Genomic DNA, 52,421 nt, shown 5'->3' with positions numbered 1-52,421 from the left:
CTTGAACTCGCCGAAATACTTCGTGATCGCCGCCGTCAGCGTCGTCTTGCCATGGTCAACATGGCCAATCGTGCCAATGTTGACATGCGGTTTCGTCCGTTCAAACTTTGCCTTTGCCATCGCGCAGGATTCCTCGATTCAGTGTTTCATGGGATGGGCGGGACCGCAGCCCCGCCTCGCCGGTCAGGCGTATTTCTTTTGGATCTCGTCCGAGATGTTCTGCGGCACGGCCTCGTAATGGTCGAACTGCATCGTGAACACCGCGCGGCCCGAGGACATCGAACGCAGGTTGTTGATATAGCCGAACATGTTGGCCAGCGGCACGAAGGCGTCGATCACGTTGGCATTGCCGCGGCTGTCCTGCCCGCGGACCATCCCGCGACGGCTGGTCAGATCGCCGATGATCGACCCCGTGTATTCCTCGGGGGTCACGACCTCGACCTTCATGATCGGTTCCAGCAGCTTGGCACCGGCCTTGCGCAGACCCTCGCGCATGGCCGCACGAGCGGCGATTTCAAAGGCCAGAACCGAAGAGTCCACGTCGTGGAATGCGCCGTCCAGCAGGGCCACCTTGAAGTCGATCACCGGGAAGCCCGCCAGCGGACCGGAGTCCATGACCGACTTGATGCCCTTTTCGACGCCCGGGATGTATTCCTTGGGCACGGCGCCGCCGACGATCTTGGATTCGAAGGAATAGCCCTCGCCCGGCTCGGTCGGTGCGATGGCCAGCTTGACGCGGGCGAACTGGCCCGTGCCGCCGGTCTGCTTTTTGTGGGTATAGTCGATCTCGGCCGGCTGGCTGATCGTCTCGCGATAGGCCACCTGCGGGGCGCCGATATTCGCCTCGACCTTGAACTCGCGCTTCATGCGATCGACCAGGATGTCGAGATGCAGTTCGCCCATGCCCTTCATGATCGTCTGGCCCGATTCCAGGTCGGTCTCGACCCGGAAGGACGGATCCTCGGCCGACAGGCGCTGCAGGGCCAGGCCCATCTTCTCCTGGTCGGCCTTCGACTTCGGCTCGACGGCGATCTCGATCACCGGCTCGGGGAAGGTCATGGTTTCCAGAACCACCGGCTTGGCCGGATCGCACAGCGTGTCGCCCGTGGTGGTGTCCTTGAGACCCGCCAGCGCGATGATGTCGCCGGCGAAGGCTTCCTCGATTTCCTCGCGGTTGATCGAGTGCATCATCATCATGCGGCCGACACGCTCGCGCTTGCCCTTGGTGGCGTTCAGCATCTGGTCGCCCTTCTTGAGCTGGCCGGAATAGATGCGCGTGAAGGTCAGCGAGCCCACGAACGGGTCGTTCATGATCTTGAATGCCAGGCCCGAGAAGGGCTGCGCGTCATCGGCATTACGCTCGATGTTGCGCGTCTCGGTCTCGTCGCCCGGCGCAAAGCCCAGATAGGCCGGCACGTCCAGCGGCGAGGGCAGGAAATCGATCACCGCGTTCAGCAGAGGCTGCACGCCCTTGTTCTTGAACGCCGAACCGGCCGTGACCGGGAAGAAGGACAGCGACAGCGTGCCCTTGCGGATCAGGCTGCGCAGGGTCGCCTCGTCAGGCTCGTTGCCGTCCAGATAGGCTTCCATCGCGGCATCGTCCTGGTCGACGACCAGTTCGATCAGGTTCATGCGCCATTCCAGCGCCAGATCGTTCAGTTCCGCCCGGATCGGCCTGCGCACCCAGGACGCGCCCAGGTCTTCGCCTTCATAGACCCATTCTTCCATCTTGATCAGGTCGATGATGCCTTCCAGCTTGTCCTCGGCGCCGATCGGCAGGGCGATCGGGCATGGGGTGCCGCCGGTGCGGTCCTTGATCATCTTGACGCAGTTGAAGAAGTCGGCGCCGATCTTGTCCATCTTGTTGACGAACACGATCCGCGGAACCTTGTAGCGGTCGGCCTGACGCCAGACGGTCTCGGTCTGCGGCTCGACCCCGGCATTGGCGTCCAGCAGGCAGATCGCGCCGTCCAGAACCGCCAGCGAGCGTTCCACCTCGATGGTGAAGTCCACATGGCCCGGCGTGTCGATGATGTTGAAGCGGTACTTCGTTTCCGAAGTGCCTTCGGTGGTCGGATCTTCCTGGCGCTGCCAGAACGTGGTGGTCGCGGCAGACGTGATGGTGATGCCGCGTTCCTGTTCCTGTTCCATCCAGTCCATGGTGGCGGCGCCGTCATGCACTTCGCCGATCTTGTGCGACTTGCCGGTATAGTAAAGGATACGCTCGGTCGTTGTCGTCTTGCCGGCATCGATATGGGCCATGATGCCGAAGTTGCGATAACGCTGCAGCGGGTATTCGCGTGCCATGGTCTGAATCCTTTCGCCTTACCAGCGGTAGTGGCTGAACGCCTTGTTGGCGTCGGCCATCTTGTGCGTGTCTTCGCGTTTCTTGACGGCGGTGCCGCGGCCGTTCACGGCGTCGGCCAGTTCGCCCGCGAGACGTTCTTCCATCGTGTGTTCGTTGCGCTTGGCGGCGGCGGTGATCAGCCAGCGGATGGCCAGCGCCTCGCGGCGGATGGGCCTCACCTCGACAGGGACCTGATAGGTGGCGCCACCGACACGGCGCGAGCGCACCTCGACGGACGGCTTCACGTTTTCCAGCGCCTCGTGAAAGACTTCGATCGGTTCGCGCTTCAGGCGGGTCTGGACGCGGTCCAGGGCCGAATAGACGATGCGTTCGGCAACCGATTTCTTGCCGTCAACCATCAGGTTGTTCATGAATTTGGTCAGGACGCGATCGCCGAATTTGGCGTCGGGCAGGACTTCGCGCTTTTCAGCGGCGTGACGACGGGACATGGATGCCTCTCCTTATTTCGGACGCTTGGCGCCGTATTTCGAACGACGCTGGCGACGGTCCTTGACGCCCTGGGTATCCAGCACACCGCGCAGGATGTGGTAACGGACACCCGGAAGGTCTTTCACACGGCCGCCACGGATCAGCACGACGCTGTGTTCCTGGAGGTTGTGCTTTTCGCCCGGAATATAGGAAATCACCTCGAAGCCATTGGTCAGGCGGACCTTGGCCACCTTCCGCATGGCGGAGTTCGGTTTCTTCGGCGTCGTGGTATAGACGCGCGTGCAGACGCCGCGCTTCTGCGGGCATCCCTGAAGATGCTGCGACTTGCTGCGCTGCACCTTGGGCTGCCGCGGTTTGCGGATCAGCTGTTGGATCGTCGGCATTCGGTTCCCCGTCTTGCTCTGTCAATACTCGCAGCAGGCCTGCTGCGCCACTTCTCGACGGCGTTCGCGCCCATCGCGAAACGCCAAACCCATCCGGCCCCGGTTTTCCGGGGTTGGACGGGACAATTCCAGAGGATCGGGACACTGAATGGCCCGGATCGTGACCACGAAAGGTTCTGGTCCCCATGCGGTTTCCCGCCGGGTGTGCGGCGTATAGGGGGAATCGCCGGAACTGTCAACACGGGCTCCCGGTCCGCCCCTGCCCCTCCAGCCGCTGTGCCAGGCTTTCAAGCGCGGCTCGATTCAGGCCGAACCGGCGGACCAGGTGGCGGTCCAGATCGTCCGGCGGGATGTCCAGGGGGATGCCGGGGCCGGGATCGCCGGAATCGCTGTCGCCGTGGATCGAGCGGATGAACATCAGCGGGCGGGTGACGGCCACCCCCGGCATCCACAGCGGCAGCCGCGCGTGGTTGAAATGGATCGCCGTTTCCGGGCGGTCCGGCGCCAGAAAGACCGTCAGCGCCACGCCCATGTTGTGCGCGATGCGAGGGGCGAAGGTGGCCTTCGCCTCGGCCAGCCGCAGCATCAGGCCACGCGAATGATCCAGCGACAGCCGCCCCTCGGCCCGCCACAGATCCCTGACCTGCATGAAGTCCCGCCGCGCCGAGGCGATATAGTCCAGGGCCACGGCATCGTCGTCGTCATGGCGGAAATGCCCGACCGCATCGGCGCGGGGATCGAGATGGGGCGCAATCGCGGCGCGGCAGGCATCAAGGTGACGGTCCATGGCCGGGACCAGTTCCAGGCGCAGTTGCGGCACCTGCGCCACCAGATCGCGCAGGCGCGACAGCCAGGGCTGGGGCAGGTCCGGGCCGGTCATGACAACCAAGGTGAAGTCGGGATCGGACTGCGCCAGCCAGCCCGGCAGGGCCAGGGTCTCGAAGATCAGCCAGCGCCGTGCCAGACGCGCGGGGTCATAAAGGAATGCCCGGCGTTCGGCGATGCCGGAATGATCGCGCTGATAGCCCCGCATCCCCAGATAGGAAAACCGGCACAGGCCCAGCATCTGCACCCGCATCAGCGTGCCCGGCCCAGTTGCGCCTCGCGCCAGATGGTATAGATACCCGCCGCGACCACCAGGGCCGATCCGGCCCAGGTCCACAGGTCGGGCCATTCCCCGAACACGACCAGCCCCATCAGGATCGCCACCAGCAGCGACGTATAGCGGAACGGTGCGACATAGGACATCTCGCCCACCCGCATCGAGGCCACTGCGCTGACATATCCGACCGTCAGGATGACCCCCGCAGCGGTCAGCAGCAGCACCTGAGCAAGGCTGGGCATCACCCAGCCCTGCACCAGGCCAAGCAGAAGCCCGGTCAGCGTCACCCCCCCGGCGGCGTAAAAGGCAATGGTGGCCGAACTGATGTCGCGGCCGAACCCGCGCGTCGCCAGGTCGCGCACCGCCACCATCGCCATCGCGCCCAGGGCCACAAGCGCCCAGGGGCCGAACACGCTGCCCCCCGGACGCAGGATCAGCAGCACCCCCAGGAACCCGGCGGCCACCGCGCTGATGCGGCGCCAACCCAGGGTTTCCCCGAAAAACAGCGCGGCGGCGACCATCACCACCAGCGGCAGGGCCTGCATGATCGCTGACAGATCGCCCATCGCCATGTTCTGCAAGGCATTCAAAAACAGCAGGGTCGAGGCGATTTCCCCCAGCGACCGCCAGGCCATCGGCGCGCGGGCCGCCCGTGGGATGCGCAGGTCCAGCCCCCCCAGCCAGGGCGAGGCCGCGGCAATGAAAGCCATCACCATCACCCCGCGCAGGGTGATGGCCTGATAAAGCGGCAGATCCTGCGTCACAAACTTCATCACCGTGTCGTTCAGCCCAAAGGCCAGCATCGACAGCGACATGATCAGCGCGCCACGCAGGTTGTCGCCGGGCCTCAGCGGGAGGGGCTGGATCGCGGCCGGCCGTGTCCGGCGGATCGGCGACATGATGGGGGTGCGCATGGAAATCCTCGGGCCTGGGATGGGGCAACCAAGGATGATCGCGCGCAGGCTGTCAAGCAGACCGGGACATGGCAAAAGGCCCGGCATGGGCCGGGCCTTTCATCCTGTCAGGTGCCGCGGATCACTGATCGCGGTTTTCGGGCAGATCCGCCACCATGTCCGAGGCGGTCTTGTCCATCGCAGGGGCGACCAGGGCAGCGGTTGCCTCGGCCTCGGCCCGGCGGGCTTCGATCACCTCGGCGTCGCGCTCCGTCGCGATGCGGCGGATCCGTGCGGTGGCGCCGCCGGTTCCCGCCGGGATCAGGCGACCGACGATGACGTTCTCCTTGAGGCCCAGCAGCTTGTCGCGCTTGCCCTGAACGGCCGCCTCGGTCAGCACCCGCGTCGTTTCCTGGAACGAAGCCGCCGAGATGAAGCTGCGGGTCTGAAGGCTGGCCTTGGTGATGCCCAGCAGCACCGGCTCGCCCTGGGCCGGACGGCCCCCCTTGGCTTCGCTCTTGGCGTTCTCTTCCTCGAACTCGTCGCGCTCGACATGCTCGCCCTTCAGCAGGGTGGTGTCGCCGCTGTCGGTGATCTCGATCTTTTGCAGCATCTGGCGGACGATCACCTCGATGTGCTTGTCGTTGATCTTCACACCTTGCAGACGATAGACGTCCTGCACCTCGTCGATCAGATAGTCCGCCAAGGCCTCGATCCCCATGATCCGCAGGATATCGTGCGGGGCCGGGTTGCCGTCCATGATATAGTCACCCTTCTGCACGAAGTCGCCTTCCTGCACCGGGATGTGCTTGCCTTTCGGCACCATGTATTCGACCGGCGTTCCGCCCTCTTCCGACGGTTCGATGGTGATGCGGCGCTTGTTCTTGTAGTCCTTGCCAAAGCGGACATAGCCGTCGATCTCGGCGATGATCGCGTGATCCTTGGGACGACGGGCCTCGAACAGTTCGGCCACGCGGGGCAGACCCCCGGTGATGTCCTTGGTCCGGGCGCCTTCGCGCGGGATCCGCGCCACCACGTCGCCGGCGCGGATTTCCTGCTGGTCTTCGACCGACAGGATCGCGTCCACCGACATCGGATAGCTGATCGGGTTGCCCTGCTCGTTGCGCACCGGCTCTCCGGTCTCATCCATGATGATGATCTCGGGCTTCAGGTCGTTGCCTTTCGGCGCGGAACGCCAGTCGGTCACGATCTTCTGGGTCATGCCGGTCGCATCGTCCGTCTCGTCGCGGACCGAAATCCCCGAGAGAAGATCGACGAACTTCGTCAGGCCGCCCTTTTCGGCGATGATCGGCAGGGTATAGGGATCCCATTCGAACAGCTTGGCACCGCGGATGACCCGCTCGCCTTCCTTCACGAACACCTTGCTGCCATAGAACAGCTTGTGGCTGGCACGTTCCTGCCCCTGGTCATCCAGGATCAGCAACTGCATGTTGCGCGACATCACGACCAGTTCGCCATTGGCGTTGGCCAGAAGGCTTTCGTTACGGAACTGGACCGTGCCTTCGTGGGACGCGGCCTGGAACGACTGCTGGCCGCCCTGCGCGATGCCGCCGATGTGGAAGGTCCGCATCGTCAACTGCGTGCCCGGCTCGCCGATCGACTGCGCGGCGATGATGCCCACCGCCTCGCCGATGTTGACCAGCGTGCCCCGGGCCAGGTCGCGGCCATAGCACAGCGCGCAGACCCCATCCTCGGATTCGCAAGTCAGGGCCGAACGGATGCGGACCGCCTGAACCCCGGCCTGCTCGATGGCATCGGCCTTGCGCTCGTCGATCAGCTCGTTCTGGCGGACGATGATCTCGTCCTCGCCCGGAACCAGCACGTCCTCGGCTGCGGTCCGGCCCAGCACGCGTTCGGACAGCGGGCTGATGACCTCGCCATCGTTCACGGCGGCGGATGCCGTGATCGCCTGCTCGGTGCCGCAGTCGTGTTCGCGGATGATGCAGTCCTGCGCCACGTCCACCAGACGCCGGGTCAGATAGCCCGAGTTGGCCGTCTTCAACGCGGTGTCCGACAGGCCCTTGCGGGCGCCGTGGGTCGAGTTGAAGTACTCCAGAACGGTCAGACCTTCCTTGAAGTTCGAGATGATCGGCGTCTCGATGATCTCGCCCGAGGGCTTGGCCATCAACCCGCGCATGCCGCCCAACTGCTTCATCTGGTTGGTCGAACCCCGCGCGCCGGAATGCGCCATCATATAGACGCTGTTCGGCTCCATCTCGGCGCCGTTGGCGTCCTTCTTGGTGGCCGAGATGGTGGACATCATGGCCTCGGTCACGCGGTCGTTGCACTTGGACCAGGCGTCCACGACCTTGTTGTACTTCTCGCCCTGGGTGATCAGGCCGTCCAGGTACTGCTGCTCGAACTCCTTCACCTGTTCCTGGACTTCCTCGACGATGGACCACTTGTTGTCGGGCACCACCATGTCGTCCTTGCCGAAGCTGATGCCGGCACGGAACGCCTCGCGGAAACCCAGGCCCATGATCTGGTCGCAGAAGATCACCGATTCCTTCTGGCCGCAGTAGCGGTAGACGGTGTCGATGACGACCTGCACGTCCTTCTTGCGCAGCAGGCGGTTGACCAGTTCGAACGGTGCTTTCGCGTTCATCGGCAGCAGCGCGCCCAGCCGGACACGGCCCGGCGTGGTTTCAAAGCGCTTGATGACTTCGTTGCCGTTCTCGTCGATCTGCTTGATACGCGCGGTGATCTTGGCGTGCAGATGCACCTCGCCGGCGGCCAGGGCGTGCTCGACCTCGTTCACGTTGGCAAAGGCCATGCCCTCGCCCTTCATGCCCTCGCGCATCATCGAGACGTAATAGATGCCCAGAACCATGTCCTGCGACGGCACGATGATCGGCGCGCCGTTGGCGGGCGATAGCACGTTGTTCGTGGACATCATCAGGACGCGCGCCTCAAGCTGCGCCTCGAGGCTCAGCGGAACGTGCACGGCCATCTGGTCGCCGTCGAAGTCGGCGTTGAAGGCCGAACAGACCAGCGGATGGAGCTGGATCGCCTTGCCCTCGATCAGGATCGGCTCGAAGGCCTGGATGCCCAGGCGGTGCAGCGTGGGTGCGCGGTTCAGCAGGACCGGATGCTCGCGGATCACCTCGTCCAGGATGTCCCAGACCTCGGGGCGCTCCTTCTCGACCAGCTTCTTGGCCTGCTTAACCGTGCTGGACAGGCCCTTCGCCTCGAGCCGCGAATAGATGAACGGCTTGAACAGCTCGAGCGCCATCTTCTTCGGCAACCCGCATTGATGCAGTTTCAGTTCCGGGCCGGTCACGATGACCGAACGGCCCGAAAAGTCCACGCGCTTGCCCAGAAGGTTCTGGCGGAAGCGGCCCTGCTTGCCCTTCAGCATGTCCGACAGCGACTTCAGCGGGCGACGGTTGTTGCCGGTGATGACGCGGCCGCGACGGCCGTTGTCGAACAGCGCATCGACGGATTCTTGCAACATGCGCTTTTCGTTGCGCACGATGATGTCGGGGGCGCGCAACTCGATCAGCCGCTTGAGGCGGTTGTTGCGGTTGATGACCCGGCGATACAGGTCGTTGAGATCCGACGTGGCGAATCGGCCGCCGTCCAGCGGCACCAGCGGACGCAGTTCCGGCGGAATGACCGGAATCACCGTCAGGACCATCCATTCCGGACGGTTGCCCGATTCCAGGAACGACTCGACGATCTTCAGCCGCTTGATGATCTTCTTGGGCTTCAGCTCGCCCGTGGCCTCCTTGAGATCCTCGCGCAACTGGTCGGCCGTCGCCTGCAGGTCGATATTGGCCAGCATCGCCCGGATCGCCTCGGCCCCGATATCCGCCTGGAAGGCGTCGGCGCCATAGCTGTCCTGCGCGTCGAGGAATTCCTCCTCGGTCAGCAACTGGCCATAGGTCAGGTCGGTCAGACCCGGCTCGATCACCACGTAGTTCTCGAAGTACAGGATCCGCTCCAGATCGCGCAGCGTCATGTCCAGCATCAGGCCGATGCGCGAGGGCAGCGACTTGAGGAACCAGATATGGGCCACGGGGGCAGCCAGTTCGATATGGCCCATGCGTTCGCGGCGGACCTTTTGCAGGGTCACTTCCACGCCGCATTTTTCGCAGACCAGGCCGCGATACTTCATGCGCTTGTACTTGCCGCACAGGCATTCATAGTCCTTGATCGGACCAAAGATGCGCGCGCAGAACAACCCGTCACGCTCGGGCTTGAAGGTGCGGTAGTTGATCGTTTCCGGCTTCTTCACCTCGCCGAAGGACCAGGCGAGGATTTCCTCGGGCGAGGCCAGCGAGATCTTGATTTCGTCGAACTGCCGCGGCGGAGCCAGCGGGTTCAGGGAATTGGTGGCAAGTTCCTGGTTCATTTTCAATTCCTAATGAAGGGCACGGGATAGGCGGGGTAAGGGCGCGACGCCCTCACTCCTCCTCTTCCGCATCCAGGAGTTCCATGTTGAGGCCCAGACCCCGGACCTCCTTGACCAGCACGTTGAACGATTCCGGCACGCCGGCCTCGAAGTTGTCGTCGCCCTTGACGATGGACTCATAGACCTTGGTGCGGCCCGCCACGTCGTCCGACTTGACCGTCAGCATCTCCTGCAGGGTATAGGCGGCCCCATAGGCTTCCAGCGCCCAGACCTCCATCTCGCCCAGACGCTGACCGCCGAACTGCGCCTTGCCGCCCAGCGGCTGCTGGGTCACGAGGCTGTAAGGCCCGGTCGAGCGTGCGTGCATCTTGTCATCGACAAGGTGGTGCAGCTTCAGGACATATTTCATGCCCACCGTCACCTTGCGCGCGAACTGTTCGCCCGTGCGGCCGTCGAAGACCACCGACTGCCCCGAGGTGTCGAACCCGGCACGCGTCAGCGCGTCGTTCACGTCAGCCTCTTTCGCGCCGTCAAAGACGGGCGTGGCGATCGGAACGCCGGTGCGCACGGTATTGGCGTGCTCGACCAGCAGGTCGTCCTCCATGCCTTCGAAGGTTTCGGCATACATGTCGTCGCCATAGCCGATGCGCATCGCCTCGCGGACCGGGGTCATGTCGCCGTTGCGGCGATAATCCTCCAGCGCCTCGTCGATCTTGATGCCAAGACCGCGCGATGCCCAGCCCATGTGGGTTTCCAGGATCTGGCCGACATTCATGCGCGACGGCACGCCCAGCGGGTTCAGAACCAGATCGACCGGGGTGCCGTCCGCCAGGAACGGCATGTCCTCGATCGGGACGACCTTGGACACCACGCCCTTGTTGCCGTGACGCCCGGCCATCTTGTCGCCCGCCTGCAGCTTGCGCTTCACGGCGACAAAGACCTTGACCATCTTCATCACGCCCGGCGGCAGGTCGTCGCCCTGGCGGACCTTTTCGACCTTGTCCTCGAAGCGGGCCTCGAGGGCCTTCTTCTGGGCGTCGTACTGATGGTTCAGCGCCTCGACTTCCTTGGCGGTGTCCTCGTCGGCCACGGCAAGCTGCCACCACTGGCCGCGCGACAGCGTGCCCAGCAGATCATCGGTGATTTCGCTGTTGGCCCTGATGCCCTTCGGCCCCTTGACGGCGGTCTTGCCCAAAATCAGCGATTTCAGGCGCGCATAGATGTTGCGGTCCAGGATGGCCTGTTCGTCGTCGCGGTCGCGGGCCAGACGCTCGACTTCCTCGCGCTCGATCTGCAGCGCGCGCTCGTCCTTGTCCACGCCGTGGCGGTTGAAGACCCGGACCTCGACAATGGTGCCATAGGCCCCCGGCGGCAGGCGCAGCGAGGTGTCGCGCACGTCGCTGGCCTTTTCGCCAAAGATGGCGCGCAGCAGCTTTTCCTCGGGCGTCATCGGGCTTTCGCCTTTGGGGGTGATCTTGCCCACCAGGATGTCGCCCGGCCCGACCTCGGCGCCGATATAGACGATGCCGGCCTCATCCAGGTTGCGCAGGGCCTCTTCGCCCACGTTCGGGATGTCGCGGGTGATCTCCTCGGGCCCCAGCTTGGTGTCGCGGGCCGCGACCTCGTATTCGTCGATATGGATCGAGGTGAACACGTCGTCGCGGTGGATCCGCTCGGAAATCAGGATCGAGTCCTCGTAGTTGTAGCCGTTCCACGGCATGAAGGCCACGACCACGTTCCGGCCGATCGCCAGTTCGCCCTGGTCGGTCGAGGGACCGTCGGCGATGACCTGGTTGGCAACCACCTTTTCACCCACCTTGACCAGCGGACGCTGGTTGATGGTCGAGGATTGGTTGGACCGCTTGAACTTGCGCAGACGATAGATGTCCACGCCCGCATCGCCTGCGCCAAGGCCCTCGGTGGCGCGGACCACGATCCGCTGCGCATCGACCTGGTCGATGATGCCGCCCCGGCGCGCCATGATGGCTGCGCCGGAATCGCGGGCCACGGTCGCCTCCATGCCAGTGCCCACGAACGGCGCCTCGGCCCGCAGCAGCGGAACCGCCTGACGCTGCATGTTGGACCCCATCAGGGCGCGGTTGGCGTCGTCGTTTTCCAGGAACGGAATCAGCGCCGCGGCGACGGACACCAACTGCTTGGGCGACACATCGATCAGATCGACGGCATCGACCGGGTTCAGCATGAAATCGCCCGACTGGCGGGTCGAGATCAGCTCGTCGGTGAACTTGCCGTTCTCGTCCAGGGTCGCATTGGCCTGCGCCACGGTGTGCCGCATTTCCTCGGTCGCGGACATGTAGACCACGTCGTCGGTCACGTGACCGTCCACCACCTTTCGGTAGGGGGTTTCGATGAAGCCGTACTTGTTCACCCGCGCAAAGGTTGCCAGGCTGTTGATCAGGCCGATGTTCTGGCCTTCCGGCGTTTCGATCGGACACATCCGGCCATAATGGGTCGGGTGGACGTCGCGGACCTCGAAGCCCGCGCGTTCCCGCGTCAGGCCGCCCGGCCCAAGGGCCGACAGGCGGCGCTTGTGCGTCACTTCGGACAGCGGGTTGGTCTGGTCCATGAACTGCGACAGTTGCGAACTGCCGAAGAATTCACGCACCGCCGCCGCCGCCGGCTTGGCGTTGATCAGGTCCTGCGGCATCACGGTGTCGATCTCGACGCCGGACATGCGCTCGCGGATGGCCCGCTCCATGCGCAGCAGGCCGACGCGGTACTGGTTCTCCATCAGCTCGCCAACGGACCGCACCCGGCGGTTGCCCAGGTGGTCGATGTCGTCGATCTCGCCCTTGCCGTCGCGCAGTTCCACGAGGCCACGAACGCAGGCCACGATATCCTCGGGGCGCAGGGTGCGCTGCGTGTCTGGCGCATCCAGATCCAGGCGCATGTTCATCTTGACCCGGCCCACGGCCGACAGGTCGTAACGCTCGCTGTCGAAGAACAGGCCGTTGAACAGGGTCTGCGCGGCCTCGACGGTGGGTGGTTCGCCGGGGCGCATGACGCGATAGATATCCATCAGCGCGCCTTCCCGGCCCATGTTCTTGTCGGCCGCCATGGTGTTGCGGATATAGGGTCCGACATTGACATGGTCGATGTCCAGGACCGGGATATCGGTGATGCCGTTGTCCAGCAGGACTTTCAGCAGGCCGCCCGACAGGTCGCCCTCTTTGTTGTAGTCGGCCGTGATCTCGTCGCCGGCCTCGGCATAGATGAAGCCGGTGGTGTCGTTGACGATATCCTTGGCGACGAAACGCCCGATGATCCGTTCGAACGGCACCAGCAGGTTCAACGCCTCGCCGGTTTCCTGCAATTTCTTGACCAGACGCGGCGTCACCTTGTCGCCTGCCTTGGCGATGATCTCGCCTGTGTCGGCGTTCACAAGATCAAAGGCCGGACGGGTGCCGCGCACGCGCTCGGGGAAGAACCGCGTGACCCAGCCCTGCGACCGGCCCTCGCGGCGCAGGGTATAGGTCACGGTATCATAAAAGGCATCCATGATGCCTTCCTGATCCATGCCGAGCGCATAGAGCAGCGTCGTCACCGGCAGCTTGCGGCGGCGGTCGATGCGCGCGAACACCAGATCCTTGGCGTCGAATTCGAAATCCAGCCACGACCCGCGATAGGGAATGATCCGGCAGGCGAACAGCAGCTTGCCCGAGGAATGCGTCTTGCCGCGGTCATGGTCGAAGAACACGCCGGGGCTGCGGTGCATCTGGCTGACGACCACGCGTTCGGTCCCGTTCACGATGAAGGTGCCGTTCTGCGTCATCAGGGGCATGTCGCCCATGAACACGTCCTGTTCCTTGATGTCCTTGACCGACCGGGCGCCGGTGTTTTCATCGACATCGAACACGATCAGGCGCAGCGTCACCTTCAGCGGCGCGGCATAGGTCATGTCGCGCTGCTGGCATTCCTCGACGTCGTATTTCGGACGCTCAAGTTCGTACTTGACGAATTCCAGCGTTGCCGTCTCGTTGAAGTCCTTGATCGGGAAGACCGACTGGAACACCCCCTGGATGCCGTCGCCATCGTTGTGGCCGGCACCCTCGCCCGAATTTAGGAACAGGTCGTAGGACGACTTCTGAACCTCGATCAGGTTCGGCATCTCCAGAACTTCACGGATGTTGCCGTAATAGCGCCGGATGCGCTTTTGGCCGACATAAGCTTGCGCCATGGGATGTCTTCCTTTGTCAACGCGTCACACGCCGCGATGCTTGGGGAGGCACGCAGCGTCGGGTTGGAGTTCGCACTGATTCTATACCAGAAACGCGTCCCACCGCATTTCGCCCGAATCGTTGTGCTGACCTGTCAAAGGCCCGGAATTCCGGGGCTTTGAAAGGCAAGCAGCATAGCCTCAGGGTTGTCCCGCCCGTAATGGTTTCCCCGCTTGCTGGTTCCGACATGGTTGGAAGCGCATTCAGTTAACAGATTTCCGGCCGAGTGCAAGACCCGAACTGTCTTTGGCCGTCGGGCCGGCGGAACGCGCCATGCCGTCGATATCCGCCCAGGCCGCCAAAAGGGTGCTGCGAAACGCCTCGGGATTATAGCGGCTGCGCACCAGTTCGGATGCGTGCCGGCGCAAGGCGTCCAAGGCTGCGGGATCCCTGCGGTAATCGGCCGCAACACGCTCGACCGTCATGACCAGTCCGGCAGTATCGCCTTCGCGAACGGGAAAACCCGTCTGGGGGGTGAAATATTCTTCGGTCCCCAGACCCGTGTATCCCACGACGATGCACCCGGATGCCATGGCCTCGATGCCCGGAAAGCCCAGAGCCTCCTCCTTCATGAGCGAGACAAAGATGAGACTGTCGTGCAGATGACGCGCGACCTCGGCCTGAGGCATCCGGTCCAGACTGACCAGTTCAAAATCCGAAACCAGTCCGCGTTCCGACAACATGAAATGCAGAAACTCGGCTGCCCGTTTTCGCTTTCGCGGCATATAGGCGATCTTCGGGCGCTTGCGCTGCCCAAAAGAAAACAGACCGAGATTGGGGCTGACCACGATCCGCCTCTGCGGACAGTGGCTCATCAACGCGAACGCATCCATCGACGTCTCGTTGATGCCGATATTGCATATCACTCCCCTGTCGGGATCGAATCCCTCCATAAGGGCCTTGTGGCAGAAATCGATATAGCTGAACGAGTTCTGGGAGAAGATGACCTTGGCCTGCTCTGGAAAGGTCTTGGCCGCCGTGCGGATCATGAACTCCGGCACGACAAGCACGTCTCGGGCGGAAACGCTGACGGATTCCGCTTTGATGGGAACGATCCGGCGCCCCAGCGTTTGCGCCAGGTAATGCAGCCTGCGCCGCCGCCCGGATTGCAGGGCGATCCCCTGTTCCAGTTCTGGGGAAAAGACGACGGGAGGATTGAAGGGCGTATTGCCATAGCGATAATCCGGCCGTGCATGAAGAACGGCCGCATCGTAACCCGCCCCCCTCAGCATCTCGACACAGGCATAGATCACGGCCACGCCGCCGGATGGGGCCGAAACCTCGGGGCACAGGAACAGATAGCGCAGGGCAACCCCCAAACGGCTTGATCGAAAAACCGCGGGCGCCGCAAGGGCGCCCGCGATGGTGGTGATTACTTCAGCTCGACCTTGGCGCCAGCCGCTTCGAGCTTTTTCTTCATTTCCTCGGCATCGGCCTTGGAAGCACCTTCCTTGACCTTGCCGCCGGCTTCGACCAGATCCTTGGCCTCCTTCAGGCCCAGTCCGGTGATGCCGCGCACTTCCTTGATCACGTTGATCTTGTTGGCGCCGGCTTCGACCAGGACAACGTCGAATTCGGTCTTTTCTTCGGCCGCTTCGGCCGGGCCAGCAGCCGGGCCGGCCATCATGACGGCGCCGCCGGCGGCGGGCTCGATGCCGTACTGGTCCTTCAGGATGGTCTTCAGTTCCTGGGCTTCCAGCAGGGTCAGGCCCACGATTTGTTCGGCGAGTTGATTCAGATCAGCCATTTTTCCGTTCTTTCAGTTAGGGTTCCAACGTCGGTTTCGCACCACACGCGGGAATGGGGTTGCTTACGCAGCCTCACGCTCCTCAAGGGTCGTAAGGATGCTCGCGATGTTGCTGGCAGGCGCGCCAATGGCACCGGCGATGCTGGAAGCAGGCGCACCGAGGCAGGACACGATCTGAGCGATCAGCTCTTCACGCGACGGCATCGAAGCGACGGCTTTCACACCGGCGGGGTCCAGGGCCGAGTCACCCATTGCACCGCCCAGGATTACGAAACGTTCGTTGTCCTTGGCGTATTTGTCGGCGATCCGGGCCGCAGCGGTCGGATCCTCCGAATAGGTGATCACGGTCATGCCCGTCAGGTACTGGGCGATGCTTGCGCAAGGCTTACCTTCCAGGGCGATCTTGGCGAGCTTGTTCTTGGCCACGCGAACCGAACCCCCGGCTTCGCGCATGCGCGAGCGGAGGTCCTGCATATGGGCAACCGTCATCCCCTCGTAGTGGGCAACCACCACGACGCCAGAGCTTTCAAAGATCTGGCCGAGTTCGTCGACCACCTGTTCTTTTTGCGCTCTATCCACGGTTTCACTCCAAGTTGGGGGTTTCCCCCCGGCTCTCACTTTCCCTACCCCGCATGGGGCAGGTCGGGTCCGCTAGGGCAAGATCACCCGAAGGAATCCTTCGGAAAAATGCTTCCCCATCTCGGGAAGGACATTAAGCGGGCCCGATATCAGGCCCGCACCCTCCGTCTCGGACAGGACGGGACGGCTTGCGCCCCGCCATTCCCGGCCCCCGAACCGAATCGGGCGCCGGAAAATTCTCAGTTGGCCGTTGCCGAAGCCACGTCCACCGACACGCCCGGCCCCATGGTCGAGCTGATCGAGACCTTTTTCATATAGGTCCCTTTCGCGCCCGAGGGCTTGGCACGGCTGACGGCATCCACAAAGGCCCGCAGGTTCTGGGCCAGCTTGTCGGCCTCGAACGATACCTTGCCGATCCCGGCATGGACGACGCCGGCCTTCTCGGCCTTGAACTGGACCTCGCCGCCCTTGGCGGCCTCGACGGCACCTTTGACGTCGGTGGTCACCGTGCCGACCTTGGGGTTCGGCATCAGGTTGCGGGGCCCCAGGATCTTGCCCAGGCGACCGACCAGCGGCATCATGTCGGGCGTCGCGATGCAGCGATCGAACTCGATCTTGCCGGACTGGATCGTCTCCATCAGATCCTCGGCGCCAACGATGTCGGCACCGGCCGCCTTGGCTTCGTCGGCCTTGGGGCCGCGGGCGAAGACGGCGACGCGCACGTCCTTGCCGGTGCCGGCGGGCAGCGTGACGACGCCGCGGACCATCTGGTCGGCATGGCGCGGATCGACGCCCAGGTTCAGCGCGATCTCGACCGTTTCGTCGAACTTGGCGGATGCCGCGCCCTTGACCAGGGTGATCGCGTCCTCGACAGACAGGTTGGCCTTGCCGTCGAACTGCGCACGGGCGGCGGTTTTTTTCTTGGAATTCTTCGCCATGGCTTAGCCCCTTACCTCGATGCCGATCGACCGGGCCGAGCCGAGGATGATCTTCATCGCCTGATCGACGTCATTGGCCGACAGATCCTTCATCTTGGCTTCGGCGATGTCGCGCACCTGCTTGACGGTCACGCTGCCCGCCACCGCACGGCCCGGCTTGTCCGAACCCTTGGCGCGGTTGCGCTTGCCCACCGGCTTGAGCCCGGCGGCCTTCTTCAACAGGAAGGACGCAGGCGGCGTCTTCGTCTCGAAGGTAAAGGACTTGTCGGCGTAATAGGTAATCACGACGGGAACGGGGGAACCCTGCTCCATCTCCTGCGTGCGGGCGTTGAACGCCTTGCAGAACTCCATGATGTTGATGCCGCGCTGACCCAGGGCCGGGCCGACGGGGGGCGACGGGTTCGCCTGACCCGCCTTGATCTGCAGCTTGAGGCTGCCAACAACTTTCTTGGCCATAGGGCCCTCTCCTTGTCATCACGCCCCACACCGGGGCCGACTTAGCGGTGCGGCGTGGTTCCCAGGGAACCGGCGCCTCCCGCACACGATCACGAGGCCTTTGAGACCTGCGTGAATTCCAGTTCGACCGGCGTGGGCCGGCCAAAGATCGACACCGTGACCTTGAGGCGCGAGGACGACTCGTCCACCTCCTCGACCATGCCCGAAAAGCCGTCGAACGGCCCGTCGGTCACATTGACCTTTTCGCCGATCTCGAAGCGGATCAGGTTGCGCGGGGCCGCGGCCTCGCCCGTTCCGCCCCGGTTCAGCATCGCATTCACCTCGTCGTCGCGCATCGGCATCGGCTTGCCCTGCGCGCCCAGGAATCCCGTCACCCGATTGATGGAATTCACCAGATGATAGGTCCGGTCCGACATGTCCATGTGGACCAGCACATAGCCCGGCATGAAGCGGCGCTCGGACGTCACCTTCTTGCCGCGCCGGATCTCGATCACTTCCTCGGTCGGGACCAGCACCTCGTCGATCTGGTCTTCCAGACCCTTTTCGGCGACAGCCTGCCGGATCGCCTCGGCGACCTTCTTTTCAAAGTTCGACAGGACGCTGACCGAATACCAACGCTTTGCCATGTTCCGATCAAACCCCTGTTCGTCTGAACGGGAATCACCCGGCGACCGGGCAACCCCCTGAATTCCCATGCGTCCGCCAAAATCGAAATCGGCGCGCACGATCATTCGATGCACGCCGCTATCGGACAGTCGGGGGCAAATACCCCCGTGCGGTCTGGAATGCAAGCCCGATCAGACGCTGATCAGGCGCAGCCCTTCGGTGATTCCCAATCGGATCACCAGATCGACCAGCGAAAAGACCACGCTGAACAACGCCGCCAGGATCAGCACCATGATGGTGGTCGTCACCACCTCGCGCCGGGTGGGCCAGACGATCTTGGCGGCTTCGGCGCGGACCTGATTGATGAACTGGACGGGATTGGCCACGGCAGGCTCCTTCGAAATCAGGGGTCCGTGTATCCCTGCGGGCGTCGCGATTCAAGCCTGCATCATCAGCCGGGCTGCCGGCGCAACCGGATCGACATCTGCCAGGGCGCGCCATATCGCAGCCAGACGGCCGAGGCCCACCACAGCGCCAGCATCGCCCAGACATCCACAGCCATGCGCCGCAGCAGGCCGGCGCCGGGGGGGTTCATCTGGAACGCGTCGCCCAACACCGACAGAAGGACGCAGACCAGAAACGCGAACAGGCCACCTCGGCCGATCTGCTGCAAGGCCACGCCCAGCCGGCTTGCGGCCATACGCTCTGTGATTCCGGCAAGCGGCACGGCCACCAGCCAGGTTGCCGCCATGATCGCCATATAGCGTGTGCCGTCCAGATCCCACTTGTTGATCTCGCCCCCATAGATCAGGCGCAGGGCGTCGCGGAAAGGCAGCGCCGGTTCGCCGATCTTGGCACCGACGATGATCGCCGTGCCGAACAGGAACATGCCGGTGGACAGGATCGTCAGCAGCCGCCGGTGCGGCATCAGCATGGGCATGAGCTGCTGGCGGAACAGGCCCATGGCGATGCCCGAAAAGAACAGCATCTGCCAGCCGAAGGGGTTGAACAGCAGGCCGCCCAGCCGGTGGTTGGGCACGAATGCGTTCAGCACCGGCGCCAGACACCAGACCGTGAACGAGACGGCGGCAAAGCCCGCCAGATAGCGCTGCATCATCGGCACCAGAAGCGGAACCGAGGCCAGAAGGATCACATAGACCGCCAGAACGTCCAGAAGGTTCGGCTGCAACCACAGGGTCGCCAGAACCCCCAGAAAGCCCAGAGGATTTTCCAGAACCCAGACGGCGTACTGATGCCAGATCGCGGTATGATCCAGGTCCAGCGCCAGCAGGCCCGCCGATACCAGGGCCATCGCCATGCCGCCGAACACAAGGGCGCGCCACACCTCGAAGGCGCGGCGGGCGAACCGCCATTGCACGGCGCGCGCGCCCTGCCTGCGCTCGACCGACTGCCAGACCATGCCGACCAGAAAGCCCGACAGCAGCACGAACAGTTCCGCCGCGTCGAAGATCGAGAAATTGGCCAGCGTGAAGGACCGCAGCGCCGATAACGGCATGTGGTCCAGCATGATGCAGACCAGCGCGTAGCCGCGCAGCATGTCCAGGGCAATCAGGCGCTTCATTCTGGAAGGGCGCTCCACTGACGCAGCAAGGCGTCGTCCGATACCAGCGCGTCGGTTTCGTCCCGGGTCAGCGTGGACAGGGCCTCGGCCCGGCCGCGGGCATGGGCGATCTTGGCCCCGGCGGTGATCCGGTCCAACCGCCTGGCCGGGGGCAGGTCGGGATCGGCGGGCAGGAGCGCAACATGCCGGTCGATCAGCGACGGGTCGCCGGCCAGACGCAGCAGACCCTCGGCGTTCCGCAGCGGCCGGGGCATGGACCGCACCACCGCCGAGGCTTCCGACAGGATCGCGGGGGGATCGCGTTCCTCGGGCGTGACCAGAAGGCCGCGCATCCGTGCCCAACGCCCGAACACCGGGCTTGCCGAATAGCGCGAGGTCAGAGGCGACAGGATCAACCCCGCCAGGATCGGCGACAGCCAGATCAGTTGCGCGGGCGAGAACTGCGCCAGCACGATCAGCGTGCCGATTCCCAGCAGCACATGCACCCAGTGCCGGGCGATCACGACGCTCCAGTCGGGCATGGAACCGGCGCGCGCCTGGGCGTTCCAGCCGCTGTCGCGCCCGCGCAGGATTTCATAGATCTGGCGCGTCTGGATCAGCATCTGCACGGGGGCGATCAGCGTGGACAGCAGGATCTCGAACAGGGAACTGGCCAGGATGCGCACCGGCCCGCCCGAATTGCGGGCCAGCGGCCTGGCCCAGGCGCGCGCGGTGGCGATCAGCTTGGGCAGCAGCAGGAACGCCATGGCCGCCACGAACAGCCAGAACATGCGCCGGGCATCGAACACCGGCCAGTCCGGGAAAAGCTGATAGGCGGTCGGGAAATATTCGGGCGTGGACAGCAGCACGGTCGCCGACAGAACCAGCCCCACCAGGATCAGCGCAAGCCACAGCGGACTCATGGCGAAACCCAGGATGCCGATGGCGAAATGCGCCAGCGTGACGGCGCGGGCGCCGCGCATCCCGAACAGGCGCGAATGCTGGAGATTGCCTTGTGCCCAGCGCCGTTCGCGGGCGGCCATGTCCAACAGCGTGGGCGGGCAGCCCTCGAAACTGCCGCGCAGGTCGTGGTCCAGCCGCACCTTCCAGCCCGCGCGGCACAGGGCGGCGGCCTCGACGAAATCGTGCGACAGGATGGTGCCCCCGAAGGGCGGCCTGCCGGGCAGGCGCGGCAGGCCGCAGGCGGATGCAAAGGCCGCCATGCGGATGATGGCGTTGTGGCCCCAGAAATTGCCGGTATCCCCCGACCAGGCCGACACGCCCCGCGCGATCATCGGACCATAGACGCGGCCCGCAAACTGGGTCAGGCGGGCAAAGATCGTCTCGCCCCCCACCAGGATCGGCATGGTCTGGATCAGCGCCAGCCGGGGATCGGCGTTCATCCGGGCGGACAGGTCGCGGATCGTGGCGCCGGTCATGACGCTGTCGGCGTCCAGCACCACCATCTGGTCATAGCGTCCGCCCCAACGGCGCACGAAATCGCCGATATTGCCGGTCTTGCGATCCTCGTTGGTGACGCGGCGGCGATACCAGATCGGCAAGGGCGACAGCTTGCGGGCCGCGTCGATCACCAGGGTCTCGTTGACGGCGATGACCGGATCGCGGCTGTCCGACAGAACGAAAATCTCGGTCCGGCCGGCCATCCCCTCGCGGGCGATCTCGTGGGCCAGGGCGGTCAGCAGGCCGATGCTTCGGGCCGCATCCTCGTGGTAGATGGGCATGACGACGGCGACCCGCGCATCGTTCGGGCCATCGGGCGTGGTCAGACGCGGCGCGAAAAGACCCGCCAGAACCCCGCAAAAGGAAAACCCCACCCAGGCGAATGTCGGCACGAACAGCACCAGCAGCGCCCATTGCATCGGCGTAGGGCTGTCGCCAAAGGTTTCCAGCATCTGCAGAAACCCCATCACGGCAATCGCCGCCGCGCCGCCAAAGGCCACCAGCCGCGCCCCCCAGACCCGCCAGCCGTTGCGCTGGCGGGCAAAGGCCAATGCGGGTGCCGTCCCGAAATCCTGGACGGGCATGGCAACAGGCGTCTCGGGCGGGGTGGCGGGCATCGGCACCACAGGAACGGATTGCGCTGTCATTCCGACTCAGGCCGTCCAGCGCGCAAGCCAGGTTTCGCTGAGAGCGACCCCTTCGGCATTGGTCAGCACCGCCTGCAATTCGGCAAGAGCGGCGTCGCCCGGCCGGAACTCCAGCGCCAGCCGCAGCACCCCCTCGTGGGGAAGCGGCTTGAGATAGGCATGAGGGATGTCCCCGGCCGAGGTCGTGACCCGCGATTCCGGCAGGACGTCGCCAAACAGCGACAGGTCGAAGTCGATCATCACGCTGCGCAGGTCGGGCGCATTGACGGATCGGCCGGTCCGCACGTCCAGCACGCGTGCAAGCGGCAGGTCGTTCGGCGGCAGGGCCAGAAACGACAGGCGATACCGGAACTCATGACGCTGCTCGCGGGCCATCGGCTCCTTGGGGATCCAGTACGACACGATGTTGTCGTTGAATTCGTTGTCCACCGGGATTTCGATCAGACGAACCTCGCCCTCGCCCCAGCCGTCATCGGGCTGGATCCAGGCGGACGGGCGCAGGTGATACAGGGCCTCGGCGTCCTGATAATCGGCAAAGTCGCGATGGCGCTGGATCAGGCCGAAGCCGCGCGGATCATTGTCCATGAATGAAGAGATCTGCAATGTCTTGTGCGCGGCCAGGGTTCGCCACAGCGCCTGCCCGGCCCCCGTGTGCATCTGCAGACCGTCGCTGTCGTGAACGGCGGGGCGGTAATCGTCCACCTCGCGCCGGCTGGCGGGACTGAACCAGAACATCGAGGTCAGCGGCGCGATTCCCGTTTCGCGCAGATCGACGCGCGGAAACAGCGCCAGCCGCACCCGGATCATGGTCACCGCGCCGGGGTTCACCTCGAATTCATAGGCGCCCGCGACCGATGGGCTGTCCAGCAGGGCGTGGATGCGCACCCGGTCCGCCGCACCGTCGGGTTCATGCACCCAGAAATCGGTGAACAGCGGAAATTCCTCGCCATCGGGGCTGCCGGTCTTGATGGCCAGACCGCGCGCCGACAGGCCATAGATCGTGCCCCGCGCGACCGCCCGGAAATAGGACGCCCCCTGGAAGACCAGGAATTCGTCCATCACGCCGGGCCGGTTCAGCACCGTGCGCAGCCTGAACCCGGACCAGCCCATGTCCCCGCGCGCCTGCAGGTCGGGGCCGTCGGGAAACTGCGCGGGGTCGAAGTCCAGCATGGCCGGATCAAAGCCGATTCGTTCGGGCACACCGCCCCGCACCACGCTGATGTTGACCGGCTCATAAAAGATCGACCCCGGCGGCAGCAGGTCCATGCCGAATCGCGGATGGCCCGCCAGCGGGTCTTGGTCGCGACGGAACCGGATGGCCCGGTACTGGTCATAGTTCAGGTCGGCAAAGCTGCCCACCAGGTCGGACACCGGCTGCCGAAAGGCCCGCGCGGCACGTTCGGACGCAAGCGCCGCTACCTCCTCGAAGCCAAAGACAGCAGGGGCGGGCGCCGGGGCTGGGGCGCCCGCGGCAGTGTCAGGCCCGGCATCGCCCGGCGGGGTCTGCGCCTGCACCGGAACGACGGCAAGCGAACCGCCTGCGGCCAGGGCAGTGGCAGCGTTGAGAAATTGACGGCGCTTCATGTCGGGTGATGGTTGCCAAAAACCGTTTCATTATAAGGGCGACGCCGCGCAGCAGCAAGGCGCAAGGCGATGGCGCGCATTCCACCGGCGGTTGCGGGAAAGACGCCTTAGCCCATGGCTTGCCGCCCGCTTTTGCGCCATTCCGCCTATTGTCGTGCCAGCCATTCCGTCACCGGCCCCCGCAGGTTGGGCCGCCCGGAATCAAGATGCTCGTCAACGATCTTGCGCAGATCCGCGATCGACACACGGCGGATCAGGTGCTTGACCGGCCCGATCGAGGCCGGGCGCATGGACAGGCGCCGGATGCCCAGCGCGGCAAAGACCAGTGCCTCGACCGGGCGGCCCGCATCCTCGCCACAAAAGGACAAGGGCACCCGCGCCTCGTCGCAGCGCGCAACGATCTGGCGCAACAGCAGCAGAAAGGACGAACTGAGCGTGTCATAGCGCCGTCGCACCCGTTCGTTCTCGCGGTCGGCGGCAAAGAAGAACTGCTTGAGGTCGTTGCCCCCGACCGAGATGAAGTCGCACATCTCGAAGAACTTCTGGGGCGCAAAGGCCATCGACGGCGTTTCCAGCATAGCGCCCACGCGGATGTCGGTCGGCATCGGATGACCCATGCGCTGCTCGCGCGACAGTTCCTGCATCAGGATGCGATAGGCGGCCTCGTATTCGCTGATGTCGGCGATGAACGGGAACATCACATGCAGGGGCCGCCCGACCGATGCGCGGATCAGCGCCTGCAACTGCATCCGCAGCACGCCGCGCTTGTCCAGGCCCACCCGGATCGCGCGCCAGCCCATTGCGGGGTTCGGCTCGTCCTGCGGCTTCATGTAGGGCAGGACCTTGTCAGAGCCGATGTCCAGCGTGCGGAACATCACCAGCCTGCCCTGGGCATTGTCCAGAACACGGCGGTAGAGTTCGGCCAGTTCGGCACGACGGGGAACATGGTTTCGGATCAGGAACTGCAATTCGGTCCGGAACAGGCCCACCCCCTCGGCCCCCGATCCGGCCAGCGACGGCAGGTCGGCCATCAGGCCGGCGTTCATGTAAAGCTGCACGGTGGTGCCGCAGGTTCCGGTGGCGGGCAGGTTGCGCAGGCTGGCATAGCGGTTCTGCGCCTCGGCCTGCATGGCGATCTTGTCCAGAAACGCCTTGTGGACCGATTCCTCGGGGCGCAGATGGACGATGCCCTGATCGCCATCGACCAGGATCGTATCGCCGTTCAACGCCTCGGTCGTGATGCGGCTGGCGTGGATGACCAGCGGAATCGCCAGGGCGCGGGCCACGATGGCCGCATGGCTGCCGACCGAGCCCTCCTCCAGCACGACGCCCCGCAGCCTGCGCCCGTATTCCAGCAGTTCCGCCGGGCCGATGTTGCGGGCCACCAGGATCGGATTGCCGGGCATCGCCGCACCGGTATTGGCCCCTTGCCCCGTCAGGATGCGCAAAAGCCGGTTCGACAGGTCGTCCAGGTCGTGCAGACGGTCGCGCAGATAGGGATCGGCAGCCATCTCCAGCCGGGCGCGGGCGGCGGACTGTTCCTTTTCCACCGCAGCCTCGGCAGACAGGCCAAGCCGGATATCCTCTTCCATCCGCTTCAGCCAGCTCCGCGAGTTGGCGAACATCCGGTAGGCTTCCATGACGGCCGTGTGTTCGCCCTCGCCGCCCATATCGGCGGCGGCAACCATCTTGTCGACGGTGCTGCGCAGCATGGCGACACCCTCGTGCAGGCGCACCAGTTCCCGGTCGGGATCGTCGCCCACCGGGTTGGTCACGACCACCCGCGCCTCGTGCAGCCAGACGCATCCCTCGGCCGCGCCCTCCTGCGCGGTGGCGCCGCGGATCATCAGGGGAAACCGGTGCGCGGGGGGCATTCCATCGGCGTGGCCGCCCTGGAACACACCCAGTTCGGTCATCTCGGCCAGCACCATGGCCACGACCTCGAGACCATAGATCTCGTCTTCGGAAAACAGCCGCGGCTCGCGGCACTGCACGACCAGCACGCCCAGACGCTCGCCGACCCGCTGGATCGGCACGCCCAGAAAGCTGGGAAACACCTCCTCGCCCGTCTCGGGCATGAACCGGAAACCGGGCTCGGACGGCGCGTCGGCGGTGTTCACATACCGGCCGGTGCGGGCCACGCGCCCGACCAGACCCTCGCCCAGGCGCAGGCGGATGCGATGGACGGACTCGGCCCGCAGACCCTCGGTTGCGCACAACTCGAGGGTATTGGCGTCGCGGAACAGATAGATGGAACAGACCTGCGTGCCCATCGAATCGGCGATGTGATAGGTGATCTGGTCAAGCCGGTCCTGGCCGCCACCAGGGGCCGCCAGGATGTCCTTTAGCCGTTTCAGCAACTTGCGCGAGTCGCTGTCCTTGCGATCCTGCATCGCCTGCCCGCCCTGCATTGCCGAAAGCCCTCAGCCCCTCGGGCGGGGCTGCCGGAATGATGTCAGGCCGTCTCCAGGCCAAAGGCATCATGCAGCGCCTGCACGGCCAGTTCCATATATTTACGGTCGATCAGCACCGAAATCTTGATCTCGCTGGTGGAAATGACCTTGATGTTGACGTTTTCATCGGCAAGCGCCTTGAACATGCGCGCCGCGACGCCCGCATGGCTGCGCATCCCGATTCCCACGACCGACACCTTGGCGACCTCGGTATCGACCACCAGATCGTCATAGGCGATCTGGCCCGCGGCCTTGGCATCCTCCATCGCGCGCTTGGCGCGCTCGACCTGGTTGATCGGAACCGAAAAGGTCATGTCCGTCACCGAGCCGGGGTGGTCTTCGTAATCCTTTTCGGAAATGTTCTGGACGATCATGTCCACATTCACCCCCGCCTCGGCCAGCGGGGCAAAGATGGCTGCGGAAATGCCGGGACGGTCCTCGACCGTGACCAGGGTGATCTTGGCTTCGTCGCGCGACGAGGCGACGCCGTTGACGACTTTCGATTCCATGATTTCCTCCTCGGCACAGATCAGCGTGCCCGAATTTTCGTCCGTATCCCCGAACGAGGATAGCACGCGCAGCCGCACCTTGTAGCGCATCGCCAGTTCGACCGACCGGGTTTGTAGGACCTTGGCGCCCAGCGACGCCAGTTCCAGCATCTCCTCGAAGGCGATCCGGTCCAGCTTGCGGGCCTTGGTGGTGATGCGCGGATCGGTGGTGTAGACGCCGTCCACATCGGTATAGATGTCGCAGCGTTCCGCCCCAAAGGCCGCCGCAAAGGCCACGGCGGTCGTGTCCGACCCGCCCCGGCCCAGCGTGGTGATGCGCCCGTCGGGCCCAAGCCCCTGGAAGCCCGCAACCACGGCGACCTTGAACCCCTCGGCGAACTTCTGGTCGATGTTGGTGCGCGGAATGTCCACGAACCGCGCGGCCGAATGCTGGGCCGTGGTATTGATCGGCACCTGCCAGCCCTGCCAACTGCGCGCGGGCACGCCCAGTTCCTGCAAGGTCAGCGCCATCAGGCCGGCGGTCACGTTTTCGCCGGAACTGACCACCGCGTCGTATTCGCGTGCGTCGAACAGGGGCGACGTCTGTTCGACCCAGCCCACCAGTTCGTTGGTCTTGCCCGACATGGCGCTGACGATGACGATGACGTCATAGCCGCGATCCACCTCGCGCTGCACCTTGAGGGCGGCGTTCTTGATGCGGTCCAGGTCGGCCACCGACGTGCCGCCGAATTTCATCACCAGAAGCGGCATCCCGTGCCTCCAGCCAAGGGGGTTTGTGTCGGCGCGGCTTTTATGGGCGGGGGGGCGAAACCGCAAGGGTGGAAAGGGGTTGGCGGGCGGCCTGCCGCAAAATCGCCCTCAGTTGGCCTTCTGGCGGGGAATGAACGGCAAGGGCGCGACCGGCACCCCCTCCTCCAGCAGCTTGCGCGCCTCCTCGGGGCGGGCCTCGCCGTGGATGGCGCGGCCGGGGGCGCGGCCCTCGTGGATGGCGCGGGCCTCGTCGGCGAATTTCAGGCCGACATAATCGGAATTCGCCTCGACCTCGCGGCGCAGGGCCTGCAGCGCGGCCTCCATGGGGCTGATCCGGGGTTCTGCCCCGGACTGCGCGGGAACGGCGGGGGCCATCAGGGATTTCCGCACCGCGACCGATCCGCATTGGGTGCAGGCGACATGGCCGGCGGCATGCGTCGTGTCGAACGCGTCCGAGGACCGGAACCAGCCCTCGAAGTCATGGCCCTTGTCGCAGCGCAGCGTGTAACGGATCATCGGTCGAACCCCTGCTTTCCGTCCCCTATATCGGGTTGGCCAGGGTCGCCCGCAAGCTGGCGCAGCCGGTCGATCAGGGCTGCCGGATCGCCGGCCCGCTCGGTCAAGATGCGGCGGGCGGCCTGCCCCATGGCCCGCGCCCGTCCGGGATCGTCGGCTGCAAGACGGGCCAGATGGCCGCCCAGCGACCCCGCATCGACCGGCTGCGCCGCGCCCGCCCCATCCAGAAGCGCATAGGCATCGCGGAAGTTGGCGACATGCGCCCCGTGAAGGATGGCTGAACCATGGGCCGCGGGCTCCCACGGGGTATGGCCGCCGCGGTCGGCCAACGAGCCGCCGACAAGGCACAGGCCCGCCGCCGCATACCAGCGGTCCATTTCCCCCAGCACATCGACCAGCAGCACCTCGCCAGACACCTGGTCGCGGGACCGGCGCGCAAAGCACAGGCCGCGTTGCGCCAGCAGCGCCGCGACCTCGTCCCCCCGCCGGGGGTGGCGGATCGCCAGGATCAGGCGCAGGTCCGGGCGCTGTCGGCGGGCCTGCATCCAGGCGTCCAGGGCCTGTGCCTCCTCGCCCTCGTGGGTCGACGCGGCCAGAAACGTCCGATCGCGGTCGGGCGACGGCGGGGGCGGCACCACCTGCGCGGGGGTCAGCAGCTTCAGGTCCAGCCAGGGCAGGATCGCGGCGGGGGGCAGGCCCAGCGACCGCAGCCGCGCCTCGCTGCCGGCATCCTGGGCCGACAGCACCGCCAGCCGTTCCAGGACCGGCCGGATCATGCGCGGCACTCGTGCCCACCGGTTGGCCGACCGTTGCGAGATCCGCGCCCCGATCACCGCCTGCGGAATGGCGCGGTGGGCCAGCATCCGTGACCGCAGGGGCCAGAACTCGCCCTCGACGGTGATCTGCAACCGGGGCCGGGCGCCGTCGAGGAAACGCGCCAGCGCGCCGGGCACATCCAGGGGCGCCAGCCGGGCCGTCCACCCCCAGCCCTGCGCCATGTCGCGCGCCGTCGGCGTGTTGGTCGTCACCAGAACGGAATGGGTCCGCGACAACGCCGCGACGATTGGCCGGGCCGAGGTCAGTTCCCCCACCGAGGCCGCATGAACCCAGATATCCGCCCGCTGTGGCGGCGGCTCTGCCAGACGCTGGCGCAGCGCCTGCTGCCCGCGCGACAAGGCGCGCAGACGCAGACCGGCTTCGACGACACAGGCTAGGGTCCGATGGATCATGGCTTGCACGCCATAGGACAAGAACCGGATCGACGGAACCCTTGCGGCAACGCGACGTTGCCCTGCAATCACATCGAAAGGGAGGTATCCATGAAAGGTCTTGTTGCCTGGTGGCTGGGCGTGCCGGTGATTGTCATCATCATCCTGTATCTGGTGGGAGTTTTCTAGATACAGGACAGGCACTGGCGGACCCGGAGCGATTCGAACGCCCGACCCCCAGATTCGTAGTCTGGTGCTCTATCCAGCTGAGCTACGGGTCCGTCGTAGGGCGGTGGTCTATCCGCCCCGTTCCGGGGATGCAAGGGGGCGGGGGCAAAAAACTGGGCTGCCCCGCCGTTATCGCAAGCCGGCCGCCTGGCGAAGCGGCATCACCACCATGTCACGCGGGATATGGATCATGAATTCGCTGCCCTCGTCAGTGCTGCGGACCAGTTCCAGCCGTCCCCCATGGCCCCGGATCAGGTCGGCGGCAATGGTCAGGCCAAGCCCGGTGCCGCCTTTCCGCACACTGCCGCTGAAGGGCTTGAACAGATACTCGCGCGCCCGTTCTGGCAGGCCAGGACCGGTATCGCCCACCCTGATCCACCAGTCGTTGTCGGTTTCGCCGGCGCCGATCTCGATGGCGCCGGGCTTGCCGGTTCCCTCGATGGCCTGGCGCGCATTGCGGGCCAGGTTCGTCAGCACCCGGTAAAGCTGGTCGCGGTCGGCCCGGATCGTCAGCGCCGGGGGAATGTCCAGCAGGAATTCGATCTGCGCGCCCTCGCCGCAGGCCAGCGATTCGGCCTCGACCACCTCGGCCGCCAGCGGGGCCAAGGGAAAGCGCGACAGCGTGGGCGCCGGTTCCTCGGCCTTGCCGAAGGCCAGGGTCGTTTCGCACAGGTTCACCGCGCGGGTGATCGAATTGACCAGCTTCGGCGCCGCGCGGCGGACCTTGGGATCGCCGCTGTCCTCGAGCCGGTCGGCAAAGATCTGCGCGGTGGTCAGGATGTTGCGCAGATCGTGACTGATCTTGGCCACCGCCTGCCCCAGTTGGGCCATGCGTTCCTTTTGCCGCAGGGACGATGTGACGGTCTTCTGCATGGTTGCCAATGCCGTCTCGGCATCGCGCAGTTCGGCCAGCCGGGCGTCGGGGGTGATGATCTGGCGGGGGTCTTCGGGTGCCTCGGCATAGGACACCATGTGGCTGATGACGCGGCGGATCGGAACCAGCACCAGCCTTTGCACCGCCAGGTTCAGAAGAATCGCTGTCAGGATCGAAAACGCCGCCGACACCGCCAGCAGCCTCAGGCCATAGTCGATCATCGCCGCGCGCAGGGGCGCGGTTTCCATGGTGATCTCGATCAACTGCCCTGCCTGGTTGACCGGCGCGCCGATGACCCGGATGACCTCGTTGCGGGGATTTGCCAGGGTGCGCAGCGCGTCATCGATGGTTTGCGCCACGCCGTCCTCGCGCAGGTCGAAAGTCTGCGCGACCGGCGCCGGGATACGCGACGACAACACAAGTTGGCGGATGTCGCTGCGCCGCAGCACGACGTTGAGAACCCCCGCATTCCGCAGCAACTCTGATTCCAAGTCATCGGCGATGGATTCATCGGTCGCCAGCCCGGCAAGGCTGGCGATCTGCGCACGCTCCAGCCGCGATTCGAGATAGTCCAGCCGAAAGCTGGCCAGGGCTGGCAGCAGGATGAACAGTTCGGCCAGCATGACGAAAATAATCGTCAGCGCGGCGAATCGGCCAGAGATGGTATTCACTCGCATTGTATCTTGGATATCGTCGCGTCGAATACGCGTGTTTCGGTCCGGCGGCGGCGCATTGCACATCAAACGAATGTGATCATATGTCGGTTCCTGTCGGACAGAAACCAGATGTGGCACAATCCCCTGGCTTTTTTGTTGACGCGGCGGGCATGGTGATCTATGCGGCGGGCTTCCAACAACCGGCGCGTTTGCGCGCAGGGCGGGATTTAACGATGTCCTCCTGCTGCCGCCCGCCACCCGCAGGACACCCGGAGACTGACCATGAAGCGCACTTTTCAACCCTCGAATCTCGTTCGTGCGCGCCGTCACGGCTTTCGCGCCCGCATGGCGACCAAAGGCGGCCAGTTGGTGCTGAACCGCCGCCGCGCCAAGGGCCGCAAGCGCCTGTCGGCCTGATCCCGTGCGGCGGGTCCCGTCCCGCCGATCCGAAGGCTGCCGACATGCCGCCCCTGCCCCATCCTGTTGCCCCCCTGTGGCCCAAGGATGATGGCGGGGCGGCATTTCGCATGGCCATGCCGCCGGTCATCGCCAAGCGCGCCGATTTCCTGGCGGCGTCGCGCGCCCTGCGCCAGGGCACGCCGGGATTTCTGCTGCAGGCCCGCGACCGCGGCGACAGCGGTCCGTTCCGCGTCGGCTTCACCTGCTCCAAGAAGATCGGCAATGCGGTGATGCGCAACCGGGCCAAGCGCCGGTTGCGAGAGGCCGCGCGGCTGCATTTGCCGCAGGGCGCGCGGCAGGGGTGGGATTATGTTCTTGTCGGCCGGCCCGAGGCCACGGCAACACGCCCTTTCGCCGACCTGTGCCGCGACCTGACCGCCGCCCTGCGAAAGATCCATTCATGAGCCCGCTGGCCCATCTGGTCGCGCTGCCGGTGCGGGGCTATCGGCTGATCGCCTCGGCCTGGGTGGGGCATGGCTGCCGGTTCCAGCCGACCTGTTCGGCCTATGCCCTGGATGCCCTGGCCCGCCATGGCGCAATCAGGGGCGGCTGGCTGGCGACGCGCCGCATCGGGCGCTGCCATCCCTGGGGCGGCGCGGGCTATGACCCGGTGCCCGGCGCCGATCCCGACCACGAAAGGCCCTCTGATGCTGGATGATACCGACGACCTGACCGAGATCCATCCGCTGTTCGCGGGCGCGCCCTCATCGACCGAGTTCCGCAAGCTGCGCAAGCGGCTGGTGCGCGAAACCCGCGCCGCGATCAGCGATTACGGCATGGTCCGTCCCGGCGATCGCTGGCTGATCTGCCTGTCGGGCGGCAAGGACAGCTATACCCTGCTGGCGGTGCTGCACGAGCTGAAATGGCGCGGGCTGCTGCCGGTGGACCTTTTGGCCTGCAACCTGGATCAGGGCCAGCCGAACTTTCCGGCGACCGTGCTGCCGGAATTCCTGACCGAACGCGGCGTGGCGCACCGGATCGAATACCAGGACACCTATTCGGTCGTCACCGACAAGATCGCGCCGGGCGGAACGATGTGTTCGCTGTGTTCGCGCCTGCGCCGGGGCAACCTGTACCGCATCGCGCGCGAGGAGGGCTGCTCGGCCGTGGTGCTGGGCCATCACCGCGACGACATCCTGGAAACCTTTTTCATGAACCTGTTCCACGGCGGCCGGCTGGCGACCATGCCGCCCAAGCTGCTGAACGAGGACGGCGACCTGACCGTGTTGCGCCCCCTGGCCTATGTGGCCGAGGCCGATTGCGAGCGGTTCGCGCGCGCCATGAACTATCCCATCATCCCCTGCGATCTGTGCGGCAGCCAGGAGGGGCTCCAACGCGTGCAGGTGAAACGGCTGCTGGACGAATGGGAAAGCCGCACGCCGGGCCGCCGTCAGGTCATGTTCCGGTCGCTGATGAACGTGCGCCCCTCGCATCTGCTGGACCCGAAGCTGTTCGACTTTTCCGGGCTGTTCCCCGGCATGGATGCCGAAAAGACGGACGACGTTCCGCGGTTGGGGGACATCTGACGCATTGGCAATCCGTGCCGACGCTGGCGGTTCCGGCAAATCCGCTTGACCTTTAGGCGCCCCTTCTGTTGAAGCGGCGCGACTGACAGGCAAAGGCTTGGTGAGGGCATGGAAGACAACAACCGCAATCTGATCCTGGCGACGGTTCTGTCGTTTCTGGTGATCTTGGTCTGGTACACGGTCTTTGCGCCCGAACCTCCGGCCCCGGCCGAGCAGCCGGTCGCGGTGGAAACCCAGACGCAGGACGTGCCGCTGGCCAATCCCGAAAGCAGCACCCTGCCCGCCGATCTGGGCGCCGCGCCCGCCGACACGGCGCCCCAGGCGGGCCGCGTGCAGATCCAGACGCCCTCGCTCAACGGGTCGATCTCGCTGGCGGGCGGCCGGATCGACGATCTGCTGCTGACCCGGTACCGCGAGACGCTGGACGACAATTCGCCCAATGTCCGGCTGCTGTCGCCGTCCTCGGCCACGGCGACCGACGCGATCCAGACCGGCGCGGCCAAACCCTATTACGCGGTCTATGGCTGGACCCCCGGTCCGGGCGTCGATCCGTCGCTGGTGCCCGGCCCCTCGACCGTCTGGACCGTGGAGTCGGGCGACATGCTGGCGCCCGGACAGCCGGTGACGCTGATCTGGGACAATGGCGCGGGCCAGATCTTCCGGCGCACCTTCCAGGTGGATGACAACTACCTGTTCACCGTCGGCCATGCCTTGCAGAACAATGGCGATGCGGCCTTTACCGCCGCCCCCTATGGCATCATCGCGCGCCACGGCCAGCCCGATACCCAGAACTTCTTTGTGTTGCACGAAGGCGCCGTGGGAATGGCGGACGGCACCCTTCAGGAACTCAAATACGACAATATCGCCGAACTGGACCCGGTGGACCGCGAAGGCCGCGCCGCAGTCACGCAGGTGACGGGCAACGGCTGGATCGGGTTCACCGACAAATACTGGATGACCACACTGGCCCCCGCGCCGGGCCAGGGCTTCACCTCGGTCGTGAAATACGCCGAAGGGGCCGACATCTATCAGACCGAAGCCCGCTATCCGATGCAGACGGTCGCGCCCGGCACCCAGGTCAGTGCCGACAGCTATCTGTTCGCCGGCGCCAAGGTGTGGGAGGTCATCAACGGCTATCAGGAAACCCCCGGCATCCAGGGCTTTGTCGATTCCATCGATTGGGGCTGGTTCTATTTCCTGACCAAGCCGATCTTCCGCGTCCTGCACTGGCTGAACGGCATGATCGGCAACATGGGCTGGTCGATCATCGCGCTGACCTTCATCCTGAAAACGCTGGTTTTTCCGCTGGCGCGCAAATCCTACATCTCGATGGCCAAGATGAAGGAACTGCAGCCGCAGATGGAGGAGTTGAAGGCCCGTACCGGCGACGACCGCATGAAGTTCCAGAAAGAGATGATGGAGCTTTACAAGCGCGAAAAGGTGAACCCCGCCGCGGGCTGCCTGCCGGTTCTGCTGCAAATCCCGATCTTCTTTGCGCTCTACAAGGTGATCTTCGTCACCATCGAACTGCGCCACGCGCCCTGGTTCGGCTGGATTCAGGATTTGGCCGCGCCCGATCCCTCGTCCCTGCTCAACCTGTTCGGGCTGCTGCCCTTTGCGCCGCCGGCGCAGGGAACCCTGCTGCATTCGCTGTCCTTGCCCGCGCTGGCAATCCTGCTGGGCATCAGCATGTGGATGCAGCAAAAGCTGAACCCGGCCCCCACCGATCCGGCGCAGAAGATGATCTTTGCGTGGATGCCGTGGATCTTCATGTTCATGCTGGGCGGCTTTGCCTCGGGCCTGGTGCTCTACTGGATCACCAACAACCTGATCACCATCGTCCAGCAATACACGATCATGTCGATGCACGGGCACCGCCCGGACTTTTTCGGCAACATCAAGTCCTCGATCCCCGCCCGCCCCCGCAAGGGCAGCAAGTGACCGCGCATCTGGCCCATATCCGCCGCCACCCGATCAAGTCGGTCGGCGGCGAGGGGCTGGACAACGTCATCCTGGCCGCCGCCCGCCGCCTGCCCGGCGACCGGGAATGGGCGGTGCTGACCGAAACGGGCGAACACAACGCCCAGGGGGGCCAGATCGGGGGCCAGCCCGACCGCTGGCTGCCCAAGTCCTGTTTCGTGCGGGGCGTCCGGTCATCGCAGGTGCAGGCGATCAGCGGCGGCTGGAACCGGACCGGCGGCCTGACCCTGCGGCATCCGACCCAACCCGATCTGGTCATCGACCCGGAAACGGACAGCGACCGCTTGGTGGAATGGCTGCGCCCCCTGTGGCCGTCGGACGCCCCCGCCCCCACACGGCTTGTGCGCGGCGCCGCGATCTGGACCGACCAGAAATGGCCCTGGATCTCGATCCTGTCGCTGACCAGCCTTGCCGAGCTTAAGGAACGAACCGGCCAGAGCCTGGGCATCCACCGCTGGCGCGGCAACCTGTGGGTGGACGGCTGGCAGCCTTGGGCCGAGCGCAACCTGATTGGACGCATTCTTCGCATCGGCAAGGCGGAACTGCGCGTGACCGACCATATCGGCCGATGCGAGGCGACCTGCGCCGATACCGAAACCGGAAACCGCGACATCGACATGCTGGCCACGCTGGAACGCCTGTATGGCCACACCGACTTCGGCATCTTCGCCGAGGTTGTCACCGGCGGCGACATCGTCCTGGGCGACGCGGTGATCGCATGAGGGTGGCATTTCCCGTCGCCCCGGAACCCGATGCCGACACGGCCGAGGCCGCGCGCCTGCTGTTCGCCGGTCCGGTCGATTTCCTGAAAGGCGTGGTCGCGATGGACGGCCTGCCCCCCGCCGACCGTCCCGAGGTCTGCTTCGCGGGCCGCAGCAACGTCGGCAAGTCCAGTCTCATCAATGCGCTGACCGGCCGCAAGGGCATCGCGCGGGCGTCGAACACGCCGGGACGAACGCAGGAAATCAACTACTTCACGCTTGGCGACCACAGCTATCTGGTGGACCTGCCAGGCTACGGCTTTGCCAAGGCGCCTGTCGCCGTCGTCGCCAAGTGGCAGGCGCTTTTGAAGACCTATCTTGCCGGGCGGGCCACCCTGCGCCGCGCCTTCTGCCTGATCGATTCGCGCCATGGCGTGAAGCCCGTCGATCACGAGATCATGACCCTGCTTGACCGCTCTGCCGTGCCCTTTCAGGTTGTCCTGACCAAGACCGACAAGCTGGGACCGAACGCCATCCAGCCCGTGATCGCCCAAGTCGAGGCGGAATTGCAGAAACATCCCGCCGCCTTTCCCCAGATCGTCGTCACCTCGTCCGACAAGGGGGATGGCATCGCCACGCTGCGCGCGATCATCGCCGCCCTGGACTGATCGCGTCTGGACTGATCGCGTCTGGACGGGCCTGCCGTTGCGTCCTAGGGTCCGCACGTCAGACAGGGGCCAAGGATGAGAACGCAGAACATGAACCGGGACTGGACAGCGACCGCTCATACCCTTTCCGAAGCCTTGCCCTATCTGCAACGCTATTCCGGCGCGGTCGTGGTGGTGAAGTTCGGCGGCAACGCCATGGGCGACGACGATGCCATGGCCGAATTCGCCCGCGACATCGTGCTGATGAAGCAGGTCGGCATGAACCCGGTGGTCTGCCACGGCGGCGGGCCGATGATCAACGAAATGCTGGCCAAGCTGGGCATCGAAAGCACCTTCGTGCGCGGCAAGCGCGTGACCACCAAGGAAACCGTGGAAGTGGTGGAAATGGTGCTGTCGGGCCTGGTCAACAAGCGCATCGTCCAGGCCATCAACGACGCGGGCGGGCGCGCCGTCGGTATCAGCGGCAAGGACGACGACCTGATGGTCTGCGAGGCGGACGATCCCGAACTGGGTTTCGTCGGCCGCCCGGTCGAGATGAACGTCCAGATCATCCGCGACCTGTACAAGGCCGGGCTGATCCCGGTCATCGCCCCCGTGGCCACCGGCATGGCCGACAACGAGACCTTCAACGTCAACGGCGACACCGCCGCGGGCGCCATCGCAGGCGCGCTCAGGGCCGACCGGCTGCTGCTGCTGACCGACGTGCCCGGCGTCAAGGACAAGACCGGCGAGGTTCTGACCCAGATCCATCCCGATCAGGTGCGCGACATGATCGCCGACGGCACCATCGCGGGCGGCATGATCCCCAAGACCGAAACCGCATTGATGGCCTTGCAGGACGGGGTGCGCGCAGTGGTGATCCTGGACGGACGCGTGCCCCATGCCAGCCTGCTGGAACTGTTCACGGAACATGGCGCGGGCAGCCTGATCCGGTCCACCCCGCCCAGCACCCGCCCGCACGGATTGCGCCAGGGCGGCGCCTTGCTCTGACGCCGATGGATCGGCTTGCCGAGGGTGACGGCCCTGTGGCAGGCTGCGGCGTGAATGCCGTCACAATACCATCATACGGGGGCCTGATCGCTGATGACACCGCTTGGACATCGACGCCTGATCTTGACGCGCCATGCCAAGTCGGCCTGGGACGATCCGACCCTTGCCGATCACGACCGCCCCCTGAATGACCGCGGCCGCCGCTCGGCCCGCGCGCTTGGCGACTGGATGGCCTCGCGCGGCTATGAACCCGAGGAGGTGCTGTGTTCGTCGGCCGCACGGACGCAGGAAACCTGGGCGATGATCGCCAGCGCGGCGCTCGAGGTGCGTCCCGTGATCCGCATCGAGCCGGGCCTGTATCAGGCCGGACCCGAGAAAATGCTGTCGATCCTGAAAACCGCCGCCCATCCCACCGTCATGATGCTGGGCCACAATCCGGGCATTTCCGAACTGGCCGCGCTTTTGCCTGCACGGCTGCCGCACGACCCGGATTTCCGCCGCTATCCGACCGGAGCGACCCTTGTGGTCGATTTCCAGATCGAGAACTGGCAGCAGGTCGAACCCGGCCAGGGCAGCGTCATGGATTTCGTGCGGCTCGACGGCCGAGGTTGACCTTTTCCCCGGACCTGGGGGCCTGACTATCCCCCAGGGGGGACTGGAAACGTAAGGTTCCCAGTCCCTGGCCGTCAGTGCCCCAGGATCTGGCTCAGGAACAGCTTGGTCCGTTCCGATTGGGGATTGTTGAAGAACTCGCGCGGCTCGTTCTGTTCGACGATCTGGCCCTGGTCCATGAAGATCACGCGGTTGGCGACGGCCTGGGCAAAGCCCATCTCGTGCGTGACGCAGATCATGGTCATGCCGTCCTCGGCCAGTTCGATCATCGTATCCAGAACCTCCTTGATCATCTCGGGGTCCAGCGCCGATGTGGGTTCGTCGAACAGCATGATCCGGGGCTGCATGCACAGCGACCGGGCGATGGCCACGCGCTGCTGCTGACCGCCGGACAACTGGCCCGGATACTTGTGCGCCTGTTCGGGAATCTTGACCTTTGTCAGGAAATGCATGGCGGTTTCCTCGGCCTGCCGGCGCGGCTGCTTGCGCACCCAGATCGGCGCCAGGGTGCAGTTTTCCAGAACCGTCAGATGCGGGAACAGGTTGAAGTGCTGGAACACCATGCCCACCTCGGACCGGACCTTGTCGATGTTCTTGATGTCGTTCGTCAGTTCTATCCCGTCCACGACGATGTGGCCGGACTGGTGTTCCTCCAGCCGGTTGATGCAGCGGATCAGCGTGGACTTGCCCGATCCCGACGGCCCGGCGATGACGATCCGTTCGCCCCGATGCACGGTCAGGTCGATGTCGCGCAGCACGTGAAAGCTGCCGTACCACTTGTTCATGTTGCGGATGTCGATGGCGACCTCGGTGCTGATGTGCATCTGGCTGCGGTCGATCCGGCGGGTGCTGTCTTCGCTCATGGCGGTTGTCCTTACCTGTGGTCGCGTGCCAGACGGCGTTCGAGATACATCGAATACCGCGACATGCCGAAGCAGATCAGAAAGAAGATGGCGCCGACAAAGATATACGGCTCCCAGTAGATGCCCTTCCAGCTTGTACTGGCGCGCACCGCGTCGGACATGGATTTCAGCGGATCGTAAAGGCCCACGAAGGTCACCAGTGTCGTGTCCTTGAACATGCCGATAAAGGTGGACACGATGCCGGGGATGGAAATCTTCAGCGCCTGCGGCAGCACGATCAGCCGCTGCGCCTTCCAGTAATCCAGGCCCAGGGCGTCGGCGGCCTCGTACTGGCCCTTGGGCAGGGCGGCAAGGCCGCCCCGGATCACCTCGGCCATATAGGCGGCGGCGAACAGCGTGACCATGATGATGACGCGCAGGATAATGTCGAAGGTGGTGCCGGGCGGCAGAAAATAGTTCAGCAGCAGGGACGCCACGAACAGCAGCGCGATCAGCGGCACCCCCCGGATGAATTCGATAAAGATCACCGCCAGCGACTTCACCAGGAACATGTCCGACCGCCGCGCCAGGGCCAGCACGATCCCCAGCGGCAGCGACATGGCGATGCCCGCGACGCCGATGGTGATCGACAGAAGAAACCCCCCGAACCGGTCCGAGGCCACGGCCGGGATCGCCAGCGATACCAGCGCCTCGGCGTCGCGCGCGGCAGTGCCTGCATAAAGCAGCCACCACAGCACCGGGACGACCAGTGCCGCGACCGCTGCCGCCATCGGCGACAGGCCCGATAGCAGCCGCCAGGCGATCCAGCCCAGCACCGGCCCCATCAGCACCATGACCGGTCCCCAGGCCGATCCGCCCCACAGGAACCACACCCCCATCAGCGGATACAGGATGGAAAACACCAAGAGCCAGGACACCCGGCGTTCCGATACGGCCAGCGCGCCGACCAGAACGACGGCGGCAAAGGCCAGCCAGACGGCGGGGGCCCCCAGCACCGTCATTGCCCACAGCGTCAGCACCGTGGTCAGCACCAGAACGATCCGGCGAATCATGACGGATGCCGAAAACAGCACCGGCGTCAGGGCGACGAACAGCAGGCCAAAGGCCATGGTCGGTCGCCAATAGAGTTCGACCGGATAGAAACCGAAGACATACTGGTTCCAGCGTTCGCGGATCACTGCCCAGCAGGCGCCACGCGCGCCCTCGCCCCAGGTTTCGGCAATGATCCGGCGGCAGTCGGCCAGGCTGTCCGCGTTCCAGACCGAATGGGCGATCCAGTCCCAGAAATGGCTGACCAGGAACCATATGATCAGGAAACCCAGGATCGTTAGGACCGTGTTCGCCGGACCCGAGAACAGGTTTTCCCGCAGCCAGCGCACGGCCCCCGCCTCGCGCAGGGGGGGATCGGCGGGCGGCAGCATCGTCTCGCGGACAAAGGGAACGGTCTGGGCGTGGGTATCGCTCATCTCACCGCTCCTTCAGTTTCACGCGGGCGTTGAAGACGTTCATCCCGGCCGAAATGATCAGGCTCAGCGTCAGATAGACCCCCATCATCAGCAGGATCGCCTCGAGCTCGCGCCCGGTCTGGTTCAAGGTCGTGCCGCCCAGGGTGCCGCGGATGTCCATGTAACCCACCGCGATGGCCAGCGAACTGTTCTTGGTCAGGTTCAGATACTGGGAAATCAGCGGCGGGATGATGACCCGCAGCGCCTGGGGCAGGATCACCAGGCTCATGGTGCGGCGCGGCCGCAGGCCCAGGGCAAAGGCCGCCTCGGACTGGCCCCGGCTGACGGCCAGGATGCCCGCGCGCACGATTTCCGCGATGAATGCCCCGGTATACAGCGTCAGCGCCAGCCACAGGGCCACCAGCCCGTTCTGGACGTTCAGCCCGCCGGTGAAGTTGAAGCCCCGCAGTTCCGGGGCCACCAGATGCAGGCCGAAATACCAGATCAGCAGCAGCGACGGCACCGTCATGACGGCAAGGCTCATCCACCAGGTCGTCGGGCGGACGCCGGTGCGGTCCTGCACGTCCTGCGCCCAGCGGTTGATCGCCCGCCGCGCCAGCCAGCCGCCGATCAGCACGGCCGCAAAGGCCAGCGTCGCCCAGTTGAAGGTAATGCGCGCACCCAGATCCAGGCTTCCCGGATCGTTGGTCATCGCCAGGGTCGGGATCGCGGTATAGCGGTTGGTCAGCGCGACGTGGTCGAACAGGATCATGCTGGCGGACGGATCGTCGCCCCGGAACGCATTGGGCGGCGGCATCACCTCGGTGAAGATGGCAAAGACGATCAGGATCCACAGCAGCAGCGGCATGTTGCGGAACGCCTCGACATAGACGGTCATCAGCCGCGCGATCAGCCAGTTCTTCGACAACCGCGCCACGCCCGCGACGATGCCCAGCACGGTCGCGGCGATGCAGCCCAGCACCGACACGATCAGGGTGTTCAGCAGGCCCACCACGGCGGCGCGGAAATGCGTGTCGTCAGAGGTATAGGGGATCGGCGTCTGGGGGATGTCGTATCCCGCGCGCTGCCACAGAAAGCCGAAGTTGAAGGTCTTGCCCATCGCGGCAAGGTTCTGGATGGTGTTGTTGACCAGCCACCATGCCAGCGCCATCACCAGAACGAACACGATGACCTGAAAGGTCAGCGACCGATAGCGCCGGTCGTAGATCAGCATGCTTGGCCGGAACGAAGCGTTCTGCGGCGCCCTGACATCCGTCATTCTTCTACCCCTGTGGCCGGTCCTGCCTTGTGATGGCGGCGTTTTTCCGCGACCGGTTCCTTCGATGTGCCAAGGGGGCACGGGACGCGCCCCCAGGCAGTCTGCGCTAACCCTCAGCGGAAGGGCATGGCATACATCAGGCCGCCCTGCGTCCACTGGGCATTCAGCCCGCGGGTCAGGCCGATGGGCGTCTGTTCGCCGATGTTGGCCGCAAAGATCTCGCCATAATTGCCGCTGGCCATGATGGCGCGCTTGGCCCATTCCTTGTCCAGGCCGATCATGGCGCCCAGATCGTCGGTGGTGCCCAGAAGGCGCTGCACCTCGGGGTTCTGGGACGAGGAGGACAGCTCCTCGATATTGGCCGAGGTGACGCCGTATTCCTCGGCGGCGATCAACGCATACAGCGTCCAGCGGACGATGTCGCCCCAGTTGCTGTCGCCGTGGCGCACGGCCGGTCCCAGCGGTTCCTTGGAAATGATCTCAGGCAGGATGATGTGGTTTTCCGGGTCGGCAAAGGCCGCGCGGGTCGCCGCCAGGCCCGAGGCGTCGGTCGTGTAGGCGTCGCAGGCGCCGGCCATGTACTGCTGTTCGCCCTCGGCGTTGCTGTCGATGTTGACGGGCTGATAGCTCATGTTGTTGGCGCGGAAATAATCGGCCAGGTTCAGTTCGGTGGTGGTGCCGGTCTGGATGCAGATCGTTGCCCCGTCCAGCTCCTTGGCCGAGGTCACGCCCAGATCGGACCGCACCATGAAGCCCTGGCCGTCGTAATAGTTCACGCCCACGAAATCCAGCGCGAGGTCGGTATCGCGCGAGAAGGTCCAGGTCGAGTTACGGGCAAGCATATCCACCTCGCCCGAGGACAGGGCGGTGAAGCGCGTCTGGCCCGTGGTCGGCACATAGCGCACCTTGGCAGGATCGCCCAGCACGGCGGCGGCGACCGCCTGGCACAGATCGACGTCAAAGCCCGTCCAGTTGCCGTTGGCATCCGGCGCGGCAAAGCCCACCAGACCCGTGTTCACACCGCAGTTCAGTTCGCCGCGCGCCTTCACGTCGGCCAGCGTGTCGGCCATGCCGGCCCCCGCTGTCAGCGCGGCGGCGGCGACAGAGCCCAGAAAAAGCGAAGTCTTCATCTCTACCCCTTTGTTGGCTTGACCGGGTGGGCGGCGCCCAGTCCGGCAATGTCCGGCCCGTTGGCCGGACTTGTCCTGCGAAGGCACGCCGTGGGCCTCCATAGGCAACATAGTGCCGATCCTGACTGATGCGTCAAGCGCATCGCCCGCCAGCGGGGCGGTTTCAACCGGCGCGGGACAGGTGCCACACCCGTTCGGCAACCCGCATCGCCTGCCTGCGGCTTTCGGCGGCAGCCTCGGCCTCGTCGTCGGCGCCCCAGCGTTCGATCTGGAAATCCTCGTCGATGCGCGACAGGCGAAAGGCGGTGTCGGCGTCGATCCGGCCGCGGATCACCGCCAGGCCCAGCACCAGCGACCCCGGCAATGTCACCAGATCGTGCAATGCCGTCAGGCCAAAAGCATCCAGTTCCGTCAGGTGCCGATGAAACTGGGACAGGCTGCGGGAATCCTGATCGACCGGAATGACCCCATGGGTGATGCGCAGGGGGGCGCGCAGGTCCGTCGCCGCCCAGTCCACCAGCGGATCCCAGGCCTCGGCCTGCCGGCGGACCAGTTCGGCCGGCTGGTCCGCGCGATAGGACAAAAGATCCGTGCCGCCATAAGCGGCAAGCATGTCCGCCACATCGGCAAATTGCGGGGCAACCTTTTCGATGGCCGAATTGGCCGCGCGGGTCAGCGGCATGGCATTCGGATCGATCACATCGCCCTGCGCGTCCCATTCCCCGGCAACGGCCAGCGCCAGATCGGCCGTGGGCAGGATCAGCGGCAGCCTGCCCGGCGTGCGCAATGGCCGGGCATCCAGCAGCACCTGAAACCCCTGCCCGGCCTCCTCGATGGCCGATGCCGTCCAGAACCGCCGCGCCTTCCATTCCGTCATGCCGCCCACTCCGTTAGGATCCGGCCCAGTTCCGCAAAATCGCCTGCCACATGGGCAGCCCCCGAGGCGCGCAGATCATCGGCCGGGTGATAGCCCCAGCCGACCCCCAGCGCGGCAATGCCTGCCTGTCGGGCCATGTTCATGTCAAAGCTGGTGTCGCCCACCATCACCGCCCCGCCGGCCCCGACCCCGGTTTCCGCCAGCGCCGCCAGCAGCATCGCGGGATGCGGCTTCGACGGATGATCGTCCGCCGTCTGGATGCTGACGAAACGGCCCGTAAGGCCATGCGCCTCGAGCATCGCGCCCACGCCACGGCGCGACTTGCCCGTGGCCAGCGCCAGCAGCACGTCGTCGCGGCCGGCCAGCAGGTCAAGGCAATCGCGCGCGCCGGGATACAGCGGTGCCGCCTGGACCAGACGCGCCTGCAGGAAGGCCTGGCGATAGCCCTGAACGATGCGGGCCTGGATGACGGGGGGCTGATCCCCTGCCAGTTCGGCCACCGCCACGGGCAGGGACAGGCCAACGATGCGCAGGATCTGGCCGCGGTCCAGCGGCGGCAGGCCCGCCTCTGCAAAGGCTGCATTCATGGCGCCGACGATGTGATGCTGGCTGTCGATCAGGGTGCCGTCGACATCAAAGACGACCAGCTTCATTCGGCATCCGCGAAAGGATCGTCCGGCACGTCGTTCTCGTGCCAGCCCAGGGTCTTCCAGGTCCGCGCCATGTGATCGGGCAGGGGCGCGGTCAGGGTGATGCGCTTTTTGGTGATCGGATGATCGAAGCTGATCGACCGGGCGTGCAGATGCAGCTTGCGGCTGATCTCTCCGCCCAGTTGCGCGCCCCAGCCATCGCCCAGGTTTTCCTGCCCCGACCCGCCATACTTGCCATCGCCCACGATGGGATGGCCCAGTTCGGCCATGTGCGCGCGCAATTGATGCGTCCGCCCGGTGACGGGGACAAGCGCGCACCAACTGGCCCGCGTGCCCAATGCGTCCAGCACGGCATAATCGGTGGTCGCGCGCTTGGCGCCCTCGGTCGTGTCGATGTCGCGGGGATGCACGGCGATCATCTTTTCATTGTCGCCGCGCCCAGCCCCGCCCTTGACCAGGCCATAGCGCACCGTGCCCATTCGCGGATGCGGGACGCCCGCCACGGCCGCCCAATAGATCTTGCGCGTGGTGCGCGACCGGAACGACTCGGACAGGGCGCGGGCCACGCGGTCGGTGCGGGCCAGCAGCAGCATGCCCGAGGTATCCTTGTCCAGCCGATGCACCAGCTTGGGCCGGTCCTTGAAGCCGAACATCAGCGCCGTGGTCAGTCCGTCCACGTGACGGTCGCCCTGCCCGCTGCCGCCTTGGCTGGGCAGGCCCGGCGGCTTGTTCAGGGCGATGATGTGCTCGTCCTTCCACAGCACCGCCGACTGGATCATCCGGGCGTCGCCATCGGCCACGCCCGGACCGATCGGGCGGTCCTTGGCGCGGGCCGGAACCGGGGCGGCGTCCGGCAGCGGGGGAATGCGGACCTCCTGCCCGGCCTCGATCCGGGCCGCGGGCTTCACGCGCCCGCCATCGACGCGGATCTGGCCGGTGCGGCACAGCTTTTCGATGGCGATCTGGCCAAGCTGCGGAAACTTCTTCTTCAGCCAGCGGTCCAGGCGCTGTTCGCCCTCGTCCCCGCCCACGCGGATGGTCTGCACGCCGCTCATGCGGAAAGCCCCCGGCCCAGCGCCAAGCCCAGAACGACCGCGCCCAGCGACAGCACCACCGAGCCTGCGACATAGGCAACGGTCAGCCCGCCCTGCCCGCGTTCCCACAGGGTCAGCGCATCCAGCGAAAATGCGGAAAAGGTCGTGAACCCGCCCAGGACGCCGGGCATCAGAAACGGCGCCCAGGCCAGGCCGCCGCGCTGCGCCAGCAGGGCGGCCAGCAGGCCCATCGCCAGGCTGCCCGCGACGTTCACCAGCATCGTTGCCGCCGGAAAGTCCCGGACCGGCAGCGCGCGATACAGACCAAGCCGCGCCATCGACCCGATGGCCCCGCCGAAGGCAACCTGAAGATATGCGTTCATCATCCGCTGGTCCTGTGCCGCGCCGCCGCCAAAGTCAACCGCCGCGCTTCAGCCGCTGCTGGACAAACCAGTCCAGACGCTTTTTCAAATCCCGCTCGAATCCGCGCTCGACGGGGGTATAGAGCACCGGCCGCTTCATGCCCTCGGGGAAATAGGTCTGGCCGGAAAAGCCGTCCTCGGCGTCGTGGTCATAGGCATATCCCGCGCCATAGCCCTGATCCTTCATCAAGGATGTGGGCGCGTTCAGGATATGGGCCGGGGGCATCAGGCTGCCGGTGCGCCGCGCCTCGGCCCGCGCGGCCTTGTAGGCCACATAGCCGGCATTCGATTTCGGGGCCAGCGCCAGATAGATCACCGCTTGCGCCAGGGCCAGTTCCCCTTCCGGGCTGCCAAGCCGTTCATACATCGCCCAGGCATCCAGGCAGTGCCGCTGCGCGGCGGGATCGGCCAGGCCGATGTCCTCGATCGCCATGCGGGTGATGCGGCGGGCCAGGTAACGGGGATCCTCGCCCCCCTCCAGCATCCGCGCCAGCCAATACAATGCGGCGTCAGGGTCGCTGCCGCGCACAGACTTGTGCAGCGCCGAGATAAGGTTGTAATGCTCGTCGCCGGACTTGTCGTATTTCGCGGCGCGCCGCATCAGCCGCCCGGCCATCGCCGCCTGGTCCAGGGGGCGGTCGGTTTTCCAGGCGGCGACCTGCTCGATCAGGTTCAGGGCCGCGCGCCCGTCGCCGTCGGCCATTTCCAGCAGGGCGTCCCGCGCCCCGGCGGTCAGGGGCAGCTTGCGGCCCAATTCGCGCTCGGCCCGCTGCGCCAAGAGTTCCAGATCGCGCAGGCCCAGGCGGTCCAGTACGATGACCTGGGCCCGCGACATCAGCGCGGCGTTCAGTTCGAAGGACGGATTCTCGGTCGTGGCGCCGACCAGAAGGATCGTCCCGTCTTCCATATGAGGCAGAAAGCTGTCCTGCTGGGCCTTGTTGAAGCGGTGGATCTCGTCCACGAACAAAAGCGTCCCCCGGCCCTGCGCACGGCGCAGTTTCGCCGCGTCGAAGACCTTGCGCAGTTCGGGCACGCCCGAGAAGATCGCGCTGATCTGAACAAAGGCAAGGTCGGTTTCGGTCGCCAGCAGGCGGGCGATCGTGGTCTTGCCCACGCCCGGCGGCCCCCACAGGATCAGCGACGACAGGCTGCCCGACGCCAGCATCGAGCCCAGGGGGCCATCCGGCCCCAGAACCCTGTCCTGGCCGATCACATCGCCCATGCGCACCGGGCGGATGCGATCGGCCAAGGGACGCACCGCCGGGACGGGCGGCGGGTCTGAACGGGTGCTGGTGTCGAACAGATCGGGCATGATGCCGTCAATGTAGGGCGGCCCGCTGGCCGCGAACAGCCCCCGCCTCAGTGCATCTTGGCGGTCAGGTTGATCGACACGCACTGGAAATGGCCGTCGTCGATCCACAGCACGCGGCCCATGGCCTCGGCCTCGAGGCCGCAGCGGCCGTACCAGCGCGGCCAGCTTGCGCCGGTCAGCGCGATCAGCCGCGTGGCACCCAGTTCGCGCGCCGATGCGGTCATGGCCTCGACCATCTTGAAATGGACCTTGCGCCGGAGGCTCTGGGGGATGTCGTGGCCAACGAACACGCGCGAGCATTCCCACACCTGCTCGTCCACCGGCGCCTCGGCATACAGAAGATCCTGGGGGATCGACCCGCCCAGGATACCCTTTTGCGCATCCCGGATCATGTAGCTGTAGATGCCGCAGCGGGCGATGGTGGGCGTCAGGCGAAAGCCCGCCAGAACCTCGCCCTTGTCATGAACCGCGATCCATCGGCTCTGGGGCGTGTCGTACTGGTCGAACTCCATGTCCTCGGCCTCGGGCAGATCCCAGTTCTTCTGGATGATAAAGCTCTGCTTGCGGGCGCGAAAAAGCTTGGCGAATAACTCGCCATGGTGGTGCAGGTTGGAAAAGGAAAGCGTGGTCGTCAGCATGGTCATTCTCCTGGGGTGTTGGGATGACCCTTCCCCGCGTCATGGCTCCCCTGGGCGATGTCCTTAAAGCAGACGGTATTCCTTGGCCCGTTGCAGCGCCTCGGCCGTTGTGCGTGCCTTCAGTCTTTCGCGGACTGAAATCAACCTTGCCTTGAACGCGCTTTCGGTAATGCCAAGCTTGGCTGCCGCTGCCGCATGACGATCGCCCTCCGCAACGCAACGAAGGGCCTCTTTTTGAGCCTTTGTCAGGCTTGTCGGCGGCTCCGTCGAATCGTGAAGCCGGCCTACCGTGGCCGAGATCTCGTCGATCTCGTCATCCGTGAACTCGCGGTCGCTGCGCGCGAAGCTGGCGATCGTGCGCGAGTTGATCGGTCCGCAGGATACCGTCAGGCCATAGGTCAGGCCATGATCCGCGGCATCCTTGAGAATGTTGAACGGGTCCGGAATGGGCAGGCTGGACCAGCGGCAGGCGCCGGTTGTGGAAAATCCCCAGGCAATCGTCGGATCGCGCAGCGCATAGCCGTTCTGGGAATAGAACTCAGACCACTTTTCTGAATAGGTCTGGAACTGCATCAAAGGGGCGGCAAAACGGATATGCAGGCCCACGAAATAGCCGGCCGGGGCGTGTTTCCCCAGTTTCCGCAAGCCTGCATTGATATCTGCGCGTGATGACATGACTTTTTAGACAAATTGCCTTCATTACCGTCAACGGACATTCTAGGTGTGACGCAAAATTCTTGCCATATCATTAACGGGATGGGAGATCCCCGGCATGAGATGTTTCAGCGGAATTCATGCCCTGCCAGCGGATCTCTGCCAGCAGTTGCTGGCAATGCCCCTGACCGATGATGAACGTCATGACGCAGCGTCAGTCCTGAGTTTTCTTGTGCCTTCCAAGCATTCAGGCCCGACCCTTCCTCTGCTTTCAGACAGAAACGCCCCGCAGCCGGACTGGCGACGGGGCGTCTGATTCGATCAATGACCCGATGGCCCGCTCCGGGCCCGGCGCAGAGGCCTATTCGGCGTCTGCTGTTTCGGCCTCGACACGGGCACGATCCGTAGCACCCTTGGCCGATGTATCGCGATCCACGAATTCGATGATCGCCATCGGCGCCATGTCGCCATAACGGAAACCGGCTTTCAGGATACGGACATAGCCCCCCTGGCGATCCTTGTAGCGCGCCCCCAGAACCTCGAACAGCTTGGCGACATGCTGATCCTGCTTGAGCTGCGAGGCAGCCTGGCGGCGCGCATGAAGATCGCCGCGCTTGGCCAGCGTGATCAGCTTTTCGACGATCGGACGCAGTTCCTTGGCCTTGGGCAGGGTGGTCTTGATCTGCTCGTGTTCGATCAGGCTGCCGGCCATGTTGGCGAACAGCGCCTTGCGGTGTTCGTGGGTGCGGTTGAGGCGGCGATAGCCGCGGGCGTGACGCATGATGTTTCTCCTTTGACGTGTTTTGCTTTGTCCGGCAGCCCATGCGTGCGGGCCGCTCTCCTTGGGGCGGATTGCCCGATTGGCGGGACCGTGGCCCCGCCAAAGCTCAGAATTGGTCGTCGAAGCGCTTGGCCAGATCCTCGATGTTCTCGGGCGGCCAGTCCACGACATCCATACCCAGATGCAGGCCCATGCCCGACAGCACTTCCTTGATCTCGTTCAGGGACTTGCGGCCAAAGTTCGGGGTCCGCAACATCTCGGCCTCGGTCTTCTGGATCAGGTCGCCGATATAGACGATGTTGTCGTTCTTGAGACAGTTGGCCGACCGCACCGACAGTTCCAGTTCGTCCACCTTCTTCAGCAGGCGCGGATCGAATTCCAGGCCGTCGTCGCTGTCCTGGCGGTTGGCCGATTCCGGCTCGTCGAAGTTCACGAAGACCGACAACTGATCCTGAACGATGCGCGCGGCATAGGCCACCGCGTCCTCGGGGGTCAGCGAGCCGTCGGTTTCGATCTTCATGGTCAGCTTGTCATAGTCCAGCACCTGCCCCTCGCGGGTCGGCGTGACTTCATAGCTGACGCGCTTGACAGGCGAGAAGATCGCGTCGATCGGGATCAGGCCGATGGGCGCATCCTCGGGGCGGTTCTTGTCGGCGGCCACATAGCCCTTGCCGGTCTGCACGGTCAGTTCCATGTTCAGATCGGCGCCGTCGTCCAGGTGGCAGATGACGTGATCGCGGTTCAGCACGGTGATGCCGGCGGTTTCCTGGATGTCGCCGGCCTTGACCTCGCCCGGCCCCTTGGCGGACAGGGTCAGGCGCTTGGGCCCTTCCACGTCCATCTTCAGCGTGACGCCCTTGAGGTTCAGGACGATGTCGGTCACGTCCTCGCGGACGCCCGCGACGCTGCTGAATTCATGCAGAACGTTGTCGATCTGCACCGAGGTGATGGCCCCCCCCTGCAGCGACGACAACAACACACGCCGCAGCGCGTTGCCCAGCGTCAGGCCAAAGCCCCGCTCCAGCGGCTCGGCGACCAGCGTGGCGGTGCGGGTGGCATCCGCGCCTTGCTTGACGACCAATTGCGTCGGCTTGATCAGCTCGGCCCAGTTCTTGTGGATCATGCGTTTGCCTCCATACTTGCCCCCGGCCCATGTCCCTGGCCGGAAACGCCCGAGGTTGAAAACGGAAAAGCCGAACCGCGCAGCATGGCGCGGTCCGGTCAAGGTTCATCTGAAATCAGACGCGGCGACGCTTCGGGGGGCGGCATCCGTTGTGGGCAATCGGCGTCACGTCGCGGATCGCGGTGATGTTGAAGCCGACCGAGGCCAATGCGCGCAACGCGGATTCGCGGCCCGAACCGGGGCCCTGAACCTCGACCTCCAGCGTGCGGACGCCGTGTTCCTGGGCCTTGCGGCCGGCATCCTCGGCAGCCATCTGGGCGGCATAGGGAGTCGACTTGCGCGATCCCTTGAAGCCCATGGTGCCGGCGGACGACCAGGCGATCGCATTGCCCTGAACGTCCGAAATTAGGATCTTGGTGTTGTTGAACGAGGAGTTCACATGCGCCACGCCGGTGGCGATGTTCTTGCGCTCCTTGCGCTTCATGCGGGTCTTGTCGCGTGCCATTGATCCTGCCCCTTACTTCTTCTTGCCGGCGATCGGCTTGGCCGGGCCCTTGCGGGTGCGGGCATTGGTGTGGGTACGCTGACCGCGGACCGGCAGGCCGCGGCGATGGCGCAGACCGCGATAGGAACCCAGGTCCATCATGCGCTTGATGTTCATCTGCGTTTCGCGGCGCAGGTCGCCTTCGACGGTCAGGTTGGCGTCGATGTATTCGCGGATTTGCAGAACTTCGGCATCCGACAGGTCGTTCACGCGGCGGGCGCGGTCGATGCCGACGGCCTCGCAGATCTGTTCGGCATACATCGGGCCGATGCCGTGGATATAGGTCAGGGCGATCGGGACGCGTTTCCCGGTCGGAATGTTGACGCCAGCAATACGAGCCACGCGTTTTCCTTTATACAGTTGCGGTTCCGTAACGCCGGAACCTTTTTTCACAACGCAAGGCCCGAAAGCGATGCCTCCGGGCCAACGGATGATCCACCCGCTTCACAGGGTGATTCTCTTGCGAGATGCCGTGACTTATAAGCCGCGGCCTGCCGCGTCAAGTGCGTGCTGCGGCATCGGCAGGGCGGCGGCGATCTGGCCGGCCACCTGGTCCATGTCGGCCAGTCCGTCCACGACCTTCAGCTTGCCCTTGGCATGATAATACCCGATCAGCGGCGAGGTCTTCTTGTAATATTCCAGCAGCCGGGTTTTCAGACTGTCCTCGTTGTCGTCGGCGCGGCGGCGCAGGTCCGTCGATCCGCAGACGTCGCACACCCCCGGCCTGGCCGTGGGCTTGGTGTCGTCGTGATAGACTTCGCCGCAATTGCCGCAGGTATAGCGGCCGGTGATGCGGCGGACCAGCGCCTGGTCGTCCACCTGCATTTCCACCACCGCGTCCAGCACCATTCCGGTTTCATCCAGAAGCGCCCCCAGGGCATCGGCCTGGGCCAGCGTGCGGGGAAAGCCGTCGAAGATGAAGCCGTTTCCGCCCTCGGACAGCTTTTCGCGGATCAGGCCGATGACGATCTCGTCGGTGACCAGTTCGCCCCGGTCCATGACCTCGGCCACGCGCCGGCCCATCTCGGTCCCCGAGGACCGGGCCGCGCGCAGCATGTCCCCCGTGGACAGTTGCACCAGCCCCCGGTCATCGACCAGACGGCGGGCCTGGGTCCCCTTGCCGGCACCGGGCGGCCCCAGCAGAATGATATTGATCGTCATGACGGCACTGTCCCCCTCGTCGGTCCTTGTCAGCGGCGCGATGGTGCGCGGCGCGGCTTGGCGCCTCCCTCCTTGCGTTTACCACGCAATTGGGATTTCTCAATCAGACCTTCATATTGATGCGCCAGCAGATGGCTCTGGACCTGATTGATGGTGTCCATCGTCACCGACACCACGATCAGGACCGAGGTGCCGCCGAAATAGAACGGCACCGACCACTGGCTGCGCAGGATTTCCGGCAGCAGGCAGACCGCCGCCAGATAGGCCGACCCGATCACCAGCACGCGGTTCACAACATAGTCCAGATATTCCTCGGTCCGCTTGCCGGGACGGATGCCCGGAATGAAGCCGCCCTGGTTCTTGAGATTCTCGGCCACGTCGTCGGACTTGAAGCTGACGTTCTGGGTATAGAAATACGCGAAGAACACGATCATGCCAGCGAAGAACAGCAGATACAGCGGCTGCCCCGGCCCGAAATAGGCCAGGATCGTGGACATGACCGGCCCGGTCTGGTTGCCCGAGAAGGTCGAGATCGTGACCGGCAGCAACAGCAGAGAGCTTGCAAAGATCGCCGGGATGACGCCCGCCGGGTTCACCTTGATCGGCAGGTGCGACGACTGGCCGTCATAGACCTTCATGCCGACCTGACGCCGGGGATACTGGATGCGGATCTTGCGCAGCGCGCGCTCCATGAACACGACAAAGGCGATCACGGCCACGACCATCACGATCACGCCCAGAATCACCGGGGTCGAAATGGCGCCCGAACGCCCTTGGGCAAAGAAGCCGGCCAGGGCGGCCGGAACCTCGGCCAGAATCCCCACGAAGATGATCAGCGAGATGCCGTTGCCGATGCCGCGCGCGGTGATCTGTTCGCCCAGCCACATCAGGAACATGGTGCCGCCGACCAGGGTGATGACCACGGACGCCTGGAAGAACAGCCCCGGATCGTGGGCCAGCCCTCCGGCCTCGAGGCTGCGGGCAAGACCATAGGCCTGGAACAGCGCCAGC

The 52,421-nt window shown here is 65.1% G+C and carries 49 protein-coding genes and 1 tRNA gene (1 of these 50 only partly in view); 9 read left to right on the top strand and 41 right to left on the bottom strand.

Annotation, left to right across the window (positions count from 1 at the left end; genetic code table 11):
• From EYE42_RS12675 to EYE42_RS12560, 24 genes are all read right to left on the bottom strand, one after another.
• On the bottom strand, positions 1-120 hold a 120-nt coding region (locus EYE42_RS12675), incomplete at its 3' end, for a GTP-binding protein (RefSeq protein ID WP_246020782.1).
• A 63-nt stretch (positions 121-183) separates the two neighbouring features.
• Positions 184-2,307 (bottom strand): elongation factor G, encoded by a 2,124-nt coding sequence (gene fusA / locus EYE42_RS12670; RefSeq protein ID WP_130991680.1) that lies wholly within the window; start codon positions 2,305-2,307, stop codon positions 184-186.
• Positions 2,308-2,325: 18 nt separating this feature from the next.
• Positions 2,326-2,796, bottom strand: a complete 471-nt coding sequence (gene rpsG / locus EYE42_RS12665) for a 30S ribosomal protein S7 (RefSeq protein WP_130991679.1) — start codon at positions 2,794-2,796, stop codon at positions 2,326-2,328.
• 12 nt (positions 2,797-2,808) lie between these two features.
• Positions 2,809-3,180, bottom strand: a complete 372-nt coding sequence (rpsL, locus tag EYE42_RS12660) for a 30S ribosomal protein S12 (protein ID WP_022705687.1) — start codon at positions 3,178-3,180, stop codon at positions 2,809-2,811.
• A 235-nt stretch (positions 3,181-3,415) separates the two neighbouring features.
• A complete protein-coding gene (locus tag EYE42_RS12655) occupies positions 3,416-4,258 on the bottom strand; it encodes a glycosyltransferase (protein WP_130991678.1) in 843 nt (280 codons plus the stop codon).
• Positions 4,258-5,196, bottom strand: coding sequence for a DMT family transporter (locus EYE42_RS12650; RefSeq protein ID WP_130991677.1), 939 nt, complete (start codon positions 5,194-5,196; stop codon positions 4,258-4,260). The genes EYE42_RS12655 and EYE42_RS12650 overlap by 1 nt, the downstream gene beginning before the upstream one ends.
• A 121-nt stretch (positions 5,197-5,317) precedes the next feature.
• The gene (gene rpoC / locus EYE42_RS12645; protein ID WP_130991676.1) at positions 5,318-9,550 is read right to left on the bottom strand and encodes a DNA-directed RNA polymerase subunit beta'; all 4,233 of its coding nucleotides are present in this window, start codon (positions 9,548-9,550) and stop codon (positions 5,318-5,320) included.
• 52 nt (positions 9,551-9,602) lie between these two features.
• Positions 9,603-13,748: a DNA-directed RNA polymerase subunit beta gene (gene rpoB, locus EYE42_RS12640; protein WP_130991675.1), complete on the bottom strand. Its 4,146-nt coding sequence runs from the start codon at positions 13,746-13,748 to the stop codon at positions 9,603-9,605.
• Positions 13,749-13,991: 243 nt separating this feature from the next.
• Positions 13,992-15,107, bottom strand: a complete 1,116-nt coding sequence (locus tag EYE42_RS12635) for a glycosyltransferase (RefSeq protein WP_130991674.1) — start codon at positions 15,105-15,107, stop codon at positions 13,992-13,994.
• 53 nt (positions 15,108-15,160) lie between these two features.
• Positions 15,161-15,535 (bottom strand): 50S ribosomal protein L7/L12, encoded by a 375-nt coding sequence (gene rplL, locus EYE42_RS12630; protein ID WP_130991673.1) that lies wholly within the window; start codon positions 15,533-15,535, stop codon positions 15,161-15,163.
• A gap of 63 nt (positions 15,536-15,598) precedes the next feature.
• Positions 15,599-16,114 carry a 50S ribosomal protein L10 gene (rplJ, locus tag EYE42_RS12625; protein ID WP_130991672.1) on the bottom strand — a complete coding sequence of 172 codons (516 nt, stop codon included), beginning with the start codon at positions 16,112-16,114 and terminating at the stop codon, positions 15,599-15,601.
• Between the two features lie 239 nt (positions 16,115-16,353).
• A complete protein-coding gene (gene rplA / locus EYE42_RS12620; RefSeq protein ID WP_130991671.1) occupies positions 16,354-17,052 on the bottom strand; it encodes a 50S ribosomal protein L1 in 699 nt (232 codons plus the stop codon).
• A 3-nt stretch (positions 17,053-17,055) separates the two neighbouring features.
• On the bottom strand, positions 17,056-17,508 hold the full coding sequence (gene rplK / locus EYE42_RS12615) for a 50S ribosomal protein L11 (protein ID WP_130991670.1): 453 nt from the start codon (positions 17,506-17,508) through the stop codon (positions 17,056-17,058).
• A gap of 89 nt (positions 17,509-17,597) precedes the next feature.
• Positions 17,598-18,134, bottom strand: coding sequence for a transcription termination/antitermination protein NusG (gene nusG, locus EYE42_RS12610; RefSeq protein ID WP_130991669.1), 537 nt, complete (start codon positions 18,132-18,134; stop codon positions 17,598-17,600).
• A gap of 171 nt (positions 18,135-18,305) precedes the next feature.
• A complete protein-coding gene (gene secE / locus EYE42_RS12605; RefSeq protein WP_130991668.1) occupies positions 18,306-18,500 on the bottom strand; it encodes a preprotein translocase subunit SecE in 195 nt (64 codons plus the stop codon).
• 65 nt (positions 18,501-18,565) lie between these two features.
• Entirely contained in the window at positions 18,566-19,696 is a 1,131-nt protein-coding gene (gene opgC / locus EYE42_RS12600) for an OpgC domain-containing protein (protein WP_130991667.1), read from the bottom strand.
• Positions 19,693-21,783 (bottom strand): glucans biosynthesis glucosyltransferase MdoH, encoded by a 2,091-nt coding sequence (gene mdoH, locus EYE42_RS12595; RefSeq protein WP_130991666.1) that lies wholly within the window; start codon positions 21,781-21,783, stop codon positions 19,693-19,695. The genes opgC and mdoH overlap by 4 nt, the downstream gene beginning before the upstream one ends.
• 6 nt (positions 21,784-21,789) lie before the next feature.
• Positions 21,790-23,367: an OpgD/OpgG family glucan biosynthesis protein gene (locus EYE42_RS12590; protein WP_130991665.1), complete on the bottom strand. Its 1,578-nt coding sequence runs from the start codon at positions 23,365-23,367 to the stop codon at positions 21,790-21,792.
• A gap of 146 nt (positions 23,368-23,513) precedes the next feature.
• Positions 23,514-25,760 carry a phosphoenolpyruvate--protein phosphotransferase gene (gene ptsP / locus EYE42_RS12585; RefSeq protein WP_130991692.1) on the bottom strand — a complete coding sequence of 749 codons (2,247 nt, stop codon included), beginning with the start codon at positions 25,758-25,760 and terminating at the stop codon, positions 23,514-23,516.
• 62 nt (positions 25,761-25,822) lie between these two features.
• On the bottom strand, positions 25,823-27,079 hold the full coding sequence (locus EYE42_RS12580) for an aspartate kinase (protein ID WP_130991664.1): 1,257 nt from the start codon (positions 27,077-27,079) through the stop codon (positions 25,823-25,825).
• A 108-nt stretch (positions 27,080-27,187) separates the two neighbouring features.
• A complete protein-coding gene (locus tag EYE42_RS12575; protein WP_130991663.1) occupies positions 27,188-27,595 on the bottom strand; it encodes a DUF1178 family protein in 408 nt (135 codons plus the stop codon).
• Positions 27,592-28,824, bottom strand: a complete 1,233-nt coding sequence (locus EYE42_RS16505) for a 3-deoxy-D-manno-octulosonic acid transferase (RefSeq protein ID WP_130991662.1) — start codon at positions 28,822-28,824, stop codon at positions 27,592-27,594. The genes EYE42_RS12575 and EYE42_RS16505 overlap by 4 nt, the downstream gene beginning before the upstream one ends.
• 183 nt (positions 28,825-29,007) lie before the next feature.
• Positions 29,008-29,084: transfer RNA gene (locus tag EYE42_RS12565), tRNA-Arg, on the bottom strand.
• 76 nt (positions 29,085-29,160) lie between these two features.
• A complete protein-coding gene (locus EYE42_RS12560) occupies positions 29,161-30,582 on the bottom strand; it encodes a sensor histidine kinase (RefSeq protein WP_130991661.1) in 1,422 nt (473 codons plus the stop codon).
• 261 nt (positions 30,583-30,843) lie between these two features.
• On the opposite strand from EYE42_RS12560, the gene rpmH reads away from it, so the two are divergent.
• The 9 genes from rpmH (at position 30,844) to EYE42_RS12515 (ending at position 37,497) form a co-directional block, all read left to right on the top strand.
• Positions 30,844-30,978 carry a 50S ribosomal protein L34 gene (gene rpmH, locus EYE42_RS12555; RefSeq protein WP_089386361.1) on the top strand — a complete coding sequence of 45 codons (135 nt, stop codon included), beginning with the start codon at positions 30,844-30,846 and terminating at the stop codon, positions 30,976-30,978.
• Between the two features lie 110 nt (positions 30,979-31,088).
• Positions 31,089-31,424 carry a ribonuclease P protein component gene (rnpA, locus tag EYE42_RS12550; protein ID WP_246020781.1) on the top strand — a complete coding sequence of 112 codons (336 nt, stop codon included), beginning with the start codon at positions 31,089-31,091 and terminating at the stop codon, positions 31,422-31,424.
• Complete coding sequence (gene yidD, locus EYE42_RS12545; protein ID WP_130991659.1) at positions 31,421-31,678, top strand: membrane protein insertion efficiency factor YidD; 258 nt, start codon at positions 31,421-31,423, stop codon at positions 31,676-31,678. Before rnpA ends, yidD begins: the two co-directional genes overlap by 4 nt.
• Positions 31,668-32,546 (top strand): tRNA 2-thiocytidine(32) synthetase TtcA, encoded by an 879-nt coding sequence (gene ttcA / locus EYE42_RS12540; protein ID WP_130991658.1) that lies wholly within the window; start codon positions 31,668-31,670, stop codon positions 32,544-32,546. The genes yidD and ttcA overlap by 11 nt, the downstream gene beginning before the upstream one ends.
• Before the next feature lie 108 nt (positions 32,547-32,654).
• Positions 32,655-34,487 carry a membrane protein insertase YidC gene (gene yidC / locus EYE42_RS12535; protein ID WP_130991657.1) on the top strand — a complete coding sequence of 611 codons (1,833 nt, stop codon included), beginning with the start codon at positions 32,655-32,657 and terminating at the stop codon, positions 34,485-34,487.
• Positions 34,484-35,248: an MOSC domain-containing protein gene (locus tag EYE42_RS12530; protein WP_130991656.1), complete on the top strand. Its 765-nt coding sequence runs from the start codon at positions 34,484-34,486 to the stop codon at positions 35,246-35,248. Before yidC ends, EYE42_RS12530 begins: the two co-directional genes overlap by 4 nt.
• Positions 35,245-35,895 (top strand): ribosome biogenesis GTP-binding protein YihA/YsxC, encoded by a 651-nt coding sequence (yihA, locus tag EYE42_RS12525; protein WP_130991655.1) that lies wholly within the window; start codon positions 35,245-35,247, stop codon positions 35,893-35,895. The genes EYE42_RS12530 and yihA overlap by 4 nt, the downstream gene beginning before the upstream one ends.
• Positions 35,896-35,985: 90 nt before the next feature.
• Positions 35,986-36,885, top strand: coding sequence for an acetylglutamate kinase (gene argB / locus EYE42_RS12520; RefSeq protein WP_130991691.1), 900 nt, complete (start codon positions 35,986-35,988; stop codon positions 36,883-36,885).
• A 93-nt stretch (positions 36,886-36,978) separates the two neighbouring features.
• Positions 36,979-37,497 (top strand): SixA phosphatase family protein, encoded by a 519-nt coding sequence (locus EYE42_RS12515; protein ID WP_130991654.1) that lies wholly within the window; start codon positions 36,979-36,981, stop codon positions 37,495-37,497.
• 74 nt (positions 37,498-37,571) lie between these two features.
• On the opposite strand, the gene EYE42_RS12510 is transcribed toward EYE42_RS12515, so the two are convergent.
• The 17 genes from EYE42_RS12510 to secY all read right to left on the bottom strand — a co-directional run.
• Complete coding sequence (locus tag EYE42_RS12510) at positions 37,572-38,360, bottom strand: amino acid ABC transporter ATP-binding protein (RefSeq protein WP_130991653.1); 789 nt, start codon at positions 38,358-38,360, stop codon at positions 37,572-37,574.
• A gap of 11 nt (positions 38,361-38,371) precedes the next feature.
• Positions 38,372-39,826 (bottom strand): amino acid ABC transporter permease, encoded by a 1,455-nt coding sequence (locus EYE42_RS12505; RefSeq protein WP_130991652.1) that lies wholly within the window; start codon positions 39,824-39,826, stop codon positions 38,372-38,374.
• A gap of 1 nt (position 39,827) precedes the next feature.
• A complete protein-coding gene (locus EYE42_RS12500) occupies positions 39,828-41,084 on the bottom strand; it encodes an amino acid ABC transporter permease (RefSeq protein ID WP_165455783.1) in 1,257 nt (418 codons plus the stop codon).
• A 113-nt stretch (positions 41,085-41,197) separates the two neighbouring features.
• Entirely contained in the window at positions 41,198-42,214 is a 1,017-nt protein-coding gene (locus EYE42_RS12495; RefSeq protein ID WP_130991651.1) for an amino acid ABC transporter substrate-binding protein, read from the bottom strand.
• A gap of 163 nt (positions 42,215-42,377) precedes the next feature.
• Positions 42,378-43,091, bottom strand: a complete 714-nt coding sequence (locus tag EYE42_RS12490; protein WP_130991650.1) for an ATP12 family chaperone protein — start codon at positions 43,089-43,091, stop codon at positions 42,378-42,380.
• On the bottom strand, positions 43,088-43,744 hold the full coding sequence (locus EYE42_RS12485; RefSeq protein ID WP_130991649.1) for an HAD-IA family hydrolase: 657 nt from the start codon (positions 43,742-43,744) through the stop codon (positions 43,088-43,090). The genes EYE42_RS12490 and EYE42_RS12485 overlap by 4 nt, the downstream gene beginning before the upstream one ends.
• A complete protein-coding gene (locus EYE42_RS12480) occupies positions 43,741-44,796 on the bottom strand; it encodes an RluA family pseudouridine synthase (RefSeq protein WP_130991648.1) in 1,056 nt (351 codons plus the stop codon). The genes EYE42_RS12485 and EYE42_RS12480 overlap by 4 nt, the downstream gene beginning before the upstream one ends.
• A complete protein-coding gene (locus EYE42_RS12475) occupies positions 44,793-45,161 on the bottom strand; it encodes a fluoride efflux transporter FluC (RefSeq protein ID WP_130991647.1) in 369 nt (122 codons plus the stop codon). Before EYE42_RS12475 ends, EYE42_RS12480 begins: the two co-directional genes overlap by 4 nt.
• Before the next feature lie 31 nt (positions 45,162-45,192).
• On the bottom strand, positions 45,193-46,509 hold the full coding sequence (locus tag EYE42_RS12470; protein ID WP_130991646.1) for a replication-associated recombination protein A: 1,317 nt from the start codon (positions 46,507-46,509) through the stop codon (positions 45,193-45,195).
• Between the two features lie 47 nt (positions 46,510-46,556).
• The gene (locus tag EYE42_RS12465) at positions 46,557-47,147 is read right to left on the bottom strand and encodes an acyl-homoserine-lactone synthase (RefSeq protein ID WP_130991689.1); all 591 of its coding nucleotides are present in this window, start codon (positions 47,145-47,147) and stop codon (positions 46,557-46,559) included.
• A 63-nt stretch (positions 47,148-47,210) separates the two neighbouring features.
• Positions 47,211-47,822: a helix-turn-helix transcriptional regulator gene (locus EYE42_RS12460; RefSeq protein WP_130991645.1), complete on the bottom strand. Its 612-nt coding sequence runs from the start codon at positions 47,820-47,822 to the stop codon at positions 47,211-47,213.
• Positions 47,823-48,162: 340 nt separating this feature from the next.
• Entirely contained in the window at positions 48,163-48,582 is a 420-nt protein-coding gene (gene rplQ / locus EYE42_RS12455; RefSeq protein ID WP_130991644.1) for a 50S ribosomal protein L17, read from the bottom strand.
• 106 nt (positions 48,583-48,688) lie between these two features.
• On the bottom strand, positions 48,689-49,705 hold the full coding sequence (locus EYE42_RS12450) for a DNA-directed RNA polymerase subunit alpha (protein WP_130991643.1): 1,017 nt from the start codon (positions 49,703-49,705) through the stop codon (positions 48,689-48,691).
• A gap of 115 nt (positions 49,706-49,820) precedes the next feature.
• Positions 49,821-50,210: a 30S ribosomal protein S11 gene (rpsK, locus tag EYE42_RS12445; RefSeq protein WP_130991642.1), complete on the bottom strand. Its 390-nt coding sequence runs from the start codon at positions 50,208-50,210 to the stop codon at positions 49,821-49,823.
• Between the two features lie 12 nt (positions 50,211-50,222).
• Positions 50,223-50,591 (bottom strand): 30S ribosomal protein S13, encoded by a 369-nt coding sequence (gene rpsM / locus EYE42_RS12440; protein WP_103173012.1) that lies wholly within the window; start codon positions 50,589-50,591, stop codon positions 50,223-50,225.
• Between the two features lie 135 nt (positions 50,592-50,726).
• Positions 50,727-51,410, bottom strand: a complete 684-nt coding sequence (locus EYE42_RS12435) for an adenylate kinase (RefSeq protein ID WP_130991641.1) — start codon at positions 51,408-51,410, stop codon at positions 50,727-50,729.
• Between the two features lie 29 nt (positions 51,411-51,439).
• Positions 51,440-52,421, bottom strand: the 3' portion of a protein-coding gene (gene secY / locus EYE42_RS12430; RefSeq protein ID WP_130991640.1) for a preprotein translocase subunit SecY. The gene runs 389 nt beyond the window's last position; 982 of the gene's 1,371 nt are visible here — the last part of the coding sequence; its start codon lies beyond the right edge, outside the window; the stop codon is at positions 51,440-51,442.

Source organism: Paracoccus subflavus (assembly GCF_004310345.1).
Classification (GTDB): domain Bacteria; phylum Pseudomonadota; class Alphaproteobacteria; order Rhodobacterales; family Rhodobacteraceae; genus Paracoccus; species Paracoccus subflavus.
The sequence above is the reverse complement of the archived record's forward strand: the minus strand, read 5'-3'. Positions and strand labels throughout refer to the sequence as shown.

What these genes read in the sequence shown, in the direction of transcription:
- rpoB (WP_130991675.1), bottom strand. Translation starts at nt 13,748, where the DNA reads ATGGCGCAAGCTTATGTCGGCCAAAAGCGCATCCGGCGCTATTACGGC.
- EYE42_RS12580 (WP_130991664.1), bottom strand. Translation starts at nt 27,079, where the DNA reads ATGCCGCTTCTGGTGATGAAATTCGGCGGCACGTCGGTGGCCGACCTG.
- rplL (WP_130991673.1), bottom strand. Translation starts at nt 15,535, where the DNA reads ATGGCTGATCTGAATCAACTCGCCGAACAAATCGTGGGCCTGACCCTG.
- EYE42_RS12575 (WP_130991663.1), bottom strand. Translation starts at nt 27,595, where the DNA reads ATGATCCGTTACACGCTGCGCTGCGACAAGGGCCATGACTTCGAGGGC.
- yidC (WP_130991657.1), top strand. Translation starts at nt 32,655, where the DNA reads ATGGAAGACAACAACCGCAATCTGATCCTGGCGACGGTTCTGTCGTTT.
- yihA (WP_130991655.1), top strand. Translation starts at nt 35,245, where the DNA reads ATGAGGGTGGCATTTCCCGTCGCCCCGGAACCCGATGCCGACACGGCC.
- yidD (WP_130991659.1), top strand. Translation starts at nt 31,421, where the DNA reads ATGAGCCCGCTGGCCCATCTGGTCGCGCTGCCGGTGCGGGGCTATCGG.
- EYE42_RS12460 (WP_130991645.1), bottom strand. Translation starts at nt 47,822, where the DNA reads ATGTCATCACGCGCAGATATCAATGCAGGCTTGCGGAAACTGGGGAAA.
- rpmH (WP_089386361.1), top strand. Translation starts at nt 30,844, where the DNA reads ATGAAGCGCACTTTTCAACCCTCGAATCTCGTTCGTGCGCGCCGTCAC.
- rpsL (WP_022705687.1), bottom strand. Translation starts at nt 3,180, where the DNA reads ATGCCGACGATCCAACAGCTGATCCGCAAACCGCGGCAGCCCAAGGTG.
- rplQ (WP_130991644.1), bottom strand. Translation starts at nt 48,582, where the DNA reads ATGCGTCACGCCCGCGGCTATCGCCGCCTCAACCGCACCCACGAACAC.
- EYE42_RS16505 (WP_130991662.1), bottom strand. Translation starts at nt 28,824, where the DNA reads ATGATCCATCGGACCCTAGCCTGTGTCGTCGAAGCCGGTCTGCGTCTG.
- EYE42_RS12465 (WP_130991689.1), bottom strand. Translation starts at nt 47,147, where the DNA reads ATGCTGACGACCACGCTTTCCTTTTCCAACCTGCACCACCATGGCGAG.
- EYE42_RS12450 (WP_130991643.1), bottom strand. Translation starts at nt 49,705, where the DNA reads ATGATCCACAAGAACTGGGCCGAGCTGATCAAGCCGACGCAATTGGTC.
- ptsP (WP_130991692.1), bottom strand. Translation starts at nt 25,760, where the DNA reads ATGCAGGATCGCAAGGACAGCGACTCGCGCAAGTTGCTGAAACGGCTA.
- rpoC (WP_130991676.1), bottom strand. Translation starts at nt 9,550, where the DNA reads ATGAACCAGGAACTTGCCACCAATTCCCTGAACCCGCTGGCTCCGCCG.
- EYE42_RS12515 (WP_130991654.1), top strand. Translation starts at nt 36,979, where the DNA reads ATGACACCGCTTGGACATCGACGCCTGATCTTGACGCGCCATGCCAAG.
- EYE42_RS12505 (WP_130991652.1), bottom strand. Translation starts at nt 39,826, where the DNA reads ATGAGCGATACCCACGCCCAGACCGTTCCCTTTGTCCGCGAGACGATG.
- EYE42_RS12480 (WP_130991648.1), bottom strand. Translation starts at nt 44,796, where the DNA reads ATGAGCGGCGTGCAGACCATCCGCGTGGGCGGGGACGAGGGCGAACAG.
- EYE42_RS12495 (WP_130991651.1), bottom strand. Translation starts at nt 42,214, where the DNA reads ATGAAGACTTCGCTTTTTCTGGGCTCTGTCGCCGCCGCCGCGCTGACA.
- rplK (WP_130991670.1), bottom strand. Translation starts at nt 17,508, where the DNA reads ATGGCCAAGAAAGTTGTTGGCAGCCTCAAGCTGCAGATCAAGGCGGGT.
- EYE42_RS12500 (WP_165455783.1), bottom strand. Translation starts at nt 41,084, where the DNA reads ATGACGGATGTCAGGGCGCCGCAGAACGCTTCGTTCCGGCCAAGCATG.
- rnpA (WP_246020781.1), top strand. Translation starts at nt 31,089, where the DNA reads ATGGCCATGCCGCCGGTCATCGCCAAGCGCGCCGATTTCCTGGCGGCG.
- rpsK (WP_130991642.1), bottom strand. Translation starts at nt 50,210, where the DNA reads ATGGCACGCGACAAGACCCGCATGAAGCGCAAGGAGCGCAAGAACATC.
- EYE42_RS12655 (WP_130991678.1), bottom strand. Translation starts at nt 4,258, where the DNA reads ATGCGGGTGCAGATGCTGGGCCTGTGCCGGTTTTCCTATCTGGGGATG.
- EYE42_RS12510 (WP_130991653.1), bottom strand. Translation starts at nt 38,360, where the DNA reads ATGAGCGAAGACAGCACCCGCCGGATCGACCGCAGCCAGATGCACATC.
- rpsG (WP_130991679.1), bottom strand. Translation starts at nt 2,796, where the DNA reads ATGTCCCGTCGTCACGCCGCTGAAAAGCGCGAAGTCCTGCCCGACGCC.
- argB (WP_130991691.1), top strand. Translation starts at nt 35,986, where the DNA reads ATGAACCGGGACTGGACAGCGACCGCTCATACCCTTTCCGAAGCCTTG.
- EYE42_RS12475 (WP_130991647.1), bottom strand. Translation starts at nt 45,161, where the DNA reads ATGATGAACGCATATCTTCAGGTTGCCTTCGGCGGGGCCATCGGGTCG.
- EYE42_RS12470 (WP_130991646.1), bottom strand. Translation starts at nt 46,509, where the DNA reads ATGCCCGATCTGTTCGACACCAGCACCCGTTCAGACCCGCCGCCCGTC.
- EYE42_RS12560 (WP_130991661.1), bottom strand. Translation starts at nt 30,582, where the DNA reads ATGCGAGTGAATACCATCTCTGGCCGATTCGCCGCGCTGACGATTATT.
- EYE42_RS12490 (WP_130991650.1), bottom strand. Translation starts at nt 43,091, where the DNA reads ATGACGGAATGGAAGGCGCGGCGGTTCTGGACGGCATCGGCCATCGAG.
- opgC (WP_130991667.1), bottom strand. Translation starts at nt 19,696, where the DNA reads ATGAAGCGCCTGATTGCCCTGGACATGCTGCGCGGCTACGCGCTGGTC.
- fusA (WP_130991680.1), bottom strand. Translation starts at nt 2,307, where the DNA reads ATGGCACGCGAATACCCGCTGCAGCGTTATCGCAACTTCGGCATCATG.
- nusG (WP_130991669.1), bottom strand. Translation starts at nt 18,134, where the DNA reads ATGGCAAAGCGTTGGTATTCGGTCAGCGTCCTGTCGAACTTTGAAAAG.
- EYE42_RS12485 (WP_130991649.1), bottom strand. Translation starts at nt 43,744, where the DNA reads ATGAAGCTGGTCGTCTTTGATGTCGACGGCACCCTGATCGACAGCCAG.
- ttcA (WP_130991658.1), top strand. Translation starts at nt 31,668, where the DNA reads ATGCTGGATGATACCGACGACCTGACCGAGATCCATCCGCTGTTCGCG.
- mdoH (WP_130991666.1), bottom strand. Translation starts at nt 21,783, where the DNA reads ATGACAGCGCAATCCGTTCCTGTGGTGCCGATGCCCGCCACCCCGCCC.
- EYE42_RS12590 (WP_130991665.1), bottom strand. Translation starts at nt 23,367, where the DNA reads ATGAAGCGCCGTCAATTTCTCAACGCTGCCACTGCCCTGGCCGCAGGC.
- EYE42_RS12650 (WP_130991677.1), bottom strand. Translation starts at nt 5,196, where the DNA reads ATGCGCACCCCCATCATGTCGCCGATCCGCCGGACACGGCCGGCCGCG.
- EYE42_RS12435 (WP_130991641.1), bottom strand. Translation starts at nt 51,410, where the DNA reads ATGACGATCAATATCATTCTGCTGGGGCCGCCCGGTGCCGGCAAGGGG.
- rplA (WP_130991671.1), bottom strand. Translation starts at nt 17,052, where the DNA reads ATGGCGAAGAATTCCAAGAAAAAAACCGCCGCCCGTGCGCAGTTCGAC.